General features: G+C 59.5%; 40 protein-coding genes and 20 pseudogenes (1 of these 60 only partly in view). 27 read left to right on the top strand and 33 right to left on the bottom strand.

Annotated features, from left to right (window positions below):
• Positions 1 to 240 (bottom strand): annotated as a pseudogene (gene tnpB, locus ACVIYL_RS23355) (IS66 family insertion sequence element accessory protein TnpB) (it extends 91 nt beyond the left edge of the window).
• Positions 237 to 680 (bottom strand): IS66-like element accessory protein TnpA, encoded by a 444-nt coding sequence (gene tnpA, locus ACVIYL_RS23350; RefSeq protein WP_456779932.1) that lies wholly within the window; start codon positions 678 to 680, stop codon positions 237 to 239. The pseudogene tnpB (ACVIYL_RS23355) and the gene tnpA (ACVIYL_RS23350) overlap by 4 nt, the downstream one beginning before the upstream one ends.
• A gap of 82 nt (positions 681 to 762) precedes the next feature.
• On the opposite strand from tnpA (ACVIYL_RS23350), the pseudogene ACVIYL_RS23345 reads away from it, so the two are divergent.
• The 3 genes and pseudogenes from ACVIYL_RS23345 to ACVIYL_RS23335 all read left to right on the top strand — a co-directional run.
• A pseudogene (locus ACVIYL_RS23345) lies at positions 763 to 1,421 on the top strand (transposase); the annotation flags it as partial.
• A 375-nt stretch (positions 1,422 to 1,796) separates the two neighbouring features.
• Positions 1,797 to 2,126, top strand: coding sequence for a hypothetical protein (locus ACVIYL_RS23340; RefSeq protein ID WP_456779931.1), 330 nt, complete (start codon positions 1,797 to 1,799; stop codon positions 2,124 to 2,126).
• Between the two features lie 68 nt (positions 2,127 to 2,194).
• Positions 2,195 to 2,734, top strand: a complete 540-nt coding sequence (locus tag ACVIYL_RS23335; protein ID WP_456779930.1) for a YfbU family protein — start codon at positions 2,195 to 2,197, stop codon at positions 2,732 to 2,734.
• An 863-nt stretch (positions 2,735 to 3,597) separates the two neighbouring features.
• Here the strand turns inward: ACVIYL_RS23335 and ACVIYL_RS23330 are convergent.
• Together ACVIYL_RS23330 and ACVIYL_RS23325 are read right to left on the bottom strand one after the other, a co-directional pair.
• Positions 3,598 to 4,206 (bottom strand): hypothetical protein, encoded by a 609-nt coding sequence (locus ACVIYL_RS23330; RefSeq protein ID WP_456779929.1) that lies wholly within the window; start codon positions 4,204 to 4,206, stop codon positions 3,598 to 3,600.
• A gap of 198 nt (positions 4,207 to 4,404) precedes the next feature.
• The gene (locus ACVIYL_RS23325; protein WP_456779928.1) at positions 4,405 to 4,668 is read right to left on the bottom strand and encodes a hypothetical protein; all 264 of its coding nucleotides are present in this window, start codon (positions 4,666 to 4,668) and stop codon (positions 4,405 to 4,407) included.
• Between the two features lie 415 nt (positions 4,669 to 5,083).
• On the opposite strand from ACVIYL_RS23325, the gene ACVIYL_RS23320 reads away from it, so the two are divergent.
• From ACVIYL_RS23320 to ACVIYL_RS23310, 3 genes and pseudogenes are all read left to right on the top strand, one after another.
• Entirely contained in the window at positions 5,084 to 5,350 is a 267-nt protein-coding gene (locus tag ACVIYL_RS23320) for a DUF3892 domain-containing protein (RefSeq protein ID WP_456779927.1), read from the top strand.
• Positions 5,351 to 5,660: 310 nt separating this feature from the next.
• Positions 5,661 to 6,146 (top strand): annotated as a pseudogene (locus tag ACVIYL_RS23315) (IS5/IS1182 family transposase); the annotation flags it as partial.
• A gap of 27 nt (positions 6,147 to 6,173) precedes the next feature.
• A pseudogene (locus tag ACVIYL_RS23310) lies at positions 6,174 to 6,437 on the top strand (IS3 family transposase); the annotation flags it as partial.
• Positions 6,438 to 6,445: 8 nt separating this feature from the next.
• On the opposite strand, the gene ACVIYL_RS23305 reads toward ACVIYL_RS23310, so the two are convergent.
• The 5 genes from ACVIYL_RS23305 to tnpA (ACVIYL_RS23285) all read right to left on the bottom strand — a co-directional run bounded on the left by ACVIYL_RS23305 (position 6,446) and on the right by tnpA (ACVIYL_RS23285) (position 10,512).
• The gene (locus ACVIYL_RS23305) at positions 6,446 to 7,891 is read right to left on the bottom strand and encodes an IS4 family transposase (protein WP_456779926.1); all 1,446 of its coding nucleotides are present in this window, start codon (positions 7,889 to 7,891) and stop codon (positions 6,446 to 6,448) included.
• Between the two features lie 129 nt (positions 7,892 to 8,020).
• Complete coding sequence (tnpC, locus tag ACVIYL_RS23300) at positions 8,021 to 9,478, bottom strand: IS66 family transposase (protein ID WP_456779925.1); 1,458 nt, start codon at positions 9,476 to 9,478, stop codon at positions 8,021 to 8,023.
• Positions 9,479 to 9,670, bottom strand: coding sequence for a hypothetical protein (locus ACVIYL_RS23295; protein ID WP_456779924.1), 192 nt, complete (start codon positions 9,668 to 9,670; stop codon positions 9,479 to 9,481). It lies immediately after the preceding gene.
• 69 nt (positions 9,671 to 9,739) lie between these two features.
• The gene (tnpB, locus tag ACVIYL_RS23290; RefSeq protein ID WP_456779923.1) at positions 9,740 to 10,093 is read right to left on the bottom strand and encodes an IS66 family insertion sequence element accessory protein TnpB; all 354 of its coding nucleotides are present in this window, start codon (positions 10,091 to 10,093) and stop codon (positions 9,740 to 9,742) included.
• Positions 10,090 to 10,512 (bottom strand): IS66-like element accessory protein TnpA, encoded by a 423-nt coding sequence (gene tnpA / locus ACVIYL_RS23285; RefSeq protein WP_456779922.1) that lies wholly within the window; start codon positions 10,510 to 10,512, stop codon positions 10,090 to 10,092. The genes tnpB (ACVIYL_RS23290) and tnpA (ACVIYL_RS23285) overlap by 4 nt, the downstream gene beginning before the upstream one ends.
• Positions 10,513 to 10,563: 51 nt before the next feature.
• Between tnpA (ACVIYL_RS23285) and ACVIYL_RS23280 the strand changes: the two are divergent.
• A pseudogene (locus ACVIYL_RS23280) lies at positions 10,564 to 11,151 on the top strand (integrase core domain-containing protein); the annotation flags it as partial.
• 116 nt (positions 11,152 to 11,267) lie between these two features.
• Here the strand turns inward: ACVIYL_RS23280 and ACVIYL_RS23275 are convergent.
• Both ACVIYL_RS23275 and xopAG read right to left on the bottom strand, forming a co-directional pair.
• Complete coding sequence (locus tag ACVIYL_RS23275; protein ID WP_456779921.1) at positions 11,268 to 11,543, bottom strand: hypothetical protein; 276 nt, start codon at positions 11,541 to 11,543, stop codon at positions 11,268 to 11,270.
• A 401-nt stretch (positions 11,544 to 11,944) separates the two neighbouring features.
• Entirely contained in the window at positions 11,945 to 13,516 is a 1,572-nt protein-coding gene (gene xopAG / locus ACVIYL_RS23270; protein WP_456779920.1) for a XopAG/AvrGf1 family type III secretion system effector, read from the bottom strand.
• 1,252 nt (positions 13,517 to 14,768) lie between these two features.
• Between xopAG and ACVIYL_RS23265 the strand changes: the two are divergent.
• Positions 14,769 to 14,892: pseudogene (locus ACVIYL_RS23265) on the top strand (IS481 family transposase); the annotation flags it as partial.
• Positions 14,893 to 15,157: 265 nt separating this feature from the next.
• Here ACVIYL_RS23265 and ACVIYL_RS23260 read toward each other — a convergent pair.
• Positions 15,158 to 15,406, bottom strand: a complete 249-nt coding sequence (locus ACVIYL_RS23260) for a hypothetical protein (RefSeq protein ID WP_456781982.1) — start codon at positions 15,404 to 15,406, stop codon at positions 15,158 to 15,160.
• On the opposite strand from ACVIYL_RS23260, the gene ACVIYL_RS23255 reads away from it, so the two are divergent.
• The 4 genes and pseudogenes from ACVIYL_RS23255 to ACVIYL_RS23240 form a co-directional block, all read left to right on the top strand.
• Complete coding sequence (locus tag ACVIYL_RS23255; RefSeq protein ID WP_456779919.1) at positions 15,293 to 15,520, top strand: hypothetical protein; 228 nt, start codon at positions 15,293 to 15,295, stop codon at positions 15,518 to 15,520. The genes ACVIYL_RS23260 and ACVIYL_RS23255 overlap by 114 nt on opposite strands.
• A gap of 394 nt (positions 15,521 to 15,914) precedes the next feature.
• Positions 15,915 to 16,151, top strand: a pseudogene (locus ACVIYL_RS23250) (tyrosine-type recombinase/integrase); the annotation flags it as partial.
• A gap of 53 nt (positions 16,152 to 16,204) precedes the next feature.
• Positions 16,205 to 16,336, top strand: a pseudogene (locus ACVIYL_RS23245) (integrase); the annotation flags it as partial.
• Positions 16,337 to 16,398: 62 nt separating this feature from the next.
• Positions 16,399 to 16,739: pseudogene (locus ACVIYL_RS23240) on the top strand (transposase); the annotation flags it as partial.
• A 14-nt stretch (positions 16,740 to 16,753) separates the two neighbouring features.
• On the opposite strand, the pseudogene ACVIYL_RS23235 reads toward ACVIYL_RS23240, so the two are convergent.
• Both ACVIYL_RS23235 and ACVIYL_RS23230 read right to left on the bottom strand, forming a co-directional pair.
• A pseudogene (locus ACVIYL_RS23235) lies at positions 16,754 to 16,819 on the bottom strand (DNA-binding protein); the annotation flags it as partial.
• A gap of 129 nt (positions 16,820 to 16,948) precedes the next feature.
• Positions 16,949 to 18,893 (bottom strand): annotated as a pseudogene (locus tag ACVIYL_RS23230) (AAA family ATPase); the annotation flags it as partial.
• 672 nt (positions 18,894 to 19,565) lie between these two features.
• Here ACVIYL_RS23230 and ACVIYL_RS23225 point away from each other — a divergent pair.
• Positions 19,566 to 21,482, top strand: coding sequence for an F-box protein (locus ACVIYL_RS23225; protein ID WP_456779918.1), 1,917 nt, complete (start codon positions 19,566 to 19,568; stop codon positions 21,480 to 21,482).
• Between the two features lie 153 nt (positions 21,483 to 21,635).
• On the opposite strand, the pseudogene ACVIYL_RS23220 reads toward ACVIYL_RS23225, so the two are convergent.
• The 3 genes and pseudogenes from ACVIYL_RS23220 to ACVIYL_RS23210 all read right to left on the bottom strand — a co-directional run.
• Positions 21,636 to 22,982, bottom strand: a pseudogene (locus ACVIYL_RS23220) (IS5 family transposase).
• 653 nt (positions 22,983 to 23,635) lie between these two features.
• Complete coding sequence (locus tag ACVIYL_RS23215) at positions 23,636 to 24,679, bottom strand: IS110 family RNA-guided transposase (protein ID WP_456779917.1); 1,044 nt, start codon at positions 24,677 to 24,679, stop codon at positions 23,636 to 23,638.
• Between the two features lie 369 nt (positions 24,680 to 25,048).
• A pseudogene (locus tag ACVIYL_RS23210) lies at positions 25,049 to 25,787 on the bottom strand (ISNCY family transposase); the annotation flags it as partial.
• Between ACVIYL_RS23210 and ACVIYL_RS23205 the strand changes: the two are divergent.
• Positions 25,786 to 26,090, top strand: a pseudogene (locus ACVIYL_RS23205) (integrase core domain-containing protein); the annotation flags it as partial. The pseudogenes ACVIYL_RS23210 and ACVIYL_RS23205 sit on opposite strands and share 2 nt — an antisense overlap.
• Positions 26,091 to 26,200: 110 nt before the next feature.
• On the opposite strand, the pseudogene ACVIYL_RS23200 reads toward ACVIYL_RS23205, so the two are convergent.
• Positions 26,201 to 27,271, bottom strand: a pseudogene (locus ACVIYL_RS23200) (IS630 family transposase).
• A gap of 113 nt (positions 27,272 to 27,384) precedes the next feature.
• Between ACVIYL_RS23200 and ACVIYL_RS23195 the strand changes: the two are divergent.
• Positions 27,385 to 28,734, top strand: a complete 1,350-nt coding sequence (locus tag ACVIYL_RS23195) for an IS701 family transposase (RefSeq protein WP_253605578.1) — start codon at positions 27,385 to 27,387, stop codon at positions 28,732 to 28,734.
• A 273-nt stretch (positions 28,735 to 29,007) separates the two neighbouring features.
• On the opposite strand, the gene ACVIYL_RS23190 is transcribed toward ACVIYL_RS23195, so the two are convergent.
• Entirely contained in the window at positions 29,008 to 29,484 is a 477-nt protein-coding gene (locus ACVIYL_RS23190; protein WP_456779916.1) for a papain-like cysteine protease family protein, read from the bottom strand.
• Positions 29,485 to 29,735: 251 nt separating this feature from the next.
• On the opposite strand from ACVIYL_RS23190, the gene ACVIYL_RS23185 reads away from it, so the two are divergent.
• From ACVIYL_RS23185 to ACVIYL_RS23160, 6 genes are all read left to right on the top strand, one after another.
• Positions 29,736 to 30,137: a hypothetical protein gene (locus ACVIYL_RS23185; protein WP_456779915.1), complete on the top strand. Its 402-nt coding sequence runs from the start codon at positions 29,736 to 29,738 to the stop codon at positions 30,135 to 30,137.
• A 356-nt stretch (positions 30,138 to 30,493) separates the two neighbouring features.
• Entirely contained in the window at positions 30,494 to 32,059 is a 1,566-nt protein-coding gene (locus tag ACVIYL_RS23180) for a hypothetical protein (RefSeq protein ID WP_456779914.1), read from the top strand.
• An 854-nt stretch (positions 32,060 to 32,913) separates the two neighbouring features.
• Positions 32,914 to 33,150, top strand: a complete 237-nt coding sequence (locus ACVIYL_RS23175; protein WP_456779913.1) for a hypothetical protein — start codon at positions 32,914 to 32,916, stop codon at positions 33,148 to 33,150.
• 498 nt (positions 33,151 to 33,648) lie between these two features.
• Complete coding sequence (locus ACVIYL_RS23170; protein ID WP_456779912.1) at positions 33,649 to 34,755, top strand: IS5 family transposase; 1,107 nt, start codon at positions 33,649 to 33,651, stop codon at positions 34,753 to 34,755.
• Positions 34,752 to 35,066: a hypothetical protein gene (locus ACVIYL_RS23165; protein ID WP_128931407.1), complete on the top strand. Its 315-nt coding sequence runs from the start codon at positions 34,752 to 34,754 to the stop codon at positions 35,064 to 35,066. The genes ACVIYL_RS23170 and ACVIYL_RS23165 overlap by 4 nt, the downstream gene beginning before the upstream one ends.
• Before the next feature lie 320 nt (positions 35,067 to 35,386).
• Positions 35,387 to 36,142, top strand: a complete 756-nt coding sequence (locus ACVIYL_RS23160) for an outer membrane protein (protein ID WP_456781874.1) — start codon at positions 35,387 to 35,389, stop codon at positions 36,140 to 36,142.
• Between the two features lie 243 nt (positions 36,143 to 36,385).
• Here the strand turns inward: ACVIYL_RS23160 and ACVIYL_RS23155 are convergent.
• Together ACVIYL_RS23155 and ACVIYL_RS23150 are read right to left on the bottom strand one after the other, a co-directional pair.
• A pseudogene (locus ACVIYL_RS23155) lies at positions 36,386 to 37,719 on the bottom strand (IS5 family transposase).
• 669 nt (positions 37,720 to 38,388) lie between these two features.
• Positions 38,389 to 38,709 (bottom strand): annotated as a pseudogene (locus tag ACVIYL_RS23150) (IS110 family transposase); the annotation flags it as partial.
• 181 nt (positions 38,710 to 38,890) lie between these two features.
• Here ACVIYL_RS23150 and ACVIYL_RS23145 point away from each other — a divergent pair.
• Genes ACVIYL_RS23145 through ACVIYL_RS23135 form a run of 3 tightly spaced genes read left to right on the top strand, consistent with a single transcriptional unit; the run spans position 38,891 to position 41,380 of the window.
• Positions 38,891 to 39,091 (top strand): hypothetical protein, encoded by a 201-nt coding sequence (locus ACVIYL_RS23145; RefSeq protein ID WP_456779911.1) that lies wholly within the window; start codon positions 38,891 to 38,893, stop codon positions 39,089 to 39,091.
• Entirely contained in the window at positions 39,088 to 40,722 is a 1,635-nt protein-coding gene (locus ACVIYL_RS23140; RefSeq protein WP_456779910.1) for an alpha,alpha-trehalose-phosphate synthase (UDP-forming), read from the top strand. The genes ACVIYL_RS23145 and ACVIYL_RS23140 overlap by 4 nt, the downstream gene beginning before the upstream one ends.
• A 52-nt stretch (positions 40,723 to 40,774) precedes the next feature.
• A complete protein-coding gene (locus ACVIYL_RS23135) occupies positions 40,775 to 41,380 on the top strand; it encodes a helix-turn-helix domain-containing protein (protein ID WP_456779909.1) in 606 nt (201 codons plus the stop codon).
• On the opposite strand, the gene ACVIYL_RS23130 is transcribed toward ACVIYL_RS23135, so the two are convergent.
• From ACVIYL_RS23130 to ACVIYL_RS23110, 5 genes and pseudogenes are all read right to left on the bottom strand, one after another.
• Complete coding sequence (locus ACVIYL_RS23130; protein WP_456779908.1) at positions 41,349 to 41,867, bottom strand: group II intron maturase-specific domain-containing protein; 519 nt, start codon at positions 41,865 to 41,867, stop codon at positions 41,349 to 41,351. The genes ACVIYL_RS23135 and ACVIYL_RS23130 overlap by 32 nt on opposite strands.
• A gap of 76 nt (positions 41,868 to 41,943) precedes the next feature.
• The gene (gene ltrA / locus ACVIYL_RS23125) at positions 41,944 to 43,194 is read right to left on the bottom strand and encodes a group II intron reverse transcriptase/maturase (protein ID WP_456779810.1); all 1,251 of its coding nucleotides are present in this window, start codon (positions 43,192 to 43,194) and stop codon (positions 41,944 to 41,946) included.
• A 518-nt stretch (positions 43,195 to 43,712) separates the two neighbouring features.
• Positions 43,713 to 44,540, bottom strand: a complete 828-nt coding sequence (locus tag ACVIYL_RS23120; protein ID WP_456779907.1) for a reverse transcriptase domain-containing protein — start codon at positions 44,538 to 44,540, stop codon at positions 43,713 to 43,715.
• A gap of 666 nt (positions 44,541 to 45,206) precedes the next feature.
• Positions 45,207 to 46,540, bottom strand: a pseudogene (locus ACVIYL_RS23115) (IS5 family transposase).
• 144 nt (positions 46,541 to 46,684) lie between these two features.
• Positions 46,685 to 47,461 (bottom strand): hypothetical protein, encoded by a 777-nt coding sequence (locus ACVIYL_RS23110; RefSeq protein WP_456779906.1) that lies wholly within the window; start codon positions 47,459 to 47,461, stop codon positions 46,685 to 46,687.
• 400 nt (positions 47,462 to 47,861) lie between these two features.
• On the opposite strand from ACVIYL_RS23110, the gene ACVIYL_RS23105 reads away from it, so the two are divergent.
• A complete protein-coding gene (locus ACVIYL_RS23105; protein WP_456779905.1) occupies positions 47,862 to 48,221 on the top strand; it encodes an MBL fold metallo-hydrolase in 360 nt (119 codons plus the stop codon).
• Positions 48,222 to 48,384: 163 nt separating this feature from the next.
• Here ACVIYL_RS23105 and groL read toward each other — a convergent pair whose 3' ends face one another.
• From groL to ACVIYL_RS23080, 5 genes are all read right to left on the bottom strand, one after another.
• Positions 48,385 to 50,025 (bottom strand): chaperonin GroEL, encoded by a 1,641-nt coding sequence (gene groL / locus ACVIYL_RS23100; protein WP_456779904.1) that lies wholly within the window; start codon positions 50,023 to 50,025, stop codon positions 48,385 to 48,387.
• Positions 50,026 to 50,112: 87 nt separating this feature from the next.
• On the bottom strand, positions 50,113 to 50,427 hold the full coding sequence (gene groES / locus ACVIYL_RS23095) for a co-chaperone GroES (RefSeq protein WP_456779903.1): 315 nt from the start codon (positions 50,425 to 50,427) through the stop codon (positions 50,113 to 50,115).
• 546 nt (positions 50,428 to 50,973) lie between these two features.
• Positions 50,974 to 51,411 (bottom strand): hypothetical protein, encoded by a 438-nt coding sequence (locus ACVIYL_RS23090; protein ID WP_456779902.1) that lies wholly within the window; start codon positions 51,409 to 51,411, stop codon positions 50,974 to 50,976.
• 477 nt (positions 51,412 to 51,888) lie between these two features.
• Complete coding sequence (locus ACVIYL_RS23085) at positions 51,889 to 52,524, bottom strand: DUF6036 family nucleotidyltransferase (RefSeq protein WP_456779901.1); 636 nt, start codon at positions 52,522 to 52,524, stop codon at positions 51,889 to 51,891.
• On the bottom strand, positions 52,521 to 52,907 hold the full coding sequence (locus ACVIYL_RS23080; RefSeq protein ID WP_456779900.1) for a hypothetical protein: 387 nt from the start codon (positions 52,905 to 52,907) through the stop codon (positions 52,521 to 52,523). The genes ACVIYL_RS23085 and ACVIYL_RS23080 overlap by 4 nt, the downstream gene beginning before the upstream one ends.
• Before the next feature lie 420 nt (positions 52,908 to 53,327).
• On the opposite strand from ACVIYL_RS23080, the gene ACVIYL_RS23075 reads away from it, so the two are divergent.
• Entirely contained in the window at positions 53,328 to 53,864 is a 537-nt protein-coding gene (locus ACVIYL_RS23075; protein WP_456779899.1) for an SEC-C metal-binding domain-containing protein, read from the top strand.
• A gap of 36 nt (positions 53,865 to 53,900) precedes the next feature.
• On the opposite strand, the pseudogene ACVIYL_RS23070 reads toward ACVIYL_RS23075, so the two are convergent.
• Positions 53,901 to 56,021, bottom strand: a pseudogene (locus tag ACVIYL_RS23070) (hypothetical protein); the annotation flags it as partial.
• Positions 55,994 to 56,374 carry a hypothetical protein gene (locus ACVIYL_RS23065; RefSeq protein WP_456779898.1) on the bottom strand — a complete coding sequence of 127 codons (381 nt, stop codon included), beginning with the start codon at positions 56,372 to 56,374 and terminating at the stop codon, positions 55,994 to 55,996. The pseudogene ACVIYL_RS23070 and the gene ACVIYL_RS23065, both read right to left, overlap by 28 nt.
• A gap of 228 nt (positions 56,375 to 56,602) precedes the next feature.
• Between ACVIYL_RS23065 and ACVIYL_RS23060 the strand changes: the two are divergent.
• A pseudogene (locus tag ACVIYL_RS23060) lies at positions 56,603 to 57,274 on the top strand (IS701 family transposase); the annotation flags it as partial.
• Positions 57,275 to 57,671: the final 397 nt, after the last annotated feature.

The raw sequence follows: 57,671 nt of genomic DNA, 5'->3' as shown, positions 1-57,671 counted from the left end.
GATCGGCGGCCAGGTGAACTGCCCCTCGATTCGTTTGTAGTAAAGGACAAGGCCGCTTCCATCCCAGGTCAGGATCTTCACGCGATCTCGGCGCTTGGAGCGGAAGACATAAAGTCCGCCGTCGAACGGATTGGCTCCAAAGGCCTCGCTCACCAGCATCGCCAGCGAGTCCATGCCGCGGCGGAAATCGACCGGCTGCGTCGCAATCCAGATCGACAACCCAGCTCGAAGCCCGATCATCGACCAACCGTCCCGACCGCCGCCAGCACCTCGCACAGTACCTGCCGGTCGACTGTCCCCCTGACACGGATACGAACCGCGCCGACCTCAATCTCGATCGTCGCCTGCTCCTCCCTCTGGCCGCCACAGCTGGTGATCGCGACCGGGACAAAGCCAAGTGGCATGCCTCTGTCCCCGTGCTCCGCAACTTGCGCCGGCGTGCTCTGGCGACGCCAGAGAAACAACAGGCTTGGACTGATGTCGTGTCGCCGCGCCACCGCCGATACGCTTGCACCCGGCGCAAAACTCTCCGCGTCAACCGTCGCCTTTGCATCGGTCGACCAGCGCCGACGCCGGCCCGTCCCGGTGATGATCTCGACACGCTGCAGCGTGTCGGCGCCGTGTTCGAGGATAGGCACATGCCTATCCTTATCGTTATCCTTACGACTATCCTTGGACATTGTGACCTCGCGACAAACCATTCCGCGAGACCTTCCTAGCCGACCAGATCACCCCTCAGCGTGTGGTCTCTGCATGACGCACACGGTCTATCGATTGCTCAAGGCGCATGACCTCATCACCACCCGGCCTATGTGGTGATCAAGGCGGCGAACGAGTTCAAGGACAAAACCACCGCCGTCAATCAGCTCTGGCAGACCGACTTCACCTATCTCAAGATCACCGGATGGGGTTGGTACTATCTCTCGACTGTGCTCGACGACTTCTCGCGCTACATCATCGCTTGGCGGCTTGGTCCCACGATGGCTGCCTCCGACGTCACGGCCACGCTCGATCAGGCGCTCCTGACCTCGACCGCGTCACGCAGCGGCCGAGGCTCCTAACCGACAATGTGTCGAGTTACGTGGCAGACGATCTGACCAGGTGGCGGCTCGAGAAAAGGGCATGCAACATGTGCGCGGCGCTCCGTATCATCCCCAGACCAGGGAAAGATCGAGCGTTGGCACCAGACCCTCAAGAACCGCATTCTGCTCGACAACTACTACCTGCCCGGCGACCTCGAACGACAGATCCGGGCCTTCGTCGAACACTACAATCACGTCCGCTACCATGAGAGCATCGATAACCTCACGCCTGCCGATGTCTACTTCGGCCGGGCTGGGGTGATCCTCGCAGAACGCAAACGCATCAAGCGCGACGCCATCGCGAACCGCCGCTTGCAGCATCAACTGCAAGCAGCATAAACTCTAACCCCTGATGAACCAGAGCCTCCCTTCTCGAAAAGCCTGATCAGTCTCAAATTATCTGACGACGGACACACGGGCACCGTACTCACTCGCGAGCCCCCCGAGCCGAACATTTCACCCTCATTGTCTGGCTCCACGCGCCCGTTATGGATGATCGGAAAGTAGTAGCGCTGCGTAGCTGTGGCCCCTCGTCACACAGCAGCGATCATGCGCTCATATCGAACCGGTACGTACCTGTCTAAAGTGACAGGGCGCTCACACCCGGGCGCCGCGCGCTAATGAAATCAAAAAGCCAGATCAGGTAGGTTGTCGCTCCTGGTTGTGGCCGTTTAAGGTTGCTCCGTGTCTCTGTAGGCTCAAGCGGAGGACGCTGTGAGTGAAGAACTTTACGATGGATTGCTTGAACCGATTCCACCAGATCCCGCGATGGCGAAGAACTACGTCGAATTGCTCGCGCTATTGAAGGAACAGCGAAAGCTTGCCGAGCGTGGCGTTCGCCAATCAGCTGATGATTTTTGGGCGCGGGACCAAAAGGTTCAGTCGATGCTCACTGCGCGCGAGCGGTCGTTCCTTCTCGAGCCCAATCTACTGCCCGCCGGGCAGCAGGATCCGGACATCCCGCGTGCAAACCGCTTAAACCATCTGATCAAGATCCTCGTCCATCGACAGGGCCTCAAAACGACGAACGGACTCAGCGGCTGAGTTCGTCAGTCTAAAGTTGCGACATGAGGCAAGGCGCCTAAGTCGGCTGATGCGTGAGACCTGCTGCCATGAAGATGACAGATGGAGAAAAGCTGATTGTCCTTATGCTCGCGGATATCTCGAAGCGCCTGCAAGGCAAACCTGACGTCGATCCAGATTTCGTCGCGCAGACGATCTACGCCGACCAACTGTGGGGTTTCGATTGGCAATTCAGTGGCATTCCCTTTGAGCGATCAGAGAAGCCCAATCCAGTCGTCACGGAAACGGTCGATATCCTAGAAATGTTCAGCTCGACCATGTACCAGTTTCAGCGGCTGGAACAATCAGAGCGGAAGCAGGTGCGTGACGATCTTGGATACGCCGCTCACGGGCTCGACATCTTCCCGGGCTTTGACGGCAATCATGACCCTCATTATGGAGTTGCGAGCTACCTCGTCCAGGATCTGCATCGCTTCAGGGATGTTCCGGGCGCCACGAACAACTCGCATACGCAGACATCCCTGCCGCGATATCGGAAGATGCTGCAGGCTTATTTGCCAATGCGCACAAAGCTCAGCGCGGGTAGGTTTTCGAAAGAGGATATCATTGCCATCTTCAACGGGGGTTAAAGCGCGTGAGCGCACGTCGAAAGGTGCGCGCTGGAGATCGCGAGAACCGACCTTGGGCATGTGCCACAGCGTCCCTGCTCCGTTGGGGGTACCAGAGTCACACCGATAAAGCCACTTATCAAGTTCAGCAATTTGGATCGAAAATGATAGGCGAACTAGGTATCCTGAGTACGATTTCGGGATCAGCCCTCGCCTTGTACACACGTCGGCATAGATCGAAGGTCTTAGAGGCATGCGCTGGCGCGCTGCTAATTGTTGGCCTCATCTGCTTTGGTGCATCACTGCCTGAGTGATTAGCCGCCCCCGGAAAGTTACGGAGTGCAGCTGCTCTCTTCACGATTTACAACCGCTGGTAGCGGCCGTAATTTGGCTGCTGTTCTAGAACGTGAGGTTTCTTGGGCTGGGAATGCTTCTGGTGCGTGATGCTCCTCTACATCTTTGCACAAGTCATGTTCGAAGAGTGGGTTGATTACTGGCTGCTGCGCGGCGCCTCCACTCGAGGAGCTTTTTTGTCCGTGTCGAAGTTTCTTTTCTAGGTGCGATTGGAGGCCGTCTTGGAATTACCAGCACAAAGGTTCATCTTTCGTCAGGGTACCATCGGCTGGGATGGTTTATGATCGAGAGATCAAGGGGCCAGCTCTTTTAAGGAACGGCACTTGGGCCGAGAAACTGTCGAAGGAAGAGGCCGAACGAATAAAGTTTGTGCTTGCGAACCACGCGTCCTGATCGTTAACCGTCACGTAGGTGCGTTGGGAGTACCGGACTCACCCGGATAGCGAATGCGCGCCCCCTACTCCATACCTGTGCAGGCCAGGATTTTGCCATTCCTCCTTGGGCTAGAACGAGCGCTGTCCGTACGTGTTTCAAGCGGGCGGCGTTGGGCTGTTTTGTACTTTCCGTGAGCCTTGCGCCTCCTCCACCTCCAAGAGGCACACGTGGAGTGTCATCGGGCACATGTTGCCGTCCAACAGGACGCGCACCCTTGTCCTAGTCGTGCCAAGACCAACGATGAGGCCGCGCCGCCGCTTCAATTTTGAACCAGCCCAGCGCGCTACTATCACGCGAGACCCGACGGTCATTGCATCATTGGCACGCGAAAACTGGATCGGAGCAACAGGTCGGTCGGCAATTGGTAATCTCTCCGCTAGACGTGACCTGCCGCCCTCCCGCTCCAGATCATCAGTCACTCGCTTTGCGGACTTGAACCATTTCGGTGGCAGGCCCAGCAGGTAACCGCGCCGTCTGAGATCCTGACAAGTTTTGTTCAGCGCCTCGGCGATGACTTCCTCCGGAGTTTGCTTCCCTACCAAATGCCAGAAGAGTTCGTCCTGCTCGCGCGTCCATCCTTCGGAGTTTTCGCTCATCACCAGCAATCGGGTCATTGAAAAGTAGGTTTGCATAGAACGAGCGCGTCTATTGCCCCGTGTGACCGACGCCTGCGGCTGAGCATAGAAAAGCGTGCGGGCGGCCAATCACAGGCGCCCGCACGCCGACAACCAGCTTAGCACTCACGAGGGTCATTCGATAAGCGACCAAGCCATGCATGGCTCAGCAACCCGCGTGCCAGAGAGAAACGCTGTACACTATCAGAGCCCGCCGGCTAAGCGCTCGTGCGGCTTGCGAACATTCATGTCACTGACCCGACGCGGTTGAACGAGATCAGACGTGAACTAATGGCGCCTGGGACGTGAGATGATTGGACCAATATCTTCGTCGTGTACAACCATAAACTCCCCGGGCTTCACGCCTAACTTTTGCAACTGCCTTTCTTCGATCGGGCAGTTGAGCATTGCGGCCTTGGCGCCACTGTCCTCTATAATCATTCTCACGGCTTCCGCGGGGTCTGCGACCGCGACCGCATAAGTTATGTGCCTGTACTCCTCGTCGTCGCCGCCTTCCTTGAAAAGGGCGACCGTTATTATCCAACCATCCATGTTGCTGTGCTCCGGACGCCCTTGCTGTGAGCCGCCGAGACTCTGCAATTCCGGAGCCATTGGACACAGTGGTTGCTCACCTCATTGCATGAGTATTACGACCGCTGCGATTGCGAGCGAGGCCAGTCCCATCAAAACGACGCAAACTATATACGGGATGTCGCCACGCACTCCACAGCTCCCAGCAGACACAGCAAACCATCACAAATCGGCGCGCGGCGTTCCGCAGCTTGACACGGCAATTCGATGCCAGCACCTACTGGCTTGCATAGGTACCCACATCCGTGAGCGTTTAGACCGCGCGGGGCTGCTAATTTCCCTCGAGCGCTATTCGCGTAGTACTATAATATCGTATTGCATTCACCGTTCGGTTGCGCTCCAGTTAGACGTTCAAACAAGGCAGATCGGAGAGAGAATGTCTGACCTACAGGTTACCTGCATCAACAAGCAGCCCCGCGAAAATCCCCACGAAGGAATTACGCACCTCGGAGGCGCCGGCTGGAAGTGGTCTAGATCCGAGGTTACTCGGCTGATCGAGAATGCCACCGACACATTCTACACGAAGGTTGGCGGCAAGCGCGCGGACGTCGGAGTCGTCGATGGACCGAACGGTAAATATGTTCGAACTCACGCAGACGGCAACTACAATGACAATCTCTTGGCGCTGTCGGAGTGCAACTGACCCAAATTCTCGGTGCGGTGGGGTTTGGTCCCACCACACCGTCAGCCAAACGGCTGCGGGGACGGCTGCCTGGCGCGAACTTCGCTCACCGTGTCGGCGTAAATGATCTGCCCCGTCACGATGACGACGACTCGTAAATCGCCCGGCTCGCCGGCAAGGCCTACGACGCGGCACGATTCCCATCGGTTACCGCATTTGAATTCTGCGGGGAATTCTTGAACCGGAATCACGCGGACACCTTACGCAGTTGCACCGCCTGACCACCTTTCGTTGCCAGAAATTCAAATGCATCGCCAGCCGCTGGACGTACTACGAGTTCGGCTGCAAGGTCAGCATCGCCACCCCTGTGACGTCTCCGAAGGGCGGCCAGTTCGTGCTCCATGCCAAGGCCCTGCATGGCAATCCCTTCGATGGGCACACGCTCGGTCCCGTAATCGCCGACATGGAGAAGCTCACCGGGGTGGAGGCTCGCGGTATCCACGTCGACAAAGGATATCGCGGTCACAACCACCCGCATCGGTTCAGGGTCTGGATCTCGGGTCAGGTCCGCCGCGTCACAGCTTCCATCCGTCGCGAGATGAAGCGTCGCGCGGCTGTCGAGCCCGTCATCGGCCACGTCAAGGCCGAGCATCGCATGGACAGAAATTATCTCAAGGGACGCCTCGGCGACCGCATCAACGCTGTTCTCGCCGCTGCCGGCTATAACTTCGGCCTGCTGCTGCGATGGCTCGCAGAGCTCTTGCGTGTCATCATCCGAGCCTTCTTCGAGACCGTCCCGGCTCGAAACACCGCTTGAGCCGGGCGCCGGCGCCAGTTCTTCACGAACCGATCTCGCCGCGCTGCGGATACGGAGCTTCGTGTTCGGCTGCGCGACCTCGCCCACGAGCGCCGACGGTTCGGCTACCGTCGGCTGTTCATTCTGCTGCGACGAGAGGGCGAGCCATCAGGGCTCAACCGCATTCACCGGATCTATCGGGAAGAAGGACTGACGGTCCGCAAGCGGCGGGCTCGCCGCAAGGCCATGGGGTGCCGGGCGCCGATCCCGGTGGAAGCGAAGCCGAATGCGCGCTGGTCGCTGGACTTCGTCGTAAGCGCTCAGCCGGGCTTTTGATTACCCATAATTGTTGCCTCGATTGCGGCTCCCAGTTCGAAGTCGGTCAGCCGCGATAGCCCGCGCCAGATCACGGTATTTCCTGGAGGCGGATCGTTGGCTCGGGCCAAGTATCCTCCGAGCCGCGCGATCTTGACCACATAGTGCGAGAGCGTGCTTCGTCGAGAGCAATCGCCACCCCTGTCTTTCACAAAATGATCAAGAAGCCTGATTTCGGGATCTGTCAGCGCGGTTTGCGGTAGGGCATTCGGTGAGGAGCGATTGAGCATCGTCATCCAGAAGACGCGCCAACTCACAATGCAGAAGACCGCGATCAGATTGACCAGACGCTCAGCGGTTCGCAATTTTGAGTCCTCCGCTTTGCAGCCCGATTTGAGGATCTTATGGAAGACTTCGATCTTCCACCTCAATGCGTACCATTCGATCTTCTCGATGGCGTCCTTGCGCGATTGGACCGGAAGATCAGTGAGGAGCTTCCACTCGATCTTCTTTCGCCGCTTCCGCCTTCCCCGCTCCTGAGCGTGGATCACGGTCAGAGTGAGTGCGGGATATTTCGTCTGTTTGCCGATCGGCGGCAGGACGCGTATCTTGCGATACCTGATCTCAAGAACGGCGTCGTCGGGATCGCCCCTGTCGTCCTTGACCTTGATCCGATGTAGACCCTTGATCGTAACCTCGTCCATTTCGTCGGCAATTGTATGATTGCCGTCCCCGGCAAGCCTATCAACACAGGTTCGCACCAGGAAATGCGTTCCGACCTCCTCGGCCAGACAAAACAGTTCATAGATGTCGCTCTCGCGATCACCAATATGAACGCATCGTCCAGGGGCTGCGAGAAGGTCGGTGGATTGCCGCAAATTCTCGAGCCAGCGGATGCTCTCCTTCTGCTCGATCGGCCCCCGTGTCGGATTGATCTTTCGCTTCAGTGCCGTCGTCCCCTTGAACTTCTTGCGGGTCCAGAACTTGATTGCCGACAGTCCGAGCGGAAGCCCCTCGGTCGTCACGGCGAGACTCGAATGCATCAGGATGCCGCACTGCGTGCGTCCTGCCGTCTTGCCCGTAAAGCCGATCAGATCCGGCTTCTCGCGCTTGAAGCTGAATTCCGTCGTGTCATGGAGGACGAGGATCGGTCCCTCCGTCGCCGCTACGCGCCCGCGCGTCGCCTCGAAATGACCGCAAAGAATATCCGCCTCGTTGACCCGTTCGTTGGAGAAGAAGCGATAGGCGGCCTTCGTGTTGGCCCAATCCTGACAAACCAGCGGGATGCTTTGACCCATGTCGCTCCCGATTTGTGCGAGCAATTTGCAGAACCGGCGACCAAGCCGCTCATCCTTAAACTCGCATCCCGCAACTTCCCGATCAACCCACGTCTCGATACCGGTCGTCAATCGCTGAGCACGCGTCTCCGCGCGTTCCTTCAACAAACCCATCGAGCACCCCACTTCCGAATCAGGTGCTCAACAACGAATCACAACAGATTCTGCCGATGCAAGATTTCGCCCGCGGAGCCTCGCTCAAATCCGACGTCAAATGTGGGTAATTGAAAGTCAGCCGGGGCCCTATTGAGGCTGACTTGACGCCTTGCGGAAGCGCCACGGCATGAGGTCGCCGATTCTGCTATGGGGATGGCCGTCGATGATCGCCTCGAGTGTTTCGGCGATGTAGGCCACCGGGTTGACGTCGTTGAGCTTGCAGGTGGCGACGATCGACGCGAGCAAGGCCCAGTTTTCTGCCCCGATTTCATGACCGGCGAAGAGACCGTTTTTCCTGGTCAAGCAGACTGGCCGGATGGCGTTCTCGACCGGGTTGGTGTCGAGCTCGAGACGCCCGTCTTCGAGGAAGCGGGTCAGCCCCTGCCAATGATTGAGCGCATAGCGGATGTCCTCGGCGAGCGTCGAACCGCTGGAGATCATCGACAGCTGTTTCTCGAACCACGACTTAAACGCGGCTACCATGGGCAGCGAGTGCTCCTTGCGCGCGGCCAACCGCATGTCCGGCGATGAGCCGCGCACCATGGCTTCGATGGCGTAAAGCTGTGCGATGTGCCGAACGGCGGCCTCGGCGATCGGCGACTTGCTGTTGCGCACCAATTTGACGAAGCGCCGGCGCAAATGGCTCCAGCAATGCACGAGCGTCCATGGCCCTTGCGGTCGAGCAACTTCGGTCAGCCGGTCATAACCGTCATAGGCGTCGCATTGCAGGTAGCGTCCGCCAAAACCGTCGAGCAACTGCTCAGCAAAGGCACCGCTGCGACCGGGGGCATATCGGAACAGCACGACCGGCGGACTTGGACCGCTGTGGCCGCGGTCGTCTGAGGCGATCGCCCAGAAGTAGCCTTTCTTCGTTTGGCCTCGCCCCGGATCGAGTACCGGCGCCGTGGTCTCGTCCATGAACAGACGATCCGCCATGGCCAGGTGGCGGCGCATGTGGTCCGCGATGGGTTGAAGATGGAAGCAGGCGCGGCCGGACCAGTTGCCCAGTGTCGCCCGATCCAGCCGGATCCCCTGGCGCGCATAGATCTCGGCCTGACGGTAAAACGGCGTATGATCGCCAAACTTGGAGACGATCACGTGCGCGATGGCCGCTTCGGTCGGCAGCCCGCCGGGCACGACGTGCTCCGGTGCATGCGCCTGCACGACAGGGCCCGAGCAGCGGCGACAGATGTATTTTGGGCGGCGTGTGACCAGCACACGCCATTGTGCCGGGATCACGTCAAGGAGCTTGCTGACGTCCTCGCCGATCTTCGTCATGGCGCCGCAACCGCACGGGCAGCGCGTGCTCGCAGGCTCGATAATCCGCTCCACCCGCGGCAAATGGGCAGGCAAGCAGCCGCGATTGCGATGAGAACCATGATCTGGTGCGTTCCGTGATCGGCCCTGGATCACCGCCTCGGCTCTCTCCTGCGCGGCATCCAGCATGCCTTGCGCGATCTCCACGTCTTCGAGCGGCAAATGATACTGATCTGGTCGCAGCTTCTCGGATTTCGCGCCAAACCTGTCGCGTCTATAGCGCGACAATCAGGATGAGAGCGGAGTCTCACCCTGATCGCCGCCGCGCACGCGTCGCAATTCGCCGAGAATGATCTCCAGCCGGCGTCGGGCTTCTTCCGACGCCGCCAGAGCCCCCTGATGCTCGCTCAAGGCCGCCTGCGTTCGCTCCAAAAGCGCCTTAAGGCGTTCGTTTTCGTCGCGCAGCGCCGCGATGCTCATGCGCTATTTCGAGCACATCGCCGCCGCGCGTGCCACGTTCAAAATAGCTGCCGAGTCATTCTGCCGCAGTTATCCCGCCGCCTGCGGGCGCCGTGCTTCTTCCGGGCGGACCAATCTCCAATCCAGCCCCTCGAACAAGGCCGCGAACATCGCCGGCGACATCCGCATCACGCCGTTCGTGATCGTTGGCCAAACAAACTTGCAACCTTCGAGGCGCTTGTGCACCAACACCAGGCCTGTTCGATCCCAGACCAAAATCTTGATCCGGTCCGCTCGTTTCGAGCGGAACACGAAGGCTGCTCCGCTAAACGGGTCGAGATGAAGCATCTCCTGCACCTTCGTCGCAAGCCCATCGTAGCCACAGCGGAAGTCGATCGGCCGCGTGGCAACGTAAATCTTCAGATCAGCTCCGGCCGCGATCATCGTGACGCTCGCACCGCACGGATCACCCGGGATAGCTGTTCGGCATCAATGGCCGTATCCGTCCGCAGCACGACATCACCGATCGCGATCTCAAGCTTGATCGCCGGAGCCTGATGCTCCTCCAACGCACCTTCCACGACCAGCGGCGCGAATGTCGGCGGGGACGCCTCGCACGGCGGCAACATGCCTCGCTGCCGAAACCGCCGTCGCCAATCGTAGATCTGCCAGCGCGTCGCTCCGTGCTTGCGCGCCACCTCGGACACCTGAGCACCGGGTAACAGACTCTCGGCGACGATCCGAGCTCTCTCAGCTTCCGAACGCACGCGGCGCCCCGACGGTCCTTCAAGAACTTCCAGCCGACTCACCGACCCCGCCGATGAGCCACCTAAATGGACGTCCTTTTTGCTGTCCAATCCCATCCCAAACCTCCGTCCAAGCCGGAGGCTTCTTCGCACAGCTATCCAGATCCCGAAGCAAGGGTTCCGGCTAAGCGCTTACACTTCGTCCACGACCAGTTCGCCAATGGACGACGCTTCCGCATCCTCAACATCGTCGACGATGTCACCAAGGAATGTCTGGGCGCCATTCCTGACACATCGATCTCGGGCCGGCGTGTGGCGCGGGAACTGACGACGATTGTCGCTCGCCGCGGCAAACCCGGCCTGATCGTCTCCGACAACGGCACCGAGCTCACCTGCAACGCCATGCTCGCCTGGTGCAAGGAAACCGGCATCGACTGGCACTTCATCGCACCGGGCAAACCGATGCAGAACGGCTTCGTCGAGAGCTTTAACGGCCGGATGCGCGACGAGCTCCTCAATGAGACGCTGTTCTTCGATCTCAACGACACCAGGACCAAACTCGCGGCATGGGTCGCCGACTACAATGGCGAGCGACCTCATTCCTCGCTGCAATACCTCACGCCCGCGGCCTACGCCGCCACTCTCACCGCAACGGACGCTCGGCTGCGCAACCCCGACCAGCTCCGCCGATCGTCCGTTGCTCCACCCGCGCCACTTGGCGTACAAACCACCGAGACTCTAACTGCCGCTGGATGAAAGTTCAGTGGCAGGTCACCTTCAACACCGCGATAATCTGCTCTTCCGTGAACCTTGCTCGCTTCATCTGTCCGTCCTTGCTCAGGCCGGACTCTAACTCCATCTGGAGGAAATACTCAGGGGCAGGTCAACGCCTGCCAGAAGACGGCACGTTCTTCGATCAGCGGTTCGTCAACTATCCTTCGGTCAACCAGAAAAGCTGGACGCAATCCATTGGAGGCAGTTAAGCGCTCGCTGCCGAGTGGTTGCGGCGCGAGGGCGATGACTTCGAGCTTGGGCCAGATCGCAACGATGGTGGTGTCGACGTCCGGGCGTAGAATGCGTCCGACGACCGGAGCATGCCTCCGGCGATTCCAGACAAGCTTAAACCGTGAAACCCGGTCAAGTCGCATCCCTCCAACCCAGATGTATCGGATGAGGTGCGAAATCTAGAGGGCTCAATCTTGTCATATACAAGTGTTGGCGGATTTTGGTCAGGTATTTTCTTCGGTATTGTTGTCGGTGGAATTCTAAATGGCTTGCGTGACTCAACGCTCGACGAGGCTGGAGCGCGAGCGCTGAGCTCGGCATCTGGCGGCGGCATTTGATATGAAAGACCGACAGGCTTGCTGGGACTACACCGCATAAGTCTCTCCTTTGAACAGCAAAAGGATACACGATAGAAGGAGTTGAGGAGAATATCTCCGAGCTGTGCCGGCGCGAAGGCATTGCCGCCTCAATGTACTATGGCTCGACCAGGCCTTTCTGCTCTTCCTGGCGAGAATTGGTGCACGTATGTCCGAAGCGACCGGCGTCAATGCGAACGACCTTGAGTCGGGCCGAGCACGCCACGGTATCTGGCTTTGCCACCATAAAACTCATTAGACGCATTGTTGCATACAGTTCTGTAGAAGTCGTCCGCGTCTTCGGTTGTGTATCCAGCCCCGGCAAAGCATCCTCTCGCGTTCTCCTGTAGTGTATGCCTCACCCCGCTCGCACTATCAAAAAGCGCATTCAGACAACCAACAAGTACCGCCACATCATTCTTTGACAAACGCTCGTCGCCATTCATCATTCTCGCGTGATTGATGCAAACGGCAACGTTGAAAGACGTGAACGAGTCGCTTAAACCTGAGCAATCTTCAAATCCATCTCCGCTATCATTCAGTCTAAAATGAGCTATCGGAAGGTATCTCATTTCTCTGACTTCCCTATCCGAAAAGTCTTTTGGTGGCACCAGCCCCATTTCAGAAACTGCGCTATGGACACGGACGTGCGCATCATGAAAAAATGGGCCCAGCACGCTGGTGTTTCTCCTGAGCAAGCCCTTTTCCATATCTTCCCGAGCAAATGGCCTCGTTCTCTTCATTTTCTCATTTTCCGCAAGAGACAGCCATCCCTTTTCATGAAGATAAGGCATCAGAACTTTGTGTGCAGTTCCCCAGTTGCTCTCATAGACCCGGCTGAAAATCAAAAAGGCTTGGCCTGCGACAAGCTGAGCGCTGTCACCAAGGCGTCTGTCGCTATTGAGGTGGGCTTCCAGTGCCTCGACGGCCTGCTTGGGTGAAAGAGATCTGTCGCTTTTAATTTCTGCGATGAAATGATCCGCCCCTCTCTCAATGAACGGCTTCGTTATCGTTCTGGATGCATAACCGGTCGAACCGGTTTCGACATTTTCAACACCCGACAGCGAGTACTTGTTTTTCCTGAGGTATTCTGACGAACCCGTCAAATCTAAACTGTCCGGCACCATCGTCGGGGCATGTTTTGAGACACCCTGAATTGTCACCTCACGCCCTTTGAGGCACTTGATATTTTGCATGATGGAGCCGTGTGCCTGCTCCGTATTTACTAGGTTCTTCATGTGAACCTTGGTGGCCGCACGATAGTCCATCATGGATGCGAACTTGTTAGCTCCAACGATTCCAGGGACTTTAACCTGGCTGGCAATATGATTCTTCTCTTCATCGGAAAGGCTGCAATGAACTTGATAGTATTTTTCCGCTTGTTTTTCGGCCTTGGTAAGTCTGGCGTCGCTACTAAATCCCCCTTTTCCGTCGTGCAAAGACGTAGTGGAGAGGAAGAAGTCGTTGGCCATTTTGTCATAAAGATAGACCGCCCCGACCGCGCCAAAGGCGTACTTCATCACGCGAAGGGCCAAGCCGGGCGAGTTGCCGCTTCCGCGTGTTTGCTCTTCGCCACTGGATTTCGAGAGCTGATTTGACGCACGAAGACCAGAAGTGACCTGTTGAGTGGCAAGACACTTGGTCGATGGAGTCGTATTCGACTTGGCGCAGTGCGGCATAACCATCAAGCCCTGTGATGCGATCTCGGTGCGTTGCGCCGCCTGAAACACCGTTCCCAATCTATTATTTGTGATACGCACTTCCTATTACCTTTAGTAGACGAACCGCCTGCCACTGAATTGTCACTCGGCAACTGTTAGGGCGTCTTGCAAGCTTCCATGCCTTCCCGACCGCCAGCCTCTCCGCTCACCGCGTTGCATGTCTTGGCGTAGCTCTATGATTCACCAGCGCGGATACTTTCCTCCAAGCGCGCGACAAATCTGCATCGGAAATCAGCGGCGGCCTTTTGCAGGAACGTTGCCTTGTCTGGCATTCGCAACTGACTGGCATAGTTCACCACCGCACCTGAGAATCCATAGACATCGCGAGCTTGATCAATGTCCCGTAGCGTCATATCAGTGCGCTCGAAGATCCATAGGAGCGCTCTAAGCTTGCACCTTGGACGGCGTCCTCGACGCGCCATTTTCCTGGCCTGGCAGTCAGGTCGGACGCGGAACACCTATGTGGCGGGAGCGCCTCTGTTCGCGAGCTTCCGGCCGCTCGATCGCTCCGCCAGTGCTCGCCGCCAGAACGCGACAAGCCCTCTGCCCGACTTGGTGCATGACGATAAGATCTACACAGGATCTCGGAGCTTCCACCATGCCCGCGCTGCGCAGCCATATCGGCGATAGGGGCGCGAGCAGAGCAAGTCTCTAAATCTTGAGGCTCAGACCCCATCCGCCCAAGGACAGAACCGTTCGTTTGGCCGCCCTCACCAGAAACGCCGTCTGTGTGAGACTTGGCCGCGCCTTCAGCGCTGTCGTCTGCAAATCGCCAAATGCGATTCCCAAGCCCGCTGACGCCAGTCATAACGCGCCTCCAATACAAGCGCGAATGCGCCGGTTGTGATCTTTGATGCACAATGGCGATCTTGAGCACGCTACTACATCCATCGTAAGCGCGCGAGGCGCATCCAAGGGATTTTCGCGGCTAGCGCTATCTCTTCCAAGAAAGAAGCTTGAGCACAAGCGATAGCACATGCTTTTCGATGATACATCCCAAAGCTCGAAGAGCGACCGGCCATCCGCCGCATTCGAATCTCCTGTGCTCCTCTCCCACGGCCAGCACAAATAGATGTTTGTTATGAAGCGATATTCAACACCTATGGTCTGAGCCCTCGTTTCATCCAGTGATGGTTTAAATGGACCCCGATTCTTGGGCCCGTGCCTAGCTAATGGTAATCTCGATCACCGTGCCTGCCGCAGACGCCATCACAACCCTCGCAACTCGAGTGCCGCGAGCGACAACGCCGCTCGGCCCGAGCATCGCGGCGCCAGGCGAAGTCTAGGGGCCAAGTCGACTGTCCATTCGATCGAGGACGAGGCAATCGTCGTCACTTTCCGGCGGCACGCGATGCTGCCGCTCGACGATTGCCTGCTAGGCTCTGCGACCGACAATCCCGCATCTGACGCGGTCATGCAAGCTGGCCAAACGCATCGACGCCAAAGAGGCTAAGGTTGCCGTCGCTCGCAGAACGGCTGTCATCCTCCATGCCATCTGGACCGATGACGCTGAACTCCAGGCACGCGCGCACCGCATGAACCTAAACCAACCAGATCTGCCTTCGGCGGAACAAGCGTCCTTGCCGGGGACGAAGGCGCTAGCAATCTCGAAGTTGTCCTTGGGGCATTACACGCCACCGTCGTCGCCGCGCTGCGGCGCTATCTGGCGGTTCGGGCGCGTCACGGTGCGCTCTCCAAGGACTCACCGCTGTTCCTGTCCTCAACGGGCGGTTTCATCGCGAAGCGGAGAATCATAAGGTTTTCCAGAAGCTTCGCACCGACCTCGGTTGGATCGCGCGGGGCGGCCATGGCGAGGTGCGCATCCATGACCTGCGCCACACCTTCATCCGCCGCCGCGTTCAGCTCTGGCACGAGCATGACGCCGATATCGACAACGCCATGGCGGCGCTCTCGACCTACGTCGGCCATGCCAAGATCTCCGATAACTATTGGTACCTGACCGGCGTCCCAGAACTCATGGCGGTCTCCAGCAAACGTTTCGAGCTTTTCGCAGCACACGTCGGAGGGGGGCATCATGTCTGATCCCAACCCGGCACCGTCCTTCCCCACCATGCTTCAACGCGTTTTTGTCGAGCATCTGGGCAATCAGCGAGCCGTCAGCCCTCGCACCATCGCCGCCTAGCGGGACACATTCCGATTGTTGCTTGGCTTCGCCGCGGCGCAGATCGGCAAGGAGCCCACCCGGCTGATCTTGGCTGACCTCGATGCGCAGTTGATCCTGGACTTTCTCGACCATCTAGAGAAGGAGCGGAGTAACGGTGCGCGCACGCGCAACACCCGCCTGGCGGCGCTTCGCTCCTTCCTGAAGTATGCCGCCCACTATGACCTGACCGCGCTCCTCGTCATCGAACAGGTGCTGGCCATTCCGACGGAACGGTTCGACCGGCCGGTTCTGGGATTTCTGTCACGCGAGGAGATGCAAGCGATCCTTGACGCGCCGGATACGCAGACTTGGGCAGGTGAGCGAGATCGCGCACTGTTCAGCCTGATGTACAACACCGGCGCCCGCGTGTCCGAAGCCCTCGGCCTGCGCGTCGGCGATGTCGTCGTTGACGGCACAGCGGTTGCGCACCTGCATGGCAAGGGGCGCAAAGACCGCAGTGTGCCGCTCTGGCGTACGACCACGAAGATGATCCGCAATTGGAAGCGCCGGTTGAACGGAACGGGCGAGCAGGACTTCCTGTTTCCGAATCGGGCGGAGCGTGCATGGCGCGTTCAAACGTCACCCAACGCCTTGCACTTGCGGTATCGGCCGCCGCAGAACGTTATCCGCTACTCGCGCGCCGCTCGATATCGCCTCACACCATCCGCCACACCACGGCGATGCATCTCCTGCAGTCCGGCGTCGATATCAGCGTCATCGCCCTATGGCTCGGTCATGAGAGCTCCGCCACGACGCTGCCACCGCCCTGGCGGCGTCTGTCGACCATCCACAACAGTTCGCTTCGGCCAGGCATTTTGCAGCCTGGCTTGGGTTGGTACCGAAGCAGCACTCGACGGGGGCAAGGAGCGTTTGGGCGGCATTAGTAAGCGGGGTGACGGATATATTCGAAAACTGTTGGTACATGGCGCCAGATCAGCCGTTCATCGCGTCCGTATCCATCAGGTGACAAATACCTGGATAACAGAGTTGTTGGACAGGCGTCCCTTCAACGTGGTGACGGTGGCCCTTGCTCACAAAACTGCCCGGATCGCTTGGGCGATCATGGCTAATGGTGAAGAATATCGCGCGCGAGTATGAGTCGAGCATGGTTCCGAGCGGGACAGGCCGGTGCGGGCAAGAACGGTTTTGAGACGGATGATACGCTCCGGTTCGTGCATGGTTGGCCTGCCTCCTGCTGGCTTGTCTGATAGTGGTTGGGACCAGACAGGACAGACTGTTACAGGCGCGCAAGAGGGGGCAGGACGCCGTCGGCCAGTAGCGGAGAGACGGCGGCACATCGGACGGGTTTAGATTCCGATGCCCCGGCCCCTGCCGAGATCGATGCCGTGCGTGAAGGCGAGTTCCGCGCCGAGACGTCGGCCCGATTCGAACGGGATGCCAAGTTGCTGCTTACGGTTGGCGAGCAAGGATTCAAGCTGCGGGTCGCGTTCGAGACTCTTCGCCATGTCGCCCATCTGCGCCCGCGTGGCCTTGTAGCCGGACATGTCTCCGTCCCTGTACTGGCGCTGGCTGGTCTGGTCGAGTTTCTGCCAGCGCTCCACGAAGCGGTCGGCGCGGCGGCTGGGATTGTTGGCCGGATCGACATCCCGTCCGGTGCGAATTTCGGTTTCGAGCTGGAGGGCCCGCACAGCGCGGGCGACTCGGCCGCTCGCCGTATCGTGGACAAGCTCCGGGTTCTTGACATAGGCAGCTTCCGCATCGCGCCAGCCATGGGGTCGCACCTTCTCGAAGGCTTTGCGGGCGTCGGTCAGTTTGCGCATCTGTTCGGAGCTGCCCTTGCCGTCGGGATGACCGCCGCTGAGGATCGCGTCAACGACGCACAAGCGCATCGGTGCGGGCCTTCCGTAGCCCCGCTTCCGGGGCTTCCGCCACCATTCTTTCCGGCGGATCGGCTTTGGCGTCGTCCCGTCCGGGCTGCGGCATGGTATTGTCGCCGGGCGCGGCCTCTGCGGGCAGACGCAACCCGCCGAACATGGTGCGTACCTTCTCCGGCACAATCTTCCTGACGATCTCGGCGACCCGCTCGCGGAAGGTGATGCCGCGCCGCTCGGCGTAGCTCTGTGCCGGTTCGTAATCCGAGGCCATGTCCTTGGCGCGATCGCGCGACAGCGTACGGACAAGCTTGTCCTGATTGGCAAAATCGTCGCGGCCATAATGCAGGTCCATGCCGTCGCGGTGGCGGGACAGGGCGACATAGCTGCCGTGCGCGTCCATGCCCGGCGTCGCCAGCACATGGGTGCGGTCCACCGTCATGCCCTGGGCCTTGTGGATCGTCGCCGCATAGCCGTGGTCGATGCGATTGTAATCCTTGAGGTCGAAGACGACGGAGCGGCCGTCATCGGTGCGCGCGCTCATGCTCTACGGGCTAACCTGCTCGATGGTCCCGAGCGTGCCGTTCTTGACGCCAAGGCCGCGTTCGTTTTGCAGGAACATGACGCGATCCCCGCTGGCAAAGTGGCGCTCGCCGCGTTCGACCGTGACGCGCGCCTCGTCCCCCAGATCGCCCGCCGTCCGCATCTTCGCGCGCGCCGCCTCGTTGAGGGCGCGCACTTCGTCGTTGGTGTGGGTGAGGATGATGCGACTCTTGTCGGGCGATGCCTGCCGCTCGCGGTCCCAGCGCTCGATCAGATCGCCGCGTGCCTGGTCGCGGGTTTCGGCGACATGCACCATGTCGCGGGAGCGGTAGGCCTCAAGTGCGTTGCCGGTTCTGCCAGTTGCCAGATCGCGGGTGGCCTCGCGCTGCCAGGCCTCGCGCTGGCGGCGCACGTCACCGATTTCCGCACCACCGTGACGTTCGTGAATCGACCGAAACGCCGCGCCGGCCTCGATGGATTGCAACTGCTGCGGATCGCCGACCAGCACCACCTTGGCCCCCACCTCGGCGGCGTGCGACAGCACGCGTTCCAACTGCCGCGTGCCGACCATACCCGCCTCGTCGATGACCAGAACATCGCGTGACGTGAGCAGGTCGCGCCCCTGTCCCCAGCCATGTTCCAGGCTGGCGATGGTGCGCGACGCGATGCCCGATCCGACTTCGAGATTTTCCGCCGCGATGCCAGACAGCGCCACACCGCGGACCTCGTAGCCCGCCGCCTGCCACGCCTCCCGCGCAACGCCCAGCATCGCGCTCTTTCCCGTTCCGGCGTAGCCGACGACGAGCGAAAGATCGCGCCCGTCCGTGACATGCGCCAGCGCATCGGCCTGCTCGCCGGACAGCATTGTCTCTCTCGCGCGCAGAATGCTGCAATTTGCTTCAGCGCTCACTCTCGATTGGCACGGGGACGGCCTCTGCGAGCCTGTAATATGACCCTTGCGATCAGCTGCAGAGGATGAGACTCCGATCCGAGGAGTCTGCATCTCTTCTTACCAGACATAGGCATCACATATTGCTTCATAACGAGCAGCTATTTGTTCTCGTCACAAGGGCTCGGTATCTGTCACATACATGGGTGGGAAAATGGGCCGTCCGCGGTGGTCGCCCCGCTTCGCGTCTTGCTGCTCGAATCCATGTCGACATGAGTGGGCTCCCTCCGAGACAAGCCATACTTGGCGGCTTAAGCCCGAGGCGACCGATATTCCTCTAATCGGGACGGGACAATGCACCTTGAAAAAGTAATGGTCGAACCAACCTCTTCGCATCTCGACTCGGACAGAGCATTGCGATCCAAAAGTGGCTTGCAATGGTTGTGCCCATTTTCTCGGACCTTCGAGGTCATTTTTCCGCCACGGACTGCGACCGGCCCAGCTGAAAATCAGTCAAACTAGAAATCCAGGCCGCGTTTAACGTTATTTTTGCGCCCCCGCTTGCAGCGGTTTGCGGTAGCTGACGCCTCCGCTGCGCGACGACGGTGGTCTATCCAGCTCGGTAGGAGATACATGGTGCGGGGCATTGGCAACTGTTGCATGGCGCCGATCTTGGGATTTATGACCGACGACGCGGATAGCGCGGAAGAGTTTCCTGCCGGGCCGGCTGTTGGCCTTGGAAGAGCCGGCTCGTCATCCTGCGGGATCCTGGAGCAGACGCGCTCAGAACCGCAAGAGGCAACCACCTCTCGCATCAGCCACGGCACCGAGGATCGCCTTCATCGACCCTGGCGCAAGTACCTCGGGAAGCTTGTTAACCGGCTCGGTATGATGATCTCATCCAGTGCGTCGTTCTGTAGAAAATGGATCCTGCGGGATCACGTTCCGCGCCAGAACCTTCATCTGCTGCCGCCGGACTTACTCGGCAAGATCGCCGAGCCGCTCAGCCCGATTGATCTGCTGAAAATGTCGCAGACAAATTGCACACTGCGGAATGCCGCGCAGTTTTATGATCCGGCGCTTCACGCAAAACACCAGAGAGCTATTCGGGTTCAGTCCGTCTGGCACAGGCTGACGGCCCCTCGCCCAGACGTTGCAGATCGCTTTGCCGCGCTGACAGATCCCGACGTGATCCAATCACTAGCGCCCAACTTCGATTGCCTGACCAGAGGACAGCAGGAGCGCCTCGTCAATTTCGCCGGGACGCTCGCTGATTCCGAGCATCGCGTGCGCGTCCTGGGGAGCCTAGGAACGGGCGTGGCAGGGCTTGCGCCCGCGCTGCAGCAGCGCCTGGTCACCTTGGCCAATCGGCTTAACGAGCCCGCGGCTCGCGTTTGGGTCATGGGTAACTTCGGAGAAAGCGTGGCAGGGCTGGCACCCGCGCTTCAGCAGCGCCTGGTCACCTTCGCTGAGCAGCTCAACGAGCCAGAGGATCGCGCGCACGCTGTGCGATACCTGGGAGCAGGCGTGACAGGGCTTCCGCCCGCACTCCAGCGGCGCCTCGTCTGGCTTGCTGAGAATTTCGACCAGCCTGCAGATCGCGTGCGGGCCCTGGAAGGCCTCGCAGCGCATATTGGACGGCTTGCGCCCGCGCTTCAGCAGCGCCTCGTCGCCCTCGCCGAGGGGCTTACCAACTCACCGCTTCTCGCTTTGGCCTTGGGATACCTAGCGACGGGCATGGCAGGGCTTACGCCCGAACTTCAGAAGCGCCTCGTCGACCTCGCCGAGGGGCTCGCCCCGCCGTGGCAAACCGTCTGGGCTCCACAGAACCTCGGACTGGGCGTGGCAACGCTTGAGCCTACGCTCCAGGAGCGCCTCGTCAGTCTCGCTCAGCGGCTTAGCACCCCCAGGGATCGCGCCGCAGCCTTGCGAAGCTTGGGAATGGGCATGGCAGGGCTTTCGCGCGAGCTTCAGGAGCGCCTCGTCACCCTGGCCGAGGAGCTTGACGAGCCCGCCGATCGCGTCCTCGCTCTGGAGGGCCTCGGACTGTGCGTGACGGAGCTTTCGCGCGAGCTCCAACAGCGCCTGGTCACACTGGCCGAGAGGCTTGACAACCCCGCGGATCGCGCCTGGGCCTTGCGAAGCCTGGGAGTGGACGTGGCGGGGCTTTCGCGCGAGCTCCAGCAGCGCCTCGTCGCCCTCGCCGAGAATCTCGGGGATCCCGCGCATCGCGTCGTGGCTCTGGAGGGCCTCGGACTGGGAGTGGTAGGGCTTTCGCACGATCATCAGGAGCGTCTGGTCACCCTCGCCGAGAATCTCGGCGATCCCATGCATCGCGTTTCGGCATTGCGAAGCCTCGGAGTGCACGTGGTAGCGGTTTCGCGCGAGCTCCAGGAACGCCTCGTCGCCATCGCCGAGGGACTCGCCGATCCTACAAACCGCATCTTGGGCTTGCGAAGCGTCGGAGCGGCCGTGGCGGAGCTTCCGCGCGAGCTCCAGCGGCGTCTGGCTGCCCTCGCCGAAGGCCTTGCTCAGCCTGCGGATCGGGCTCGAGCCTTGGCAGCGCTGGGATCGTAGGAGGTATGTAACGATTTGCGGGTCTGCCTCAACGGCCTCTGGAACGGCTAAAGTCCAGCAGACGCATTTGGCGCCACGCACGATTTGGGTGCAGCTACGCCAATGCTACGTCAAATCGCTCGATGAAATTTTGGCCAATCCGGTAGTCGGCCATTAAGAAGGCGGATTAAGCCGAGCCGGACAATTGAGTGTGCGCCATAGCGAGACCAGCAACAGGCACAAAAGTTCTCTGAACCAGGCGAGGATGCGACGGAAGTTGCGGCCGACGGCTGAGAGGACGACGTTGGCGGCATCGCCGGCGCGTCCTTTGAGGTAGCACCGGCCGAGGTGTCCTTCGGCTTTGAGATGTCCGATGATAGGTTCGATGGCGGAGCGGCGGCGCAGCTCGCGCTTGATGGCGCCGAAGATGCCGCGCTTCTGGCCGGAGATGAAGACGCGGCGGGGATTTTGCGCGTCGTGGCCGCGGTAGCCCTTGTCGACATAAGCCCGCTCGATCGTGCAGCCGGTGAGTGTCTCGGCGCGGTCAATAACGTCCCGCAAGGTGTGACCGTCGTACGGATTGTCGGGCAATGACTTGGCGTGCAGCACGAACAGGCCGCCGGGAGCGCGGCGATTGTTGGTGACGATGGAGGCCTTCACCCCGAACTCGTAAGGCGCGGCCGCTTTGCCCTTGCCGATGCACTCCACCTCCGGGGCATAGAAGGAATACAGCTTCCAGCCGCGCTGGCGCTGCTGCTGCGAGCGGATCTGCGTGGCCCGGCCAAGCGGGAGGGCGAACGCCTCCTCCAGTGCCGGCTGGCCCTCGATCTTGCGGCGGATGTCGCGGATGATCCGGCCCAGCCGGCTGCGCAGGATGCGCAGCTGTCGCTGGTGCCGGTTGAACTGTTTGGCATGAGCGTAACGGCCCGCCATCATCGCCGCGGCTTTGGCCACGCGAGAACAGGATTGCCGCAGCCTGACGCCGTGCTTCCTCGCCAAGCGGTTCAGCCCCCGGATCGCGGCATGCAGCAGTTTAGCGTCGGTCGGGAAGCTGATCGCCTTCGGTTGCACTGTGGTGTCGACCGTGACCCGCTTGAGGTCCTGGCTGCGTAACGCACCGGCCTCGTGCGCCACCCGAAGACTCTCGGCCAACAACCGCTCCAGCTTGTCGCCGAGCCGCTTGCGCCAATGGCTCAGGTCCGAACGCTCGTGCGGGAAAACGTGCTGGAAAAACTCTTAGCCGGTGAAGAACTGGAAGTACGGATCGTGCACCCAGCGCTCGCACACCCCCTCATCGGACAGTCCGTAAATGTGCTTGAGCAACAACAGCCCGATCATGAAGCGGGTCTCGATCCCCGGCCTGCCGTTCTCGCTGTAGAGCGGGGCGATCTCGGCGTCGATCCATTCCCGGTCGATCTTGCCGGCAAGCAGAACCAGCTCGTGCTTCATGTTGATGATCTGGTCCAGCCGTGCCCGGAACAGATCGTTCGATCCCGTCGTCTTGTGCTTCTTCGGTCGCATCGTCCCTCCGATGCGCCACAGAAGCACGGTTCACAACGGAGAGGAATCCACAAAACGAAATTGCAAGGTTTGCGGCGCCCAAGCCTCAAATCCCTGCAATCTCAAACGACGTCAAATCCCAAAAACAGACTCCCGCTCAATCGCTTACAGGCTTGTTCACAGCCGACTCCGGTAGAGTCCTTACAAAGCTGGGGCAGGCATGATCCTGGACGGGGACCAGGATCTCCATACTTGGAAAGGGTAGCTCCGACACGCAACGATTCACCGCGCCCGGGTTGATTGCGCAATTCAAGTCATGCCATGAGTAACGTGCGGACGGCTGGAGGAGCCGCCCGCACGCCGTTGCGCCTCAAACAGGCTTGGCTATAGCGCGACATGTATGGAACGGCCCGCGGGCGCAAGAACTTTCTCAGTCGACTTCACACATGGGAGCGGTGCGGTCATGTATACGGCCTGTAAAGCGCGGCGCATGACCGCTGGCCTCGATGAAGTCCGCGACACAAGGGGCTAAATCAATCAGACGCGCTTGAAGCGCATTGTCGCGCCAGCCTCACTCACGCCGGGATTTCGTCCCGTGGGTTCATCGCCTGTTATTGCTCCTTGCCCTCTGCCGGCCCGCGCCGGTCAGATCTCTTTGACAGCCGCTGTATTCATCAAGCGGCAGCCGTAGTCGTCGCTAGCGTGTCCGGACACCGGTAAATCCCGCCCTTGTTCAAGAGCGCCCAAGAAATTCGCGCTGTCTTGTTGGCCAGCGCGACCGCCGCCACCTTGTACGGACGTCTGGCGAGCAGCGCCTTCAACCATGGCCGCGTCCGATCGGCCTTCCGGGCAATTCGCAGGACGGATGTCGCCCCAAGAACGAGGAGGCTCCGAAGTTCGGGGTTTCCCATCTTCGAGATGCGTCCCATCCGCTCCTTGCCCCCACTCGAATGCTGTCGCGGCGTCAGTCCCAGCCAAGCAGCAAAGTGACGAGCGGATTTGAAGCCGCCGGGATCTGGCACCAGCGCCTTGATGGTCGCTGCTGTAATGGCCCCAATGCCGGGGATCATAGTCAGTCGGCGCATGTCCTTGTCGGTCTTTGCCGCCGCAACAATGGCTCGCTCGAGCTTGTCAATCTGGTCCGCCTGAGCCTCGATTTGATCGGCAACTGCCGTCAGGGCAACGCGCGCTGCCGCAGGCAAGCGGATATCTGCTACATCCCGTACGATTGCAACCAACGCCTCGACCTTTGTTCGGCCAGCGGCGGCAATGATGCCCAACTCGGCCAGATGCGAGCGCAGGGCGTTGATCGTCTGCGTTTGCTGCTTCACCAGAAGTGCGCGACTCTTCAGGACCATCATTGCGGCTTGTTGCTCAGCCGTTTTGATCGGAACGAAGCGCATGGTCTTGCGAGTCACAGCCTCGCTGATGGCCTCGGCATCCGCCGCATCCGTTTTTCCACGCTTCACAAACGGTTTGACGTAAGCTGGTGGGATCAGCCGCACTTCATGGCCGAGAGTTGCAATCTCTCGTGCCCAATAATGAGCGCTGCCACAGGCTTCTATTCCCACAAGGCAGGCTGGCTGCTTCGAGAAGAAATGCAGCACCTCGCTGCGCCGTAGTCTCCGGTTGAACACCGGTGAGCCATCGCCACCCGCGCCGTGAACTTGAAAACTGTGCTTCGCCAAATCCAATCCGATGGTGCTAACCTGTTTCATGGAACGGCCCCTCCTTGTGGAGTTCGAACAACGACCACGTTTTAGCACGATGATGCAGTCGGAGCGGGCCGTTCCACCACATCAATCAGGATGAGAGCGCGTATTGCCTCATGTAGCGATGTTCCCGAAGGCCCAGTCGTTGCCTCACCTATTTTGCTCCCGGACCGAATAGAGGAGGAGGCCGGTCGTGGAGCTGTCAGATTGCGTAACGACGGGCCTCCTCCGGGCATCGTTTGCCTCATTGCGTCGCCGCTTCATCACTAATTCGCCGTGCCGTATTCGTGGTGCTGAACAGGAGCGCGTTGGCCCGCTCGCTGCGCCATGATTTAAGACGGCGCTGGAGCGTTCTCAGAAGTTTGTCAGGATATCCTGATCGTTCTTGCGGTACGGCCGGCAGCGCGTAAAAAAATACTTGCCCGATCGCAACACGTTTCAGCGTCTCATTCATAAAGACCGTGTCGTTGTCCGTGTCCAGGCCGAGAAGTGGGAACGGAAGCTGCTTGCGCAGTTCGGTCAGCACCAGCGTCTGAATGAAACTGCCGCGCGCTGACGGGCCACTGTGAGCGACAAGATCGGCCTCATCGTGGCCAGGCGCCGGGTCTTCCCAATCAGCCGATGTGCTTATTGGAATGCTGTGTCGCAGCGCGTTTGCCGCCGGCCGACGGCGCCGAGGTCCCGATCCCTCCCGGATCGGTCGCAGCGCCCGATCGATCGTCGCTGCGCTCATCGCCAGCAGCTTGGTGCGGATTTCGGGCGCAAGGCTAAGATGACCATGTCGTTCCATCGTCTCGATCAGCACCGGAAGAAGCGCCTTCAACCGCTTGCTGCAAACTCGGTCCGAGGCCTCCCAAAGCAGCATGAGGGCATTTAGCTCCGCTTCGTCATAAATCCGCCGCCGCGCACGGCGGGCCGTTTTTCCGCCTCCAGGGGTGCGAAGGAGCCTCATGGCGTGCTTGCGATGGAGACCCGTGATGACGACGAATTCATCCAGAATGCGCGCCTTCTCCGCGCGGTCTGACGATCTGTAACGCTCGCCAACAGCTCTTGTCAGTTCCTTCCGCGTCGTCATGCAAAGTCGATTGCCGCCTGTTCGCCGCCGCCCAGGCATGCAACATGTGCGCGGCGCTCCGTATCATCCCCAGACCCAACGAAATGGCACCAGACCCTCAAGAACCGCATTCTGCTCGACAACTACCACCTGCCCGGCGACCTCGAACGACAGATCCGGGCCTTCGTCGAACACTACAATCACGTCCGCTGCCATGAGAGCATCGATAACCTCACGCCTGCCGATGTCTACTTCGGCAGGGCTGGGGTGATCCTCGCAGAACGCAAACGCATCAAGCGCGACACCATCGCGAACCGCCGCTTGCAGCATCAACTGCAGGCAGGCATAAACTCTAACCCCTGATGAGCCAGAGCCTCCCTTCTCGAAAAGCCTGATCAGTCTCAAATTATCTGACGACGGACACTAGCACTACTTTGGCAGATTGTTGATTTTGCCGCGTTTTATACCAATCCTCAAATTGATCGACCGATGTAAGCCCAATCGCGGAGCCCGATTGACATGATCTTCCACGGCTGATCGATGAGAGTGTTCCAGGCGTAACAGCAGTGATCGACAATGTTGTCATAGGATTTGAAGACGCGGTTTGACAGCCAATTTTGGCGCATGAACTGCCAGATATTCTCCTGGCTGTTCAGCTCGGGCGAACGCGGCGGCAACGGCATCAGCGAGATGTTGTGCGGGATCTTCAGCTCCTTCGCTCCGTGCCACCCGGCCTGATCGAGGATGAGGATGGCGTGGGCGCCAGGGCTTACCTTACTTGCGATCTCGTTGAGATGAAGCTGCATGGCCTCGCTGTTGCAGAAGGGCAGAACCAGTGCCGCGCCGGTTCCGAGCTCCGGGCACACGGCACCGAACAGGTAGGTCGATTGCGTGCGCTGGTCGTGAGCGGCCCGCGGCCGCGATCCTTTTCTGGCCCAGCGATAGGTGAGCTTGTTCTTCTGCCCCACCCGCATCTCATCCTGAAACCACACCTCTACCGGCGTGTCCGGCGCAAGGCTGCTGCGGATTTCGTCCACGCGGGCGTGGAATTTTTTTTAAATGCCTCGATCGCCTCGGGATCCTGCTTGTACGCTCTCGGCCGGGCGCTGACGTGTGAGAAGCCGAGGTCCTTGAGGGCTCGATAGACCGTATCGTCTGATACCGAGATGCCGAACTCCTCATGCAGCCGCATGATCAGGTCACAGGCCCGCCAGCGCACCACGCCATGGATGGGCGGGGTCGGCCCTTCGTCCACGATCCGCGCCAGAAACGCCCGGTGCTCCGTGTTGAGCTTCGCCGGCGCACCTGGCGCGGGAACATTGATCAGGCCATCAGGCCCTTGGTCGTTGAACCTGATCACCCAGTCGCGAAGCGTCTGCCGGTCCATCCCGCCGACCTTGGCGGCCTCCGCCCGCGATGCGCCATCGAGCACCGCAGCGATCGCCAGAAGGCCGCCGAACCTGATCGCTGTCCTTCGCCCGCCGCGCGAGCCGGCGCACCTCAACCGCTGCAAAATCCGTTCGAACCGCAATCGGCTGGCCCATGGCAACTCCCTCCAGTTGCCATGTTGAATCATCGATCTTCTGATTTGGGAATGCCCGCCGTGAGTCAGCACCTCAGCGGATTGGTATTATAGGATTCCCGAATCAATTTTTCAATGATTCATGGGTGGTCGGCTCTGGGAGGGCTGACCATGCCCGGATGGGAAGACGAACTCGAACGCTGGCTGATGCCGTTCTTGGACCGGCTGGGTCATAAGACCCGGCAGCGGATGTGTCCTCTGTATGTTGCGGGATTGATCGGTCCGGGCGATCGCAAGAGCGTTCAGCCGATGGCGGAACGCCTTGCCACGAGCAACTACGACCAGTTGCACCATTTCATTGCGGACGGTGTCTGGGACGCGACGCCGCTGGAGACAGAGCTGCTCAACCAGGCGGACCGACTTGTCGGCGGCAGGGATGCGGTGCTGGTTATTGATGACACCTCACTTCCCAAGAAGGGTGAGCGCTCGGTCGGTGTTGCGGCTCAATACGCGTCGGCTCTCGGTAAAACGGCAAATTGCCAAACGCTGGTGTCTTTGACGCTTGCTCGCGGCGAAGTGCCCGTGATGGTCGCGTTACGTCTCTTTCTGCCTGACAGTTGGACAAGCGACATATCTCGTTTGAAGCGCGCTCGCGTGCCAGTCGAACATCGAACGGCACGGTCCAAGCCCGAGATTGCTCTAGCCGAGATTGACCGCGCGATGGCAGCCAACGTGCGCTTTGGATGTGTGCTGGCGGATGCAGGATACGGCCTCAGCGCACCGTTTCGACAAGGGCTAACAGAGCGCGGGCTGACCTGGGCTGTCGGCATCCCTCGGCACCAGAAAGTGTATCCGGTCGATGTGAAGCTCATTTGGCCGATTACCAAAGTCCGCGGAAAACCACGAAAGCACCACGTGCCCGATATCTTATCGATTGCCGCAGAACAAATGCTCGCCAGCGCCAAATGGAAAACCGTGAGTTGGCGTAGCGGGACGAAAGGTCGGCTTAAAGCCCAATTTGCTGCTCTCCGTGTCCGGACCGCCGACGGCCCTCCGCAGCGGATATGGGATAAAGGTCAGCAGCATCTCCCAGGCGACGAAGCCTGGCTCATTGGCGAGCAACGTGCGTCCGGGGAGAAGAAATACTATCTGGCCAACCTTCCGGCGGCGACGGATCTGCGCACGCTGGCCGCCACCATCAAGGCACGGTGGATTTGTGAGCAGGCGCATCAGCAGTTGAAGGAGGAACTTGGACTTGATCACTTCGAAGGGCGATCATGGCAAGGTCTTCATCGCCACGCCTTGATGACAATGATTGCCTACGCCTTCCTGCAACATCGTCGCCTCGCATACGCGGGGCGGAAAAAAAAGAATCAACGGGCCTCCGCCTCAGCCAACCATGCCAGCCGTACGTCACGCCATCGTCGATCTCATCCTTCGGCCGCCGTCTCAGCAGTGCCCATATTGCCGAAAGCAGATCCGTGAAAAACAGCGGCGAAAACACAATCTGCCAAAGTAGTGCTAGCGCCTCATCCGAGATCGGTCGCCTCCTTGGCCGCCGCACTCATCCGCCGCCTTGATCCCGCCCGACGAGGCGGGCCTCAAAGTACCTTAGAAATCCCTCTTCGACGGCCGGTCGGCGGTTCGTGATAGGCTTTCCGGCCAAGGAACAGCTAGCCGAAGGCTCCCTCGATTGCTGAGTACTTTCTGATGCAGGGCTATGCGCAATCGACGCAAGGATTAGGCCCGCCGGGGCGTTCACAGCTCATCGCGATTCTTGACGAAAAGCTCGTCAAACCGAAAAACAGAGAAGTCAATTTCCTTGCGCGCTGGCTCCCAAGGGTCATTGTAGTACAGTGTGTTTGCGACCAGACCGGTCAACACGATTACATGCGAATCCCCTGACGGCAGAACCAGCGCGGCCCAGATCGGCCCTCGTGTCTCCAACGTCTCAACGATGAAATCGCGCGTAAATCCGTCAAGTGGCTCTACGAGCCTCTCTAATCCTTCGCTGCGCGCCAAAAAGTCAAACTCGCGAAGGTTGAGGCCTAAGTCGGGCCGCCAAAGCGTAGACAAACCAAGGCGAGGCCCCGTGCGAAAGAAGTAGGACACCATACAAGCGGAAGCATACCAACAAGCGTATTCCCCGTGCAGCCGCATGTTCCCGCAATAATCTCGTCGCATGCTCGGTTGCCCATCATAGCCATGCTGTTGGCCGACAAGCGGAACATCCAATCGTATGTCTCGCACCTCCATCCCCTACATTGACGGTGATCTAGCCTGAGCCAAGCAAATGGCGTGCCGAACGGCTGATCGCAGCTATCTCCAAGTCCGCCGACGACATCCGCACTTTAACCCCATTTGCCAGAGCGCACTCGTGCCAACGCTCGATGATCGCCGAACCGACCGAGCGGTGAATGGCGACGCAGTCACACGCCTGAGACATGCAACGGCTAAAAGTGTAACGACTGCCGTGGATCATCGTTATGGCATGCACTTTCTCTCAGTGGCTGCGTCACTACTCTAGTGCGATGAATCTGGACGATGTTGGTGACTTCGCCCGGGATCGAACGCTGATCGTGCACGACATCGTCTGCACATTCGTTCATCCATGTGGAGACCAAGATGATTTGGCTGCCGTGCTGCTCGACGCGGGCATGATTTCGAGGGCCACCGAGCATGACTTGGTTGGACTTGCATTGTCCCGAAACCTCGAGAACTTTCTGCTTGGTGCGTCGCTGTTCTTCGTCAATCCGTCGAATCAACACCTTGTCTTGGGTCAGAAGTTCGAGTTTGTGCAGATCGCTCCCCCAATGTTCGCGCCGTTGTTGGATGCCTTGGCACTGCGGGCTAAAACGTGGCGCGACGGGCAGAAGGCTGCGCGATGAAGGGCGTTTCAAATGTGGCGGACTGCGCAGCGGCGGCCGAGATTCAGTCTGGGTGCGCAGGTGACCCAACCGCTGTGCGGGTTTGGGATCGAGACCGCGCCAACGGGCCGCCCACGCTGACAGATGACCAGCGAGGGGCGCACGAAAGCGCATCTGAACAACTGTCGACGGCCTGTGAAATCGTCAGCGCGGACACATCGTACTCTGGAAACTCACCCGCCGTTGAGGATGCGGCTGAGCACCATGAGCCTCTGCTCCAGGACAGCGTATCGCCGCCCCCTGATGCGGACGCACGGACGGAGCAAGATGCTCTTCCTCCTGGCCGCGCCCGATGGTGGGGTTGGACGGCCGCGCTAGTGGCCGCGAACGGAACGCTGGGGGCGTTCGAGACCTTTGCGGGTCGCCTCGTCGAGGGCGCGGTGCAGGTGCTTTCCGGTCAACCGCAACAGCCACACCAGGTCAGCGATACGGCGATGGCAGCACATGCTGCGGTCAACATGGCAATGGGATTAATCGCGGGTGCAAGAGCGGGCGTGCACACTTGGCGGGCGACGGGCAATTGTGAGGCTTATTGGAGAGGATTTCGCGGCGAGCGGTCGGCGCCATCAGCGGCCCTGGCGATGGCGGGAACTCCCAACGTACCCGCAAGCCAGCTGCCGCGTCTGTTGGCCAGTGTGGCGGTCGCCGTTGGAACCTTCGGCCTTGCTGCGCACACCGGCGTGAATGCGTTGTTGCATCTTCGAAGCTCATCGCAAGGCAAGGTCGATGCTCACGAAGCGGTGGTTCAGTCCAACGCCAACACAGCGTACTGCTACACCCGTGAGGCCGTAAACCTTCTGGCTCATGCCTTTCAGGTTGTTTCGCACGATGCCCTGCTGACCTGGCCAGGATGCGCGGCCAGTTCCGCGGAATACGGCTTCAACTCCGCAGCACAGCAGGCCGTACTGAGCGACTCAAATCTTAGCGAACAAGCCCGGCCCTTCGATCTCCGCTGGCCAGCATTCTCCGCTGCGGCCGAGGCCGTTGACGTTGCCCTTACCTCCGCATCGGCCCGTCTTGCTGAGCCCGATAGGCCCGTGACAATTTGGCGCGGTCGTCTAGCCGAAAGAATCTCGGCCGAGGAAAATCCGCCGTCAAGGCTCACTGTCATTGATGCAATCGACCGGGTGACACAACGTGCCGTTGGTCGGCAACTTGTTGGAGAACTCTCTAAGGTCGTGCCTCCTGAGTTCCATTGGCCATCATGGACTGGACCAACACTTGCTGCGGGAACGCATGTGCGCGAGCTGGCCTGGCAAGCCGAACGCGCTAGTCGTGGTGGTGGCGCCAGTACGGCCCCCAGTGATCCCGAGGCGCCACCGCCCGTCGGAGCGTCGCCAAATGCAGGCGGCTCGGGTTCGCCGACGCTGCCGCAAGACAGCACTGAACTCTTCTCGCTTGGGGATTTGAATGCACCGCCGCTAGACCTCGCTGGGACATCGTCGTCTGCCGAGGCTGCGCTGCCGCAAGAGGGCACTGAACTCCCGTCGCCTGGGGACTTGAATGCATCGCCGCCGGACGTCGCTGGGCCATCGTCGTCTGCCGAGACTGCGTCGAGTTTCGTGGATCGATCCTTGGAAGAGTTCGGGCATCTCGTCGGCCTGGGCTGGGAGCACCGCCGCGCCCGGGCCCCGCAACTCCTGATCGACGCACTGAACAGAAGGGGCGACCTGTCGAGGACGCCACATCAGACGACGAATTTCCGGATCCACGGCCAAATTTACACGACCTATCTGGAGCCAGGGACTGGGGTGCCGGCCATAGACAACCCGCTAAGCGGCAACATTATGATCGCCCCTGTACTTGGGCTGGACGCCCACGGGTCAGCAGGGGGGCGCATTGGTCGGCAGAATTTGAGGCACTGCATCACGGGGCCACGCTGACGCGAGAAGACGGACACGCCCAAGCACTGCCCCGTATTGCCACGGATGTTTATCCTAGATGGACCGCCATATGATTGCGGCCGCTCATGAAGTTTATTTTTTTGCATTCGCCCGGCCGCTGTAACTGGCGGCCGGGCTTTTGCGCGGCGAGCATGAGGAGATTGGCGCGCCATCGACGAAGAGATAAGTCGTGCCGACGGCAACGCAAAAGTGGAGCGCATCAATCACGATGATCGCCCGCGCCCGAGCCTTGTCAGTCCTTGCAAGGCGGGGTGCCGGGGCTTTCTTCCGGCTGCGGATGCTGCGCGGGCGGCGGCGGCCATACCCAGGCCGGGTTTAAGCTCGATTCTAGCCGATGAACGGATGGGGTCGCAGGCGCTCCTCAAGCGCGAGACAGTCGTTGATTGATCCTCGGAAAAGCACCGGTGTCTGGAAATTCGCCGGGAGCCGCCCATCGATCCGATGCTGCGTCATCCGCTTGCGCGGATAGATCGTGATGCGATATAGCCGTGCTGCCATGGACAAACACACTTGTCGTCGAACAGCCAGTAAACGGTGCATTCTGCCTGCGGTAGCAGATGCGCCCGACGCATATGAATAAGCGCTGCTGGTTAGGCAGCGCTTGTGGTGTCCTGACCTCGGGGCTTGTGCCCCTTGTCCCTGTCTTTCGGTTTGTCGTCTTCTAGCTTGATCACGCCTTCGGCGAGCCTCCGCTTGGTGAAGCTGTCGTTCGGCCATTCGACGCCGCCTTCCTTGCGAGGCGTTCCTGCTGGCGCCGCTTGCGCGGCGAGACTTCACGCGTTGCGTTGCTCATGTCTGCGGCTCTTCTTCGGGCCTGCGAACTGATACTTGGCGTGCAGTTGCTGGTGCTGATGCATTTCCTCTTGCGTGTCGCCGATCTTGATGCCGGTCGAGATATCGATCTCGAGCAGATCGTCCGTGATGTCGGGGAACCATTCGGTGCGGTAGAAGCACGAGACGTCGTATTGCAGCTCGGCGACCGGCGTTTCGTTGTTGAACCCGGCGGTGCCGAAGACGTGACGTCGCAGGCCGCGCGTCAGGCTCTCAATCCTGACATTTCCGGGTTCTGATTACGTCGTGGCCCAATGCAACCAACTTTGCGCCCAATGCTGTGAATCGGCGCGGGGGTCCGACGCCGATCGGCGCCGGGGTCACTCTTCCGGCACCTTCAATATCAAGAATTTAGCCAAACAAAATGGACTGATTGAGGGGTCAAATTTCGATCAGCATTCACAGCCAGACCGGCACGCCGGACAATTCTTGCGGACGCACCGGCTACGACGAAGGCTCAGCGAACCCAGAAGCGCAGGCCAGAGACTCGTCGATTCGCTGCGCAGCCAGCGCGCAACATCCGAAAGCGATTCCGAATCAACATGCTTCATATGAGGCATGTGATACTATGCACACGTACGGCGCAAGAAAAACGTGCGCGAAAATCGCGCGATAACCCATATTTTAAGGGGCGAAATGCGTTTCGCGACAGAAACTAGTCTAGCAGGCTGTTGAAGAAGTCTCTGGCGGGATGGCAGTGGACGTGATTCTCTCGATAGTTGAATCGGGAGGCCATGATGCGGGGATCGGACGAGCGGTCTGGATCGCTCTTCAGTTACGTGGATCTTGAAGCGCGGGTTCGCCCGGATCACGCCTTACGGAAGATCCGGGAGATTGTGAACGCTGCGCTGGACGATCTATCGAAGGCATTTGCGGGGCTTTACACGGACTTTGGCCGACCCTCGATTGCACCGGAGAGGCTGCTTCGGGCGATGTTGTTGCAGGCGTTCTATGGCATCCGCTCGGAACGACAATTGATGGAGCGGCTGGAGTTCGACCTGTTGTTCCGCTGGTTTGTCGGTCTTGGCGTGGACGATCCGGTGTGGGACCACTCGACCTTTTCCAAGAACCGCGACCGGCTGCTAGAGGGTGAGATCGCCGCTAAGTTCCTCTCCGCGGTAATGGCTCAGCCGAAAGTGAAGCGGCTATTGTCGAGCGACCACTTCTCGGTGGACGGCACGCTGATTGAGGCGTGGGCTTCGATCAAGAGCTTCCGCAGAAGGGATGGAGGCGACAACGACAGTGGGGGGCCGGGACGTAACGCTGAGCGCAGCTTCCACAAGGAGAAGCGTTCAAACAAGACGCACCAAAGCACCACCGATCCGGAGGCTCGGCTGTACAAGAAGGGCGATGGGCAGCCGGCCAAGCTCTGCTACATGGGGCATGCTCTGATGGAAAATCGCCATGGTTTGGCGGTCGGCGGCATTGTCAGCCAGGCCACCGGTACGGCCGAACGAGAGACAGCGCTGGCGTTGATTGATAATTGCCATCCCAGAGGCCGGCGGGTCACGCTCGGCGCGGGCAAGGCTTATGACGTTACGCAGTTCGTGCACGACTTGAGAGAACGATCGGTGACGCCGCACATCGCAATCGACGGACACCTCAGCAAGACAGGCGTCCCGCGCAAGACGGCGGTCGATGCCCGCTCCACCCGCCATGCCGGCTACGAGATCAGCCAACGCTGCCGCAAGCGGATTGAGGAAGTGTTCGGATGGATCAAGAGTTCCGCCGGTCTGGCCAAGGTAAAGCTGCGAGGGCGCGAGCGTGTGGACGCCGTCTTTACGTTGGCGCTTGCCGCCTACAATCTGATCCGCCTGCCCAAGCTGCTGGCGGTGCAGCTATGAGCGTGCGGGGCAAATGGCGCGTCGTGGAAACGCCCGATCACGACATGGCCGGGTCGGGCTCTTACATCCTGTTCACAAACGACGGTGGCGAGTTCGCCCTGGATTGTCTCACCGGGGCAATATACGGCCGTTGCGAAGGCGATGCCGTCGAGTTCACATGGGATGGCAACGACGAGATGGAGCCCGCAAAAGGCCGTGGTTGGGCAGAAGAGCTCGCCGATGGCTCGCTCGAAGGTAAGATATGCCTCGAAGGCGGCGACGACATTCCTTTTATCGCCCGCCGATTGGCTACTTCTTCAACAGCCTGCTAGCGCAAAAATCTCGTTGAAATCAGCTGGGATCGAATTCCGACAAGCAAAGCCTTCACGGTAGACCTAGGAAGATGACGCGCGACCAATCTTAAGCCTGCAATGGCTGACGGCTCCGTGCCGTCAGCTTTCATCTGTTTGATCCTGGACGGATCAATGCTCACCTAGCGTCCGTTTTCCATCCAAAATTGAAAATCCGGGTGTTGCCACCGTACTACATCGCATCTCCATCAAATCAAGTAATCTCGACTCGGGATTCCGGAAAGATCTCAAAGCAAATATGGCGGTCGTTTCAGTCGAAACGACGAGATGGAGTGACGATGATGAAGAAGATTTTGGTGAGCACCGTGCTCGCACTGGGCATGGCCGCCCCCGCATCGGCGGCTGATCTGGCTGCTAAACCCTACGTTAAAGCGCCGCCTCCGGTGGTTGCGCCGATCTATGATTGGACTGGACTCTACATCGGTGCCAACGGCGGATGGGGCCAAAGCCACAATTGCGTGGATTTCGTCACGTTCGCGGGAACAGTCGCAAGCGGTTGCCGGGATCGTTCCGGAGGCGTTGTCGGCGGGCAAATCGGATATCGCTGGCAAACCAACCAGTTTGTGTTCGGATTGGAAGCACAAGGTGATTGGGCCGATCTCAGCAACACGCGCGTCAGCCTGTTCAACCCGACGCTCTCAACCACTGTGAAAACCGACGGCATTGGTCTCTTCACCGGCCAACTCGGCTGGGCATGGAACGCCTCACTGCTTTACGTGAAGGGCGGCGCGGCCGTGACCGGCAATCGGCTTACTATATTCGACAACACCACCGGGGTCGGCCTAGTCTCGGCAGATAACACGCGCTGGGGCGGCGCCCTGGGTGTCGGCTGGGAGTATGGCTTCGCACCGAACTGGTCGGTCGGAATTGAATACGACCATCTGTGGATGGGACACGCGAATAACTCCTTCTCCGTAGCAGATCCGCGCCTCGCGGCGGTTCTCAACGACCGGATCAGCCAGGACGTGGATATGGTCACTGTGCGGTTTAACTACCGCTTCGGCGGCTACGGCGTCCCGGTCGCTGCGAAATACTGACCTTCTTCTCGACGCTCTTGTCAGCACAAATGGGCCGGGCATGTTTGCCCGGCCTTTTTGTTGGAAAGCTCATGCCTGAAAAGATTGCGATGCAATCCAGCAGATCATCTTGTCGAATGCACCGCCGAGGCCTCGCGCGCCGTGCTGGCATGGAAAGAACAAGCCCTTATAACGCGTTCGCGGGACGAGAAAAGCACCCGAATTTCAGTAGTCGTTCGTGAAGAACTGGCGGCGGCGCCGGACTCAAGCGGTTTTTCGAGCCGGGACGGTTTCGAAGAAGGCTCGGATGATGACACGCAAGAGCTTTGCGAGCCATCGCAGCAGGGGCCGAAGTTATAGCCGGCAGCGGCGAGAACAGCGTTGATGCGGTCGCCGAGGCGTCCCTTGAGATAATTGCGGTCCATGCGGTGCTCGGCCTTGACGTGGCCGATGACGGGCTCGACAGCCGCGCGACGCTTCATCTCGCGACGGATGGAAGCTGTGACGCGGTGGACCTGACCCGAGATCCAGACCCTGAACCGATGCGGGTGGTTGTGACCGCGATATCCTTTGTCGACGTGGATACGGCGAGCCTCCACCCCGGTGAGCTTCTCCATGTCGGCGATTACGGGACCGAGCGTGTGTCCATCGAAGGGATTGCCATGCAGGGCCTTGGCATGGAGCACGAACTGGCCGCCCTTCGGAGACGTCACAGGGGTGGCGATGCTGACCTTGCAGCCGAACTCGTAGGGCGTGCGGGCTTTACCCTTGCCGATGCACTCAACCTCCGGAGCATGTAACGCATAGACCTTCGGACCGCGCTGATACTAATCCTGGCTGCGCACCTGCTGCGCTAAACCGAGCAACGGGCCGAAGCGAGCTTCCAGCACCGTATCGCCATCAATCTTGCGGCAGATGTCGCGGATGATCCGGCCAAGCCGTGTCCGCAGGAACTTGAGCTGCCGCCGGGCGCGTTTGAACTGGTGGGCGTGGGTATAGCGGCCGGTCATGATGGCGGCGCGCTTGGCCAGGCGCAGATAGCTCTGGCGTAGCGGCACACGGTTGCGCTTGGCGAGCCCGACCAGCTTGATGATTGCTCGATGCAGCAGCCGCGCGTCGGTCGGATGTGCAACCGCCTTGGGCTGCACTGTGGTATCGACGACCACCCGTTCCAGGTCCTTGGGACCGATGGCGCCGGTCTTGTGCGCCACTGAAAGACTTTCCTGGATCAGCGCGACGAGCTGTTCCTCGCCGAGCCGCTGCCGCCAGCGTGTCATCGACGATCGATCGAACGGCAGACGGTGGCAGAAGCTCAATTCGCCGCAGAAGTATTGGTAATAGGGATTCTCGATCCAGCGAGCGCACAGCACCTCATCTGCCAGGTTGTGCATGTGCTTCAAAATGAACAGGCCAGCGACTAGCCGCGTCGGCAAGCCCGGCTGTCCCGACCCTGCTTGGCACACCGAACTGAAGCGCTCATTCAGGATGTTCCAGTCGATCAGCGCTGCCAACCGCACCAACGGATGACCCATGTCGATGATCTGATCAAGCGCCGGAAGCAACAGGTCTTTCTGGCGATCATCCCGCGGCTTGCTCATCGCATTCCCCAATGTCGACGACGCCGTCAGGGAATCACGAATCGCCCAAAAGCAAAACCTAAAACGCAAGAAAGCGAGGTCCAACACCCCGCTTTCCTGCAAAATCGAATACTACATCAAGACCAATTCTGCTTATTTCTCAGGTCAATCCGCATTCTTCACGGAGGACTCAGTAGTGCGGTCTTGAACGTTCTGAACGCGAGGGGATTAGAGTTGCACGTGACAATGCGCCAGAACTCTCGGGCACCTAAGCCGCGTGAGCAAGAGCCCCAGCCGCCAAGAGCTTTGATGCGACTGAGCGCGGATCAAACGACGACCGCAGGTCGTTTGACATAGGTTGGTGGGGCTCACGTCCGGGGACACGAAGCGTTGGCCGCGCATTTGCCGACGCGAAAGAACCGAGGAGTTGAAGGAGGCGCTTGAAGAGGTCGAGGAGCGCCTAAAGAACTGGAAAAGTAAGTCGAGCGCCAACAGATCGAAGTCGGACGAGAACGCGGAAGGGCTGGCTGCACTCAAGCGCCACGCCCCGCACGCTTCTGCCCCATGCGCTTCGACCGGACGTAAGCTATTGCGCTCTTAGTGCTAAACTGGCTTTCCTACCCTGGATCTGTTCGATCATGCGCCCATTAAGGTCATCGACTTCTCACACCTCTTCTACCGGTGTCGGCGTATTCGGTTCGGCATTGCGACCCCGCGGGCATCCTTCCGATCGGTCTTGACGGTCATGGCCGAGAGTGCTGCTTTCACATGCCGTGTCTCGAGCAAAACTGCATCGCGTCCGGCGGCCACAAGCGCGGCACGCAGCCACTGCGACAACGGCCCGGCTTCGAGCCCAATGCAGCTGACAGGCAATTCCAACTTGTCGAAATAGCCAATAAGCACCTCAGGCTCGCTGGCGACCTTGACCTCGCCGACGACGTTGCCAGTCCCGTCAACAATGCAGATGCTGCTCTCTTTCAAAGACACGTCGATCCCCGCATAATAGTCCATGGCTGTTCCTCACTTGATGCTTGGAGCCGATCACTCGGACTCCGTTTCAACATCATCATTCTGAGGGACAGCCACCTACTTGGGTAGGCTCGCGAAGGCCGGCCCATTACGGCATCTAGGCCTCGGCGCGGTCTTGTAGTTGCCGTGATCAAACGCAAACATCATCAAACGGAGTTACGCAATGGTCCGAATCCATGACACTCTCGACGCGGCAACATCGGGTCCCGGCACAACATCACACACCACTCAGCAAAATGAATTGACAGACCAAGCGGCCTTTGACCAGCACCTCGACGAAATACCGCTGGAGCTGGAGCAACAGGCCGGTGTAGGTTCTTCCCATCCTGTTGTCTCGGGCGACCCGGAGGATAACCAGACATGAAGCTAGTCGTCATTTCGAACCGCGTTGCGCCCTTCGACCCCACTAAACCCCAGACCGGCGGGCTTGCCGCGGCCCTCGAGCCAGTCGTGGAACGTTCCGGCGCGGTCTGGATCGGGTCCTCGGAGGACCGCGGCGACGGGACCGAGCAACCCCTGCCACTCGTGGAGACTGGTGCAGGCCAGGTGGCCAGGCTCGATCTGTCGGCCGCGGACCATCCTGGTTACTATAGAGGTTTTTCGAATTCGACGCTGTGGCCAGCATTGCACTCCCTGCCGGACCGGATGTCGGGCTCGGACGAGGATTATGGCAGCTATCGCAAGATCAACGACTTTATTGCGCGTGCGGCCTTCGACGTACGAGATCGCGACGCATTCTGGGTACATGATTATCATTTGCTCCCGCTTGGGGCCGATCTGCGTGAGCTCGGCATTGAGCGGCCAACCGGCCTTTTCCTCCATACGCCGTGGCCGACGCCCCACATGCTAGAGCGCGTGCCCGATCATCGCGAACTGATGAAGTCGATGCTGAAGTACGATCTGATCGGCTTTCAGACGAACCGGGATCTGAACAATTTCGCGGCCTGTCTGCGAACCCATTTCGGGCTGGAGAGCAAGGATGGCGTCGTGACCACGGAGCGCGGCCAGACGCGACTTCAAAAATTCCCAATCGGTATCGATCCCAAGCAGTTCGCGGAGTATCTTGCGGCAGACCTCTCTCCCGCGGAGCAAGAAAAACTCTCCTCGCTGTTGCAAAACTTCGAGGGCGCCAAGTTTGCGATCGGCGTAGACCGGCTCGACTACACGAAGGGTATCGACAAACGGGTCGAAGCGTTCAATCAGGTTTTAGCGACCGAGCCGCCGCGCAGCATTTCGCTCTTGCAGATCGCGCCCTCTTCCCGCGCTGACGTCGAAGAGTACCAGAAATACAAAGACGACGTGGAGACCGCGATCAACCATGTCAATGCGGAGCATGGCAAGGAGAAGTGGAATCCGATCCACTACAAGAATGACTCGTTCAGCCAGGCTGCACTCGCGCATCTTTACCGCGCTGCCCATGTTTGCCTCGTTACACCGTTGCGCGACGGCATGAATCTGGTGGCGAAAGAATATGTTGCCGCACAAGATCCGGAGGATCCCGGCGTGTTGGTACTATCCAAGTTTGCCGGTGCGGCTGAAGATCTCGACGAGGACGAGGCGCTGCTGGTGGATCCAAACCACCCCGAAGAGATCGCAGCCGCTATTTCGAAGGCGGCCCACATGGCGCTTAAGGAGCGTGTCAAGCGCTGGCGGTCGATGATGGACAAACTTGAATCCTATACGATCCACGATTGGTCGGCGGACTATGTTCGAGAGCTGGACAAAAGCCGGGTCACGGTTCCGGCTGATCAGTTCCACTATCTCGGTCTCGGCTGGACCAACGAGGCTCAGATGCCCCTGTACCAGAACTATGCCGATGCGGTGACCGTCTACAACGACATCAACCCTGCGAAGGCCGACTTGAGGCAGGCAGCATATGCGAACGTGAAGGCGGCTTTTGAGGCGTTAGCGGCCCGGCTGCAGCATACGCAGGATAGACTTTGGTCCCCACGACAGCAACAACTTCGCTCAACGGCCGCCGCCGACAAGTGCTGATTCCGCTCGATGTCGCCCACCGTTCCGATTTGATGTCGCCCACCATTCCGGGATGATGTCGCCCGGGGTAACGAGGCCTCTTCTGGCTCCGATACGGTCCCGCCTTTCGGCTTTGCGAAGGGGGACCTGGATGCCGACGGAGAGGTTTGCGATGCGCCATGCGCGCGATGTGATCAGATTGAAGTCGGCCGGGATGCCGACCCGCGAGATTGCGCGGCGGGTGGGGACAGCCCCTTCGACGGTGCGGTTGACGATCCACCGGTTCGAGGCAGCGGGGCTGACCTGGCCATTGCCCGACGACATCACCGACGCTGCGCTACGGAGTCTCACCCTGATCGCCGCCGCGCACATTGGTACTCAGACTCTTGTGGGGCTTCCACTTGAACCATTCCCTTGGCATCGCGATACAGGTTCCCACGGTAGGGTCGGAGACTGGCGCGCCCGGTTTAGGTCGAAGTTCGTGTTCTCCTGTTGCCTCGCTCTTTCGTCTGCGAGTGTCACAGCATCTCGACCATGCCACGTTTCCAGCCCCCGCCACCTCGAACGCAGCGTGCGGATTTCCCGCTCTACGCTCTCCTGTCTGTTTCACCCCAAGGTTTATGGGACTTATCCTGCCGGCGCGACTTTCAGCAAACGTGCCGAACCCGGTAGCCGTTGAACAGCTTCAAGGTTTCGTACAGCCATTGCCTACTCCACCGCATCCAGCCGAAGCCCTTTCGTTTCCGAGCTCGCATCATATGGCGCCGAACCTTCTTCTCTACCCAGTCTTGAATGAAGCTAAAGCACTCGCTGGAGTTTCCAACCGCGAAGTAGTTCACCCAACCGCGTACCACCGGGTTGATCAGCTTGATCAACTGACCGACTGGTTGCGATAGGTGGCGGCGGAACACATCCTTGAGTTTCCGCAGCAGCGCCGTGCGCTTCTTGAGCTTTGGCGTGTAACTCGGACGCCAACGCCCTTGACGACTGCGCACCCGACGGAAGTCAAAGCCGAGGAAGCCGAAGCTTTCGCTGCGGCCGAGGTCCACGGTCCGACTCTTCTCTTCATTGATCTCGACTTGTAGAGCGGCCAGTTCCTCCCGGAGGCGTTTCTCAACCGCCGGCAGCAGCCAGTCCTGTCGCGGGTGGGCGTCGATCAAGATCACCAGTCGAGTCGCCCGGAGGAGTTTCACCCCCAGGCGCTCACAGATCCGGACGTGAACGTCTCCGCTCATCCGGCTCTTACCGTCCAGCCGCCGTCTTGTGCAGCATCGGCCAATGGGCCAACAGCGTGGGGGTGCGGCAAGCAATGTCCCGTACCCAGTGCTCTGCCCGTCTTCGATGTCGCCGCAGACGTTTGTATTTCGACATCGCCCATCGCGCGAGACATCGGTCGAGATGGCGTAGTGTCGGGTAAAGCGCCGACTTGTAGTACCGACCATAGTAGTTCATCCAGCCTCGAATGATCGGGTTGAACATCCTCGCCAGGTCGTCGATCCTCTTATCCACCCGGCAGCGTAGTTGCCAGGCACGGATTTCCTGTCGGATTGCCTTCGTCGCGGCATTGCTGACACCGGGGCTGAAGTTGACGAAGTGCTTTCCCCAACGGTTCTTCGACCGACGGGCACGGAACGTGTAGCCCAAAAAGTCGAATTTCTGTTCAGGATAATCACCTCGCCGGTCGTCATCCTTACAATAGACTATCTTCGTCTTGTCCGGATGAAGCTCCAGTCCGCATTCGGCAAAGCGCTTCGCAAGCGCCTCCTTCAGTTCTTGTGCCTGCCGCTCACTGTCGCAATGGCAGAGAATATCAACGGCATAACGCTCGAACGGGATGCTCGGATGATTTCTTCGCATCCACATGTCGAACGCATAGTGGAGAAAGAGATTCGCCATCAGCGGTGATACCACCGAGCCCTGCGGCGTGCCCTTCTCTCGGGGTTCAGGGGTGCCGTCTTCCAGTTGAACGGGAGCTTTAAGCCACCGTTCAATGTACAACAACACCCAAGCGCAGTCCGTGTGCTTCCGAATCGCCTTGAGCAAAAGCTCATGCGATATCGAGTCAAAATAGGCCCGAATGTCGAGATCGAGCACGAAGGGATGCCGCCAGCATCGCTGGCGAGCAACCCCAACGGCATCGAGCGCCGATTTTCCGGGTCGATATCCGAACGAGTCTGGATGAAAGTGTTTCTCCAAATCCGGCTCCAGATATCCTTTGACGACCGCCTGAGCAACGCGATCCGACACCGTAGGAATTCCTAGCGGCCTCTTCCCGCCGTCGCGCTTGTCGATCTGCACACGCTTGACCGGCGGTGGAAAGTAGCTACCCGAAGACATTCGATTCCAGAGCTTGTACAGATTGCTCTGCAAGTCTGCCTCGAACACCTCGATCGACTGCTCGTCCACACCGGCTGCGCCCCGATTTGCTTTGACCCGTTTGTACGCCTCCCAAACCCAGCGCTTGGGGATGTCATACGGCTTTGCTTGACCCAAAAGAGTCCTCCCGTTTCCGGTTGTTCTTCCAATCAAGCGGGACAGTGCCGTGCCTTCGCTCCGCCACCATTACAGTGCCTTCGTCACTACTACACACGGCTCCGTCCCTGCATCGCGCATTGGTACTCAGACTCTTGTGGGGCTTCCACTTGAACCATTCCCTTGGCATCGCGATACAGGTTCCCACGTTCCGCACAGAAGCCTGAACCGAGGTCACGCCACCTCGCCTGCCGGACGCCGCCTGAGCCGTAAACAGGTATCGCTCAGACTGATCCCAAGATAACGACTACCCCTTGGTTTTGACGTCTTCCCTACGCTTTCGACAGTTCATCGGTGGTTCGCTTGCGCTCGTCTCCTCGATCCTTACCTGACAGAGTCTTGCTCTGCCTTTTCCGGTCTCGCTCACCACCTCGACCATTGGGCCGAAGCAGCAGCCGGTGGTTTGAACCCTGATCCTGCAACCCGAGTTCGAGGGGCCAACCCCCATCTTCTGTGCAGCAAGGCTGCTCAAAGGTGCTCTACATCACACCTCCTTCGCGCCGTCGTGGCGCACGATCGTCCGCAAAACGCGCGTACTCGATGTAGGTGTACTTGGCATTGCGTGTTACCTCCTTCGCCCGCTCAAGCACTCGATCCAACTCGTTAAGGTAGATATTACTGAGCAGTGGGGAGATCACTCCGCCTTGCGGGACGCCACATCGACCGTTGGCCTTCAGCATGATCTTCAGCAGGTGCATCACCTCATCGTCGTCGATTCGCTTCGCCACTTTCGCCAACAGCCGGTCGTGCCGAACGTTGTCAAAGTAGCTCTTCAGATCGAGATCTATGACGCGTGTCTTCCGCTGAAGGATCGCCTTGGCCACTCGGTCAGTCGCTTCATGAGCTGTCTTCCTGGGACGGTATCCAAACGAACCCTGTTGGAAGTCGGCCTCAAAGATCGGCTCCAAGATGAGCTTGAGCGCCCCTTGCACCACCCGATCCCGGATCGCAGGAATCGAGAGGACGCGGATCTTGCCCCCGTCCTTCGGGATTTCCTGCCGCCGAGCCGGTAACGGCTTATAGGTGCGCCCCACGAGTTCGTCCCTGATCTGCTCAAGGAAAACCTCTACGCCGTGCGCCTCGATGGCCTCGAAGGTGACCCCGTCTACGCCGGGAGCGCCATCGTTTTCTTCGGCCAACGCATACGCCTCGCGTAGCGTTTCCATCTTGCAAACATGGACGTACAAACCCCAGAAACGCCAGGACGTCTCAGCCTTCGCCTTGACGTATAGTCTCCGCCTCAGGTCCTGCAAATCGATGGACGCCTTTATCATCTCGTCCTTTGCCTTCCCGATTGAAAGAGACATTTCAGACAGTTGGGCCCCTTTGCTCCGCGGGCGTTACCCCACTTCATCGCTCATACGGACCCATCCGTCACCCTCTCGCCTTCGACCGATTTCCCGGTTTAGCCGGTTATACGATCTACCTTGCTCCGGTGATTTCGCACTGGGGCGAGGAGGGCTTCGCCAGTTGCTCGGTGTGTCCTTGTCGCCGTGCTGTCGCTTCCACCCCGCCGAAGTGAAGGTGCCGCATCGGTCAGATTTCGGCGCCCCATGCTGCCTTCGCCCTACGGAAGCGGGCTCGGCCTTCGGATCCACTTTTTTTCGAGGCCACATTGCGTTCACTGTTGTTACGGCCCGGTGACTCGTGGCCTCCCCAAGGAAGACCTTGTCGATAGGTTCCAGGGCCTTGGTTTCCCGCCGCCCTGCTATCCAAACTACGGGGCGCCTGACTTTTGCCCCGGCAGGCTTATCTCCTGCTGAACACACCAGCCTTCACTGGTCACACTTCCGCACAGAAGCCTGAACCGAGGTCACGCCACCTCGCCTGCCGGACGCCGCCTGAGCCGTAAACAGGTATCGCTCGGACTGATCCCAAGATAACGACTACCCCTTGGTTTTGACGTCTTCCCTACGCTTTCGACAGTTCATCGGTGGTTCGTCGTTCGTGAAGAACTGGCGGCGGCGCCGGACTCAAGCGGTTTTTCGAGCCGGGACGGTTTCGAAGAAGGCTCGGATGATGACACGCAAGAGCTTTGCGAGCCATCGCAGCAGGGGCCGAAGTTATAGCCGGCAGCGGCGAGAACAGCGTTGATGCGGTCGCCGAGGCGTCCCTTGAGATAATTTCTGTCCATGCGGTGCTCGGCCTTGACGTGGCCGATGACGGGCTCGACAGCCGCGCGACGCTTCATCTCGCGACGGATGGAAGCTGTGACGCGGCGGACCTGACCCGAGATCCAGACCCTGAACCGATGCGGGTGGTTGTGACCGCGATATCCTTTGTCGACGTGGATACCGCGAGCCTCCACCCCGGTGAGCTTCTCCATGTCGGCGATTACGGGACCGAGCGTGTGCCCATCGAAGGGATTGCCATGCAGGGCCTTGGCATGGAGCACGAACTGGCCGCCCTTCGGAGACGTCACAGGGGTGGCGATGCTGACCTTGCAGCCGAACTCGTAGGGCGTGCGGGCTTTACCCTTGCCGATGCACTCAACCTCCGGAGCATGTAACGCATAGACCTTCGGACCGCGCTGATACTAATCCTGGCTGCGCACCTGCTGCGCTAAACCGAGCAACGGGCCGAAGCGAGCTTCCAGCACCGTATCGCCATCAATCTTGCGGCAGATGTCGCGGATGATCCGGCCAAGCCGTGTCCGCAGGAACTTGAGCTGCCGCCGGGCGCGTTTGAACTGGTGGGCGTGGGTATAGCGGCCGGTCATGATGGCGGCGCGCTTGGCCAGGCGCAGATAGCTCTGGCGTAGCGGCACACGGTTGCGCTTGGCGAGCCCGACCAGCTTGATGATTGCTCGATGCAGCAGCCGCGCGTCGGTCGGATGTGCAACCGCCTTGGGCTGCACTGTGGTATCGACGACCACCCGTTCCAGGTCCTTGGGACCGATGGCGCCGGTCTTGTGCGCCACTGAAAGACTTTCCTGGATCAGCGCGACGAGCTGTTCCTCGCCGAGCCGCTGCCGCCAGCGTGTCATCGACGATCGATCGAACGGCAGACGGTGGCAGAAGCTCAATTCGCCGCAGAAGTATTGGTAATAGGGATTCTCGATCCAGCGAGCGCACAGCACCTCATCTGCCAGGTTGTGCATGTGCTTCAAAATGAACAGGCCAGCGACTAGCCGCGTCGGCAAGCCCGGCTGTCCCGACCCTGCTTGGCACACCGAACTGAAGCGCTCATTCAGGATGTTCCAGTCGATCAGCGCTGCCAACCGCACCAACGGATGACCCATGTCGATGATCTGATCAAGCGCCGGAAGCAACAGGTCTTTCTGGCGATCATCCCGCGGCTTGCTCATCGCATTCCCCAATGTCGACGACGCCGTCAGGGAATCACGAATCGCCCAAAAGCAAAACCTAAAACGCAAGAAAGCGAGGTCCAACACCCCGCTTTCCTGCAAAATCGAATACTACATCAAGACCAATTCTGCTTATTTCTCAGGTCAATCCGCATTCTTCACGGAGGACTCCATATGCGAGGCGCTCCAAACCCTGAGGGCCCGGGGTGCCAGGCTTGTATCGACTAGCTTGCTCCAGGACTTGCCTACCTCGATCCAGCGGCATTTTTGCGCGGGCAAGGTCTCCAGCATTTTTTGGGCAATGGGTGCAAGGCTCGCAGCTTCGGAGATTGGGTCAAGGCCAGCATCTTCAAGGATCTCCACAGCAGCTTCTTTGGATCGCGTCCACGCTGCTTCGGTGAACCTCCTCTCCGAGAAATACTCAAAACAGGTGCGAAACGTCAGAGCGCGGCCGATGACCTTATGGTTTGGTAGCCTCGTCTCACTCAGCCATCGGCGCAAATGGTCACACCACTCCTGGCTGCTGAAATCGACAAGATTGCCACCTTCGAAGATCAAAAGCGCCGCCATGCCGGCGATTTCGCATCGCACGTCTTCATCTTGTTTTTCGAACCAGTCGCGGATTGCTTGCAAGGGCGTTCTCGGCCGATTTACGGCCGATATCTCTGTCGCGCGGGTCCGATTGAACGGGACGACGTTTTCCAGTGGGGGCATGCGCGGCCAGGGCTTCCCCTTTGCGTCCCATAAGACCCAACGCTTTGCGATCGCTTTTGCTTCTTCCGGCGACCTGGTTCGCCAAAGCTCCGTGAGCGCCTCGTCGACGTAGTATGAAACATCCGCCTTCAGGCCGCATGTACGCGCGATTGCTGCGAGGCGGCCGGCGTCAAGGAGCCGGGCCGCGAAGTTGTTCTCTGCGTTCATTTTCTGAGGTCTTTCGCGCCCTCTCCAGCGCGTCCCGCTCATTCTGCTCTAAACGCACTACAAAACGGTATTCACGCCGTTGGAAGTTGGCGGCGACGTGACAAGACGCCCGTCGGTATCGGCCGAGCAGACGCCCTCTTGCTTTACGTCACGCGCCGCTAACCTCAGTGGCCAGCCACGGCCTCAACTTGCAATGGTAGCCAAGCCTGGAGAAGCCCCTAGGCATGGCTAGGGTTTGCATTCTTCGTGCCAAGCAATAGTGGACAGTTCGCATCATGCCTGTGTTGGCTTTGTCTGCTTTCCAACATACTAAGGTCTCAATCCTTGCAGTCGAGCCTGTCCGCAGCTGACTGTTGTCGATGCTGTCGTCTCCACCGAGAGCTCTGCGTTCAAATTCCAGTTGAAAGACAAAACGGTGTTTTCTTCAGGCGACACTGCGTTCTTTCCGCCGCTCGCTGACTTCGCGAAGGGGGCTAATTATCTAGTGCACGAAGCGTTGTACGAACCCGGTCTGGACGCCGTTGTACGCCGCGTGCCGAACGCCGAAAGGTTGAAGGCCAGTATTCAGAGCCATTACACCCGCGCCGATGCTGTGGGCCGCATCGCAGCGATGGCGAACGTGAAAACACTTGTTCTCAATCATTTCGTGCCTGCGGGTGATAACAACGCGGCACCCGAGGTATGGAGGGACGCGGTTCGGACGACATATGGAGGCAACATCGTTGTCGGAAGAGACCTGCTTCAGCTACGCTGTAAGTGAGAGGCTGGAGGCATCTACACTGGCCTTTTTCAACTTCCGCATGAAGTTCAGGGCTCGGGCTACGCGCACCAGCATAACAAAGGACATGAACACGGCGACAAGGAAAAACCCCGGCATTGGGTGCCGGGGTTCTGTAATTCTCGTATTCTTCGATGCGGCTGGATCAGAAGTCCATGCCTCCCATGCCGCCGCCCGGGGGCATGGCCGGGCCGGCTGCGGCTTTCTTCGGCAACTCGGCGACCATGGCCTCGGTGGTGATCAGCAGCGCCGCCACGGAGGAGGCGTTCTGGATCGCGGTGCGCACGACCTTGGTCGGGTCGATGATGCCCTTGGACACCAGGTTGCCGTACTCGCCAGTCTGCGAGTCGAACCCGTAGGCGTACTGTTCCTTCTCGAGGATCTTGCCGACGATCACCGAACCGTCTTCACCGGCGTTGATCGCGATCTGGCGGGCTGGCCAGGACAGCGCCTTGCGCACGATCTCGACCCCGGTCTTCTGGTCGTCGTTCTTGGTGCGCAGGCCCTTGAGCTGCTCGGAGGCACGGAGCAGAGCGACGCCGCCGCCTGGGACGATGCCTTCTTCCACGGCCGCGCGGGTCGCATGCATCGCGTCATCAACGCGATCCTTGCGCTCCTTCACCTCGACCTCGGTCGCGCCGCCGACGCGGATCACCGCGACGCCGCCTGCGAGCTTGGCGAGACGCTCCTGCAGCTTCTCACGGTCGTAGTCCGAGGTGGTCTCCTCGATCTGCGCCTTGATCTGGCTCACGCGCGCCTCGATGTCGGCCTTCTTGCCGGCGCCGTTGACGATCGTGGTGTTCTCCTTGTCGATCATCACCTTCTTGGCGCGACCGAGCATGTTGAGCGTGACGTTCTCAAGCTTGATGCCGAGATCTTCCGAGATGGCCTGGCCGCCGGTCAGGATCGCGATGTCCTGCAGCATGGCCTTGCGGCGATCGCCGAAGCCCGGAGCCTTGACGGCCGCGACCTTCAGGCCGCCACGCAGGCGGTTGACGACCAGAGTGGCGAGCGCTTCGCCTTCGACGTCTTCAGCGACGATCACCAGCGGCTTGCCACTCTGCACCACGGCCTCGAGCAGCGGCAGCAGCTCGTTCAGCGAGGAGAGCTTCTTCTCGTTGATGAGGATGTAGGCGTCGTCCATCTCAACGCGCATCTTATCGGCGTTGGTGACGAAATACGGCGAGATGTAGCCGCGGTCGAACTGCATGCCCTCGACGACGTCGAGCTCGGTCTCGAGCGACTTGGCTTCCTCGACCGTGATCACGCCCTCGTTGCCGACCTTCTTCATGGCGTCGGCGAGGAACTTGCCGATCTCGGCATCGCCGTTGGCCGAAATGGTGCCGACCTGGGCGATCTCCTCGTTCGAGGTGACCTTCTTCGAGTTCTTCTGAAGGTCGGCCACGACGGCTTCGACCGCGAGGTCGATACCGCGCTTCAGATCCATCGGGTTCATGCCGGCGGCAACCGACTTGGCGCCCTCGCGGACGATCGCAGCCGCGAGCACGGTCGCGGTGGTGGTGCCGTCGCCGGCCGCGTCAGCGGACTTGGAGGCGACTTCGCGCACCATCTGGGCGCCCATGTTCTCGAACTTGTCGTCGAGCTCGATCTCCTTGGCGACGGTGACGCCGTCCTTGGTGATGCGGGGAGCGCCGAACGACTTGTCGAGAACGACGTTACGACCCTTCGGACCGAGGGTGACCTTCACCGCGTTGGCAAGGATGTCGACACCGCGCAGCATGCGGTCGCGCGCGTCTACGCCGAATTTGACTTCTTTGGCTGACATAGTTGATTTCCCTGAGTTTCATTTCTTCTCAACCCTTGGCGGGGCGCCCGACAGGCGCTCCTCAGGGTGAGCGGTGCGAGCGTTGGATTAGGCGGCCTTCTTCTTGGAAGCGGGGACGTCGAGCACGCCCATGATGTCGCTCTCCTTCATGATCAGCAGGTCTTCGCCGTCGATCTTGACCTCGGTGCCCGACCACTTGCCGAACAGGACGCGGTCGCCGACCTTGACGTCGATGGGGGTCAGCTTGCCAGTCTCATCGCGGCCACCGGGGCCAACGGCGACGACTTCGCCCTGCGAGGGCTTTTCCTTGGCACTGTCCGGAATGATGATGCCGCCAGCGGTCTTCTCTTCGGCGTCGATGCGCTTGACCACGACGCGGTCGTGAAGCGGACGGAAATTCATGCAGCCCTCCTAAGCATTTGCACGATTTGAGGATTTTCGGATACTAGCAATCGATGCCCGCGAGTGCTATTTACGGGCCGAGCTGAAATAGGATAGGATTTTTGCGGGAGCAAGGGACTCTGGCAGAAAAAATGCAGCTCACGTCGAATGCGGCCCGGTACATGGCGCGCGTCGGCTTCGAACATCCGAAGGATGTCGGCAGCCGGCTCGCGCGAGACGGAGTTCCAGCCTTCGCGCACCGACCTGCCGCCGCCTACCCCTGCTCCAGTCGTGCTCGCGGTGAAGGATCCGGCGCCTTACCTTCCGGAGCCTCGCGACGTGATCAAAATCCCGCTTGGCCACCGAGTGACGCAACGTCACATTTCCCGCGGCTGCCGCGGGCCACATTTGGCCACCATAACGGCCCCGCATGTGGGACAGGTGCCCGTTGCGCCTGGAATTGCTTCCCGCCGTTTACCCTCGATCAACGCGTACTGCATGTCGCTCCCACGTTAGTCATCGCCATTGCCTCGCGACCGCGACCGTGATCTTTATCCGCAGGATTCGTCATGCGCCCGCCTGACTGGCAAAACGAAGCCGATCGATCTGATTGTAGTTGATCACCGCAGGGTCGGCGCCGATCACCGGAAATCGGCTGACCACATAATGCACGACCTTGTCCATTCCCAGCTCCTGTTTCAGCAGATGGTCGCGGCGACGCTCCTTCGTCAGGGCGCGCGCATAGTAATTCGTCAGGGATCGGTTATATCGGACGAACATCGCGCGCTCAGCCTCAATCTTCGACAGATCAATCCTTGCACTGGATGTTGAAGATGACGCCGCCGTGCGCGGGGAGCCGGGTTTGGACGCCTTCCTTTCGCAAAAATCGTTAGTTGTGGGGACATGCAACCATGAATACAACGAATCGAAAAACGGAACGAGCAATCTCCCGCGTCCAGGCGCTGCTGACAGCCGGTCATCTATCAGCGATCGGCCGACCGCCATTGGCAGCTGCCACCAGGTTTCGTGGCTGGACAGGACACCATAGGCGCCACTGACCTAGAAAAGCGTGACCGGGACCATCAGCGTGCGCGCAAGCTGTAAGGCGTGGTTCCGAGCGAGGGAGAGATCGTGCGATGGTGTGAGGCTCCGTTGGGAGCGGGCCAATTCCCACTCGATGGCGCCTCGAAAGGCCCTGCCGCGTCGCGATAACCGCGCAGGCGATCCGAGGTCTTGATTGCGCAGGAGTACCTGCGTGATCGCCCCTGTTGCGGAAAAAAAGAGATGGGTCACGGAGCTAAGCGCGCTTGCTGCTACTGAAATCGAACCAGAATTGCGTGCGGACATCGCAAGCTTGGCGGTGAGAGTGTTTGCTTCGATCCGAATTGGAGGACCTGAATGAGAAGCGCTGAAGCGCAAAGCCCCCCGCCGACGCCCGACGCTCGACGCCTAAGGCGCGATAGGTTACACAGTCGGTAACGGCTATGATCCGACCGTCTTGCCTGCCACAACATCTGCTTTCGGCGCATCCGCAAGGCCGCGCACGAAGTTTATGGCTCGCTCCTGAAGTTCGGCCTCAAGCTTCGTCGCCTTAATGCGCTCGACAACGAGCTCGCGATCGAACGGTCGCGCCTGGTGGTAGCCTTCGACGAACTCCTTGTCCTTGTCGGACAATCGAGCGAGTTTGGATACGATGATGTCCTCAGGACATGGTGCAACGGCTAGGACCTTTCGATCGTCGACGTCGACCGTCTTGGTGATCGCCCGCTTGTTCCAATCTTCAGGAAGCCGCGCGGTGTTCTCGTCGACACCGTCGATATAGAAGCCGTGCTCGCGATGGAATTTAGAGCCCTCGCCATAGAGGGCATTGATCTCTTCGGAAGCCTCTGGATCGTCTTCGGGATCCAGTTCCTTCTGCTGGATCTCCCAAATCTTCGCGTTCTCCGGATAAGCGTCGATTTCGCCAGAGGTGCGCAGGACGACTGGTGCGTCTGGCCATGAAAGCAAGATGCTTTGGCTGCCGATGATGAAGACCTTGTCGGTTTTAAACAGCCGGGCGATCACCCTGACTGTCTCGACAAGGTCTTCAATAGTGCGAACAAACGAGTTTTGTGTCACGCAGCCATCCGCGGAAGTGCCGCGGTCTTATGGATCGCAGATCTCTCCGCAATCCGCTTCGCCGCCTTCCAGATACGACGGCGCAGAGTGTCGTCCTCGAAATTGATGCCTTCCGCCAAAACGAAAGGTGAGGACAGACGCAGACGCGTCATCTCTTCGTCGCGGCTCGTCAGACGGCGGCGGACAGTAGAAGGAGGAAAGCCAAGCATGTCCGACCACTCGCGAACGAAAGCGTAGCCTTCGAAACGCTGGGAGTTATGGACCAAAGAATCCTTCGCCCTTTCGACCAGCGACGGGTCGCGACCGATCTGCCGCGCAATAAGCCGATGCATGATCAGCTTCGCGGTGTCGTTCACGTATTCCCGGTTGATCCGGACGCTCATGGCTCTTGACCAGTGCCTATCTCAGGGTCGAAAATAGGGCATCGCCCCTTAAAAATCCAGCTCCCCACCAATCCTCTTGGACGGCGGATGTTCCCTGTCCGTTCAAACTAGCAGTTCCGATAAGCTCGGGCAACGGGGCAAAAAAACCCGGAAAATCGCGAAGGTCTAAGGAACCTGACCTCCGAACAGCAAGCGTCTCGTTCAAGTAAACATGGGGATATTGATACGACAAATCAATATCTTAGCTCGATCTATCGCCTCAAAAACGATAATCCTCCTTTCAAACCCAAAAACGGGAATGGAGGTCATGCCGGCGATACGAACTGAGATCTTTCAGAGAACTTTTACCACCTCCCCGCGGGAGATCTCCGAGCCCATCCTGGCCTCTGCCCGGACCCACAGCCTGTCTCGATCTCAGTCTTGCCTGAGCCCAGTGCCGTTGCCGGCGAGTGCTTCAGCAACGTTGCCGCAAAGGTTGCGAGAGACGGAGGGACACTGCTTTACGGGTGGACGATTTGGGAATGGCCACGGGTTTTCGTTGAAGCCGAACATCACGCCATTTGGAAAAGCAACGGCAAGTATGTCGACATCACACCACACGTAAACAACGAAGATCAGATCTTGTTTTTGCCAGATCCGCAGCGCGTATACGACTTCCGCGGCAAGAAGCGGCTCCTCAACAGAAAGAAAAGTCTGGGAGTCTTTGCAAGTGCCGAAAATTGGATCGAAGCCAGCGACCATCTTCACAATTCGATGGAGGAGCACTCGGTGGGCTCTGAGATCCGGATGAAACGCACCACGCTGACCGCGTTATGGGAAAGTGCACGCAATGCTCAAGCGCAAGTTCTCATCGATCTAGCGTCCACCACGAAAGTTAATTCGCCGTGCTTTTGCAACAGTGGCAAAAAGTTCAAAAAGTGCTGCGCGCCCCTGATCGACCTAACGCGTCACTCTTGAAGCAAAAGCCGCAAACTCATCACTGCCAACTCACGCAAAGTCGCCGTCGAGCTTTTTCTGTTCATCGATCGGCACGGCAATCAACGACCCCGGAGCGAACAACTCGGTCGCCTGGAGAATGCCGACGCATTCGACCGAATGTGTCTACCGTTGCGCGGTCCTTGCACTGGGTCCAGTTCGAATGCGACTTGACGTCTTCGGCAGACATCACCAGCTCACGGTCGGCGTAGTCGGCCGGCCACATCTCGTCCGGCACAACGATTAGAATGCCTTTCGAAAAGAAAGTCGGATCCTCGGGCGCGAGTTGCTCCCCTGATTTCTGGGCGACATTGAAGCTGTATTGCATAGCTACGCATCTATCGAGGAATGCCGCGGTCGGATCGCCGTCGCTTGCCGACTTGACGCGCTCGGCAGCGAAGGGGCGCAGGTTGGCCTTGTCATAGGGAGACCGGCCGACCAGGACTCCATTTGTACCTGTCAACGTGTCGCTTTTGAGCGTCGGCACATGGAGAACGCCATCACTGGACGGTACGGCGACGGCGCCGGGACCACCGATGTGTCCGGCTGTCACCGTACGAAACAGCTGTTCAGACGTCAGGGTTTCTTCTTCTCTGGTCTCAAGCCAGCTCTTGGCCTTGTCGCGCGCTTCTTCCGCCACCTGCTCGCTGCGCGGATAATGTTGCAACGCGGAGGTGGGCAGCGATGATCTCCTTCCCTCAGCGAACGCAGGCACCCGATCCGCACCTTGCCGTTGGGCAATCAGGCGAACAACGCGCATGCGCTCGGCCAGCGATGCCTTGATGATGCCGCAGCCGTCATGCGGTCGCAAAGCGATCGGGCCTTCTGGTCCAGTCAGCCTGAACGAATGCTGCTCGTTGGCAGGCCGGTCCGGCAGCAGCAACAGCCTGAAGATTCCCTCCAGTGCGTAATCGTGAGGGTTGTATAGCGCGACAATCAGGATGAGAGCACTCGGGAGCATCGATATGTGAGGCAATACGGAGTCTCACCCTGATCGCCGCCGCGCAGGGTTGATATCTCTGACTGCAGGTGGCGTCGCAAACCCTCTGCGCTGAGTGTAATAATATGCCTCTTTGAATGGGGCCCAGGCGCGCGATAGCTGCTCGAACGCCGTGCCGGGAGCGGTTTCGGAATAGGTATCGCCAACAGCTTTCCCCCGGAAGTTATGGGGCCCGGCTCGCCTGGAACGACCGCTGCGATTTGCGACAGCGTTGGCTTTGGCGCTCTTAACTTGCTTCCGCCGAACAGGTCCATGCGGTACGGCACCCCCTCGACGGTGAGCGTACGCGCCAACATGACGGCGCTCGGCTTTCCCGGTAGTTGCACCGCGACTACTGGCAAGACCCCCGAAGTCAGGCGATGAAAAATCGAATATCGCGTCTCCCGCTCCGTAGCCACTCGCCGCCCCTGCATGTCAACGACGGGCAACTGAAGCAGCCCTGCTTCACCCTGCGGTGGTCTGGGCTCGTGATCCATGGTTTGCAGCACCTGATGCACGTCGAAGACGGACGCAGGATGTTGAGCCCGGATCCTCACCGCATCATGCGCCATGAACGAGTCCAGCGCATCAACCGTCTCGTCTTCCTCAATCTGCGCGATGAGATTCCAGCTCTTGTCGGAAAGATCGCCTTGAATGAGGTCGCGCACGTCCGCCAGCATCTTCTTGGTTCCGCGCTCCAGCTCTTGCCGCCTCATCGCCAAATCGGGCTTACTGCCCTCGACATGCGGTCGCCGGTAGAAACTCTCCAGAACCTCACGCGCCTTGAACACCTGATAGATCGAGAGTGCGGGACGGCGGGTCGACAACGATCCGCGGGTCCTCTCGGCATCGCTTGCTGTGAGATGTGCCGTGATCTTCTGCTCCAAGACTGGTTGGAGATCATTCAGCAGGTATAGAGCTTGCCTGCGGTGCCAGCGCATCGGCCTCTGCGGACTGCGGGCCAGCGGCAGTAGAGCGGTGCAAAGGTTACCCATCGACTCGAGGTTGTTCTCCGCAACAAAGCCGGAGCCATGAAGCAATTCTTCGAGCCGAGCTAACCCGATCGGTGCGAGTGAACCAAGATCGTCGAACAACCGGGCCTTACCCAGCGCCTTGAAAATGGTGGCGATGATTAGAACATCGGCTTGCTCCAGGCGATCAGCTTTTGATTACCCATAATTGTTGCCTCGATTGCGGCTCCCAGTTCGATGTCGGTCAGCCGCGATAGCCCGCGCCAGATCACGGTATTTCCTGGAGGCGGATCGTTGGCTCGGGCCAAGTATCCTCCGAGCCGCGCGATCTTGACCACATAGTGCGAGAGCGTGCTTCGTCGAGAGCAATCGCCACCCCTGTCTTTCACAAAATGATCAAGAAGCCTGATTTCGGGATCTGTCAGCGCGGTTTGCGGTAGGGCATTCGGTGAGGAGCGATTGAGCATCGTCATCCAGAAGACGCGCCAACTCACAATGCAGAAGACCGCGATCAGATTGACCAGACGCTCAGCGGTTCGCAATTTTGAGTCCTCCGCTTTGCAGCCCGATTTGAGGATCTTATGGAAGACTTCGATCTTCCACGAATCACAACAGATTCTGCCGATGCAAGATTTCGCCCGCGGAGCCTCGCTCAAATCCGACGTCAAATGTGGGTAATTGAAAGGTCTCCTTGCCGCTTACTTGTTCATGGTGGACACCTGATCCCATCTGGACACTCAATTGCACAGGTGCGTCAAAAATAGCGCTTACACAACAACGACCTGCGCACCGAGATCACGGCGCTGGGATTGACCTATGTGGCGGGTCTTCTGTCGAGCATGACGGTATGGGCGCCCGGCACCGGTCCTTGCCGCCGAAGCCATGGTCGGGGCGCGGCCGTCCACCAAAACTAATGCGCCGCAACCGTCAGCATCAGCCAGCCGCCGTCAAAGCGCTCGCGATCGGCGTGCCGGCCCAAGCTTGGCGCACCATAACGTGGCGGCAAGGAACGAACGAAAAGCTGACCTCGCGCTTTGCCCGCGTGCGGGTTCGTGCCGCGCATCGTGATTATTGGCAAACCACCCGGCGAGCGCAGGAATGGTTGCTGATCGAATCATCGAATGGCCGAAAGGCGAGGACCAGCCTACCAAATACTGGCTCTCGACATTGCCGGAGGATGTGGCATTCCGGACGCTCGTTGAGACGGCTAAACTGCGCTGGCGCATCGAACGCGACTATCAGGACCTCAAACAGGAGGTCGGGCTCGGCCACTTCGAGGGACGCGGCTGGCGCGGCTTTCATCATCACGCAACGATGTGCATTGCGGCCTACGGATTCCTGATCTCCGAGCGGGAGACGATTCCCCCTCGGGCGCTCGGCGCGCCTGGCCAATCCCGCTCGATCGCGTTCCCGCAGATTACAGACCCCGCGGATCTGCCGCTGCGGACCCAACGTCACATTCCAAATTCGATCGCGACGATGCGACGGCGGCTCGAACATGGGCTCGTCCGAATGCTGTCGAGATGTCCTTGTTGTGCGATCAAGTTCGACCACTACACAGATCATCGTTTGTGACGCAGTAAGACTAGAGCGGTCAAAGAAACGCTTGGCCGTGCGTTTCAGATCCTCTACCGTCGCTTAGAAGGGCGGCGTCCTCACGGTATCTGGCTTTGCCGCCATAGAATTCATCGGAAGCGTTCTTGCATACTTCTCTGTAGAAGTCGTCCCCGTCTTTCCGTCATGCAAAGACGTAGTGGAGAGAAAAAAATCATTGGCTGTTTTGTCATAGAGATAGGCCGCCCCCGCCACTCCAAAAGCGCACTTCATCACGCGAGAGGC

It is taken from the genome of Bradyrhizobium sp. USDA 3315 (genome assembly GCF_054056795.1).
Note: the sequence above shows the minus strand (reverse complement) of the source record. Positions and strands in the feature narration are given on the sequence as shown.

Coding starts and splice junctions, on each gene's coding strand:
- ACVIYL_RS23215 (WP_456779917.1), bottom strand. CDS start 24,679: ATGAAACAGGTTAGCACCATCGGATTGGATTTGGCGAAGCACAGTTTT.
- ACVIYL_RS23325 (WP_456779928.1), bottom strand. CDS start 4,668: ATGGATGGTTGGATAATAACGGTCGCCCTTTTCAAGGAAGGCGGCGAC.
- ACVIYL_RS23320 (WP_456779927.1), top strand. CDS start 5,084: ATGTCTGACCTACAGGTTACCTGCATCAACAAGCAGCCCCGCGAAAAT.
- tnpB (WP_456779923.1), bottom strand. CDS start 10,093: ATGATCGCGGCCGGAGCTGATCTGAAGATTTACGTTGCCACGCGGCCG.
- groL (WP_456779904.1), bottom strand. CDS start 50,025: ATGTCAGCCAAAGAAGTCAAATTCGGCGTAGACGCGCGCGACCGCATG.
- ACVIYL_RS23165 (WP_128931407.1), top strand. CDS start 34,752: ATGAGCGTGCGGGGCAAATGGCGCGTCGTGGAAACGCCCGATCACGAC.
- ACVIYL_RS23185 (WP_456779915.1), top strand. CDS start 29,736: ATGGCATGCACTTTCTCTCAGTGGCTGCGTCACTACTCTAGTGCGATG.
- ACVIYL_RS23140 (WP_456779910.1), top strand. CDS start 39,088: ATGAAGCTAGTCGTCATTTCGAACCGCGTTGCGCCCTTCGACCCCACT.
- ACVIYL_RS23335 (WP_456779930.1), top strand. CDS start 2,195: ATGAAGATGACAGATGGAGAAAAGCTGATTGTCCTTATGCTCGCGGAT.
- ACVIYL_RS23295 (WP_456779924.1), bottom strand. CDS start 9,670: ATGAGCATCGCGGCGCTGCGCGACGAAAACGAACGCCTTAAGGCGCTT.
- ACVIYL_RS23080 (WP_456779900.1), bottom strand. CDS start 52,907: ATGAGCGTCCGGATCAACCGGGAATACGTGAACGACACCGCGAAGCTG.
- ACVIYL_RS23170 (WP_456779912.1), top strand. CDS start 33,649: ATGCGGGGATCGGACGAGCGGTCTGGATCGCTCTTCAGTTACGTGGAT.
- ACVIYL_RS23225 (WP_456779918.1), top strand. CDS start 19,566: ATGGCGCCGATCTTGGGATTTATGACCGACGACGCGGATAGCGCGGAA.
- ACVIYL_RS23145 (WP_456779911.1), top strand. CDS start 38,891: ATGGTCCGAATCCATGACACTCTCGACGCGGCAACATCGGGTCCCGGC.
- tnpA (WP_456779932.1), bottom strand. CDS start 680: ATGTCCAAGGATAGTCGTAAGGATAACGATAAGGATAGGCATGTGCCT.
- ACVIYL_RS23275 (WP_456779921.1), bottom strand. CDS start 11,543: ATGCGACTTGACCGGGTTTCACGGTTTAAGCTTGTCTGGAATCGCCGG.
- groES (WP_456779903.1), bottom strand. CDS start 50,427: ATGAATTTCCGTCCGCTTCACGACCGCGTCGTGGTCAAGCGCATCGAC.
- ACVIYL_RS23260 (WP_456781982.1), bottom strand. CDS start 15,406: ATGGCCGACGTAGGTCGAGAGCGCCGCCATGGCGTTGTCGATATCGGC.
- ACVIYL_RS23110 (WP_456779906.1), bottom strand. CDS start 47,461: ATGAACGCAGAGAACAACTTCGCGGCCCGGCTCCTTGACGCCGGCCGC.
- ACVIYL_RS23195 (WP_253605578.1), top strand. CDS start 27,385: ATGATTCATGGGTGGTCGGCTCTGGGAGGGCTGACCATGCCCGGATGG.
- ACVIYL_RS23090 (WP_456779902.1), bottom strand. CDS start 51,411: ATGGCGGTCGGCCGATCGCTGATAGATGACCGGCTGTCAGCAGCGCCT.
- ACVIYL_RS23120 (WP_456779907.1), bottom strand. CDS start 44,540: ATGTCTCTTTCAATCGGGAAGGCAAAGGACGAGATGATAAAGGCGTCC.
- ACVIYL_RS23135 (WP_456779909.1), top strand. CDS start 40,775: ATGATGTCGCCCGGGGTAACGAGGCCTCTTCTGGCTCCGATACGGTCC.
- ACVIYL_RS23160 (WP_456781874.1), top strand. CDS start 35,387: ATGAAGAAGATTTTGGTGAGCACCGTGCTCGCACTGGGCATGGCCGCC.
- tnpA (WP_456779922.1), bottom strand. CDS start 10,512: ATGGGATTGGACAGCAAAAAGGACGTCCATTTAGGTGGCTCATCGGCG.
- ACVIYL_RS23305 (WP_456779926.1), bottom strand. CDS start 7,891: ATGGGTTTGTTGAAGGAACGCGCGGAGACGCGTGCTCAGCGATTGACG.